The following is a 57,671-nucleotide window of genomic DNA, read 5'->3' as shown; positions in this document are numbered from 1 at the left end:
AACAAATGAATGGCGTCGCTGTTGGCTTCAAGATACAGCGGCTGATCGGCGCTGACGCGCGCCCGACCGGCGAACTGAACGTGCAGCGGGAAGCCGCTCCAGTCGATGTGCAGCAGGCTGCTTTCGCCGGTGACTTCCAGCAGTCTCAGCGTCGCGGCGGGCTGGGCGCTGTGTTGAACCGGACGGAGATCGTGCGGGCGCAGACCGAGCGTGACCGGCAGTCCTTCGGAATGCCGCGCCTGCAATGCCCATTTTTCCGGCAGCGCGAACCACAGCTGTTCGCAGGTGACGCCCGGTTTTCCGTCGATACTCTGAAACACGCCGCTGAGTAAGTTCATCGGCGGAGAGCCAATGAACCGCGCCACGAAGGTGTTAACCGGTTTATCGTAAATCGACAGCGGATCGCCCTGTTGCACGATAAATCCGTCTTTCATCACCACGATATTGTCCGCCAGCGTCATCGCCTCTACCTGGTCGTGCGTCACATACACCGTCGTGGTGCGGAACTGCTGATGCAGCGATTTGATTTCGGCGCGCAGCTCCATACGCAACTGTGCGTCGAGGTTTGAGAGCGGTTCATCGAACAAAAACACTTTCGGATTACGCACCAGCGCGCGACCCATCGCCACACGCTGACGCTGGCCGCCGGACAAATCTTTCGGTAAGCGTTTCAGCAGATGGTCAATGCCCAGCACTTTCGCCGCCTGCTGAACTTTCGCCTGCTGTTCGGCTTTCGGCACTTTTTTCACCTGCATATGGAACGCCATATTCTCGGCTACGGTCAGGTGCGGATACAGCGCATAGCTTTGAAATACCATCGCGATGTCACGATCGGCGGGGTCAAAATTATTAATCTGCTGTTTATCGAGCAGAATATCGCCGTCCGAAAGGGATTCGAGACCAGCCAGCAAGCGCAGCAGCGTCGATTTCCCACAGCCCGACGGCCCGACCAGCACGGTGAAACTGCCGTCAGGAATGGTCAGATCCAGCGGTTTCAATACCTGTACTTTGCCGTAACGTTTGGCGACTTTTACCAGTTCTACCAGAGCCATTTAGATGTTCTCCACAAGGCCAAAAAGCGATTGCCAGTCAGGGTAACGGCGCGGGGAACTGCCAATCGCACAACCGGCGACGCGCACCCCCCATTGCAGCGCCGTGGCAGGCGGCAGGCCATAAATCAGCGCGGATAAAAATCCGGCGTTAAAACTGTCGCCGGCACCGATGGTATCGACGACCTCCACCGGTTCGGCGTGCTGATGCAGTGTCAGAGCGGCTGACCACAAACGCGCGCCCTCAGGCCCGCATTTGGCAACGCAAAATGCACCGTCTGCCATCTGCGAAAGCAGGCGGTGAGCGGCGGCGTCGAGCGTTACGGCATCGGCCAGCCCGAGCGTTTCAACTTCATTAAGCAGCAGCGCATCGCAAAACGGCAGCCAGTTCGCCGCTTGTTCACGCAGTGCATCGCTCCAGTCCTGCGGTGGCCAGCCGCTGTCGACGGCAACGTGATAACCGCGCTGTTTTAGCGTGGAAAGCAGTTGCGGATAGTCCGCGTACAGCGCGGTACAAAGCCAGGTTCCGCAGAGCAGAACCCAGTCGCCGGGCTGCGCGGTTTCCGGTAATTGCGCGAGCACGTCCTGCATCGAAAGGCGTACGATGTGCCCCTGATTACTAAAGAATGTGCGCTCATGGTCCGGATGCGTCACGCCGAAAGTCAGCGAGGTTTCGCAGTCGGCGGTCGGCCAGTGGGGTGCGCTTTCTGGAAATAAACCCGCCAGCCAGCCGGTAAACTGATCGTTGCCCTGATTGGCGACTAAACGATGGGGCGTACCGAGCGCCGCCAGCGCCAGCGCGCAGTTACCCGCAGAACCCCCGGGGCGCAGTGAGCTGCTGTCGAGCATCGCTTCGGTGCCTTTTTTCGGCCAGGCGTGCAGCGTGCTCATGATCAAATCCACATTGATATTGCCCGCCACGAACAGCGTGGCAAAGGCGTCGGGTTTCTTCATTCTTGTTACGTTTCCCATGAGCTTATCCCTTGCTGCCGCCAGCGGTTAACCCGCTGACCAGTGTTTTTTGCAGCCAGAGGGCAATAAAGAGCGGCGGAATGGCCGCCAGAATGCCGACGGCGGCAATCAGCCCGTCATCGGTGGCGCGCCCGGCGGTGAAACCGGCGATGGTGACCGGCAACGTCTGGGCGTCGATATTGTTGGTGAACAGCAGCGCGTAAAAAAATTCATCCCATGCCAGCAGCCAGCCAAACATCGCTGAGGCACCCAGCGCCGGTTTTGCCAGCGGCAACGTAATGCGCAGAAGCACCTGCCAGTAGCGAAGACCGTCAAGGCGCGCGGCCTGTTCGATGTCGATCGGCAGGGCGTCGAACTGGTTTTTCAGCATCCACGTCAGGAACGGCAGGATCATCGAGCAATACACCAAAATCAGCCCGAGGTGCGTATTGAGCAGCGAAAGCTGTTGCAGGATAAAGTACAGCGGCAGAACGAACGCCACCGGCGGCACCATGTAAATCGCCAGACTGCCAAACAGCCAGCCGTCGCGGCCGGGATAGCGCGAGAAGCTGTACGCCGCAGGAATGGCCAGCAGCAGGGAGATGATTGTCGCACCGCAGGCCACCAGCAGGCTGTTGCCAAGGGCGTGTAAGAACAGCGCGCCGGGCTGCCCGGCCTGCAAGGTCAGCAGGCTGGCGTATCGGCTGAAATCCCAGTGGCGCGGCAGCCATTCCAGCGGAATGCGGGTCAGATCGGCCGCCGAGCTGACGCTCATCAGGAACATCCACACCAGGGGTGCAAGGATCGACGCGGCCAGAACCAGCGCGGCGAGATAGCGCAGAATAAGCCGGATTTTCTGTTTCATTCGACGCTCCCTGAACGGCGCTGACGCAGCAGCATCACCATGTAAATCAAAATGAGCAGGGCACAAATCAGCGTCATGAGTATCGCGTAAGCGGCACCGCTGCCTGCGCGCAGATAACTGAAGGATTCCTGATAGACAAAGAAACTGACGGTTTTGGTGCTGTCGAGCGGGCCGCCGCGGGTCATGACGTAAATGATGTCAAAGACTTTAAACGCGTCAATGGTGCGCAGAATAAGCGCCACCGCCAGCGGTGCGGCGATCGCCGGTAAAGTGATTTTACGAAAACGCCGGAATGCGGATGCGCCGTCCAGACGGGCCGCCTCGAATAAATCCTCTGGTATTGTCTGCAACGCGGCCAGCACCAGCAGGGTGATCAGCGGGTAGTTCTTCCAGATATCCGCGAACATCACAGCGTTAATGGCCGAAGACGGGTCACCGAGCCAGCTGCGGTAGGTGTCGATGAGGCCAAGCTGCGTGAGCAGGGCGTTGATGCTGCCGTAATCCGGATTGAAATTCAGTCGCCACATGGTGGCGTTGACGATAGTCGGCAGCGCCCACGGCAAAATCACCAGGACGCGCAGTGCGCTGCGTCCCCAAAAGGGCTGATTGAGCAGCAGGGCAACCAGCACGCCGATAAAGCCTTCAATAATTACTGAGACTACGGTGAAATACAGCGTGCGCCAGAGTGCTGCGCGAAAATCCGGGTCGGTCAGCGCGTAGAGAAAGTTTTCGCTGCCCACCCAGTTGGGCGCAGAGCCGTCGCCGATAAGTCCGGCGTCGGTAAAACTGAGCCACAGCGTGCGGGCCAGCGGCCAGGCGGTCAGCAGGAACATCATCAGCAGCATCGGCGCGAGGAGCACCCAGGCCTGACGACGTTCACGTTGCGGTAAAGTAAGCATGCTTGATTCCCGGCCCGTCATCATGGGGAGATGACGGGCTGTAGTGTTGGCTTAAGAGTGTGGTGAAAAGCAATTAACGTAAACGATCGGCGGCTTTGGTTGCGGCTTCCATACCGTCCTGCGCCGGGGTTTTACCCTGCAATACCGCCTGAATGTTTTGCTGCAAAATGTTGGACAAGCGGGAGTAATCCGCCGTCACCGGACGCGACAACATTACGTTCAGCGAGGTTTTGGCGGCGGCGATCAGCTGTTCCTGATCTTTCTGCACCGTCGGATCGTCATAAGAGGATTTCCATATCGGCAGGCTCAGCTTGGCGTATTTGTTCTGCACCGGCTGGGAGGTCATGTAGCTGATAAATTCCCACGCCTGATCAGGATGCGCACTGGCTTTGGCGATACCCAAACCCATCGAGCCGTTGACGCCGGATGCGCCGCCCGCTTCACCCCCCGGAGCCGGAACTACGCCGACGTCACCCGCGACTTTGCTCTGTTTCGGGTCATTGGCCATGTTGTACATGTATGTCCAGTTCAGCGCGAACGCCGCATCACCGTTGGAGAATGACTTGCGCACGTCTTCTTCCAGATACTCGCGGGAGTTCGGGTTGGTCAGCCCTTTATCCAGCGTCTCTTTCATGTAATTGATGGCTTTCATGGCGCCGGAGTTAGTGAAGTTAAGCTTTCCGTCTTGATAGAAATCGCCTTTGAAGGCGGAGACCAGTGTGGTGTAGTCACACAGCAGCGCTTCAGACTGCGACCAGCTCCACACCAGTGGATATTTCACAATGCCTTTTTCTTTCAGGATGGCCGACTGCTTCTCAACGTCAGCCCAGGTGGCCGGTGGCGTCGTGATCCCGGCCTTCGCCAGCATGGCTTTGTTGTAATAGAGATATTTGGTGTCGAGGATCCACGGCATCCCCCAGCGCTTGTCTTTGTAAGTCACGGTGGAAATTGCACCGTCGAAGATCTTATTGCTCTCTTCGGCCGGAATACGCGCGGTGACGTCCTGCAACAGGCCGTACTTGTTGAATTCGGCAGGCCAGATCGCATCGAACAGCACCACGTCATAGCCTTTGTCACCGGCACCGCGTGCGGCGACGATTTTGTCGTGCAACGCTTCGTACGGCACAAATTCCAGATTCACTTTGATGTCCGGGTGCAGTTTGGTGAAATCAGCGGTCATCGCGCGGATATCCGCTTCGCTGTACGCCGCCTGGGTCATGAACAGGGCGCTAAGGGTCGTGTCCGCCAGCACGCTGGCCGAATAACCGAAAGTCAGGGCAGAAAGGGCGCACAGGGTCGCCGCTGGGGTAAGTCGCAGGCTCATCGTCATTCTCCGAAACAGGGTTAGGTTTATTAAATCAATTTGATTGCTTTAATCGGCTAAAAAAAATGGGAAGGCCTATTTCTGCCAGTCCCTGCGTCCCTGCCGGATTGTGCTACTGGGTCTGAAGGTGAATCTCAAAAATGCTGCAAATGAATAGTGACTGGCGATTATTATTAACATGCCAATAACATTCAAAGCTGTGATGACACCGTCAAATTCATATACTGATAATTATAAAATCAATTTGATTGCTGTAATCACTCTCCGCATACTGCCCGCAAGGTCTTCACCGTGGAGAGAGATGTGATTACAACGTCGGGTACCAATCTTGAGCACGCCCGTGCTCACAATCGTCGGGTCGTGATTGAAGCTATTCGTCTCAACGGTGAACTGACCCGCGCCGAAATTGCCCGGCTGACGTCGCTTACGCCACAAACCGTGTCCAACATCGCCACCGAGCTCGAACAGGCGGGGATCCTCTCCTCCCATCTGCCGCGCCGCGAGGGCGGACGTGGTCAACCAGCAACGCCACTGACACTCAATCCTGACAGCGCCTATTCCATTGGCATCCATCTTGATCATCAGTCGCTGCTGATTGTGCTGGTCGATCTCACCGGTTCGGTCCGTTTTCGCAGCCTGATCCGGGTACAGAAACCGCAGCCAGAGCCCACGCTGGCTCTGATTGATCAGGTACTGCAAGAAATGCGCCAACAGGTGAAAATCGACTGGCGGAAAATGTTGGGCATAGGCGTGGTGATGCCGGGGCCATTCGGCGTGGAGGGGATTTCGTCGCAAGGCCCGACCACGCTGCACGGATGGGACGACGTCGATATCGAAGCGCATCTGAGCGCGGCAACAGGCTGGCCGGTAACTCTCGAAAATGATGCCACCGTGGCCGCCATCGGCGAGCGTTTTCACGGCGTAGCCAAGCAATTATCATCCTTTGTGTATCTGTATATCGGCACCGGTCTGGGGGCAGGCATCTTCACCGACGGGCGAATTTACACCGGTCATGCACACAATGCGGGCGAGGTCGGCCACATTGTGGTGCAACCGGGCGGACGCGAATGCTATTGCGGCAACAAAGGGTGCCTCGAACGTTACCTTTCTTTGCAGGCGGCTTACGAAGCTTGCGGATTAGATCCGGCATCAGCCATGCCCGAAGATCTGCTGGAAGTGGACGAAAAACGCTTCAGTCAATGGCTGGATACTGCCGTTGAACCCGCCTGTCAGGCCATCAATATCATGGAATGCGTGTTCGACGCGCAGTGCGTCATTATCGGCGGCACCATGCCGAAACCGCTGGTCGAGAAACTGATACAGCGCCTGACGCCGCTCTACAACTCTGTGCGCAGCCGCTATCCGCAGCACGCGCGTATTCGCCTGGGGATGTCCGGCAGTGACACCGCTGCGCTCGGTGCCGCCGCGTTGCCGATTTTCGATGAATTCAATCCGCAGTACGAAGTGCTGCTGAAATAAAGCTCCCCGCAGTAAAAAACATCCAGACGGTCTGACCGAATGGTCAGATTTGGCATAAGCTTTGCAAATGTTCTGTTATCAGTCATCAATCAGAATGTTGCAGAAAAGGGCTATGCCATGAGTCAAATCATCACCCGCGCGGTTCGCGGAAACTTCTTTGATATCCGTGAACCGGTATTACATCCGCAGGATCTTGAGGCGCAGGTGCGCTATATCGAAGACGGACTGATGCTGCTGAGCGGCGGGCATATCGTCTGGCTGGGCGAATGGCTTGAGGGTGAGGCAAAGCTTTCGCAGGCGCGGCACACCGACGGTCTGGAAATAGATGATTATCGCGACAAGCTGATCGTGCCGGGTTTTGTCGATACCCACATCCACTATCCGCAAACCGAAATGATCGGCGCCTACGGCGAGCAGTTGCTTGAATGGCTTCAGCGCTACACGTTCCCCACTGAACAGCAATATCACTGCGCGGATTACTCCCGGCGCATGTCGAAATTCTTCATCGAACAGTTATTACTTAACGGCACTACCACCGCGCTGGTGTTCGGCACCGTGCACCCGCAGTCGGTCGATGCGCTGTTTAAAGAAGCGTCCGACATCAATATGCGGCTGGTGGCGGGCAAAGTGATGATGGACAAAAATGCCCCTGACGCCTTGCTGGAAACGCCGGAACAAAGCGAAGCCGATACGCGTAAGCTCATCGCGCGTTGGCACAACCGTCAGCGGCTGAGTTATGCACTGACGCCAAGATTTGCGCCGACCTCCTCGCCTGAGCTGCTGCAAAAAGTCCGCCTGCTGAAAGAAGAGTTCCCGGACGTCTATCTGCATACCCACCTCAGCGAAAACGTCGCGGAGCTGTCGTGGGTGAAGGAGATGCACCCGGCGCATCAGCACTATCTGGATGTGTATCATCAGTTCGGTCTGACCGGCGAACGCTGTGTGTTTGCGCACTGTTTGCATCTCGATGACAGCGAGTGGGATTGCCTGCACGACACCGATTCCACCATCGCCTTTTGCCCGACCTCCAACCTGTTTCTTGGCAGTGGCCTGTTTAATTTGCAGAAATCCTGGGAGAAACACATCCGGGTCGGCATGGGTACAGATGTGGGGGCGGGCACCACCTTCAACATGTTGGAAACGCTGTCGGAAGCCTACAAAGTCGGGCAACTGCAACGTTACCGTTTATCCGCCTTTGAAGCCTTTTATCACGCTACGCTGGGGGGCGCACGGGCGCTGCATCTCGATGACAAAATCGGTAATTTCAACGCCGGTAAAGAAGCGGATTTCGTGGTGCTCGAGCCCGGCGTCAGCGCGCTGCAAAAACTGCGCGCCGCTAACAGCGAAACGCTGGCCGAAAAACTGTTTGTGCTGATGACCCTCGGCGATGACCGCAACGTGTTCTGCACCTATATCGACGGCGAACTGGCCTATGCGAGGGATCCTGCATGATGAACAACGAATCGGTCGGCAAAATCCGCATTGCACGTGAGCGTACGCTGGAAAATATTCATGCGGCGGCGATTGCAGAATTCAGCGAAAAGGGCTTTCAGGGGGCGACCACGCAGGCCATCGCTCAGCGTGCCGGGATCAAAAAAGCCCAGTTGCATTACTACATCGCCGGAAAAGAAGAACTCTACGAAGAGCTGCTGCAAAAGGTGCTGAAAGTCTGGGGTGACATCATCCAGTTCGACCCGACGCTCAGCGAACCGGACGCAGTACTCAGCCGGTATATCCGCAACAAGCTGAACTTCTCCTTTGACCAGCCTGAGCTTTCGCGCATTTTCACCAGCGAAGTGCTGGGCGGCGGCCACTATTTGCAAAAATACTGGCCGCAGGCAACGGCAAACATTACCGGCAAGGAAAACCTGATCCACGAGTGGATCGCCCTGCAGAAAATCCGTCCGCTGGATGCGCGACTGTTCATCATGCACATCTGGGCAGTGACGCAGTATTACGCGGATTTTGCGGTACAGGTGAAGCATATGTACGGCGATTTTGAAGGCGATAACGCGGCGCGCGAGCACATCATTGAAGAAGTCACGACGCTGATTTTGAACGGCTGTAAGAAGGGAGAAGGCGTATGATCCAATTTTTAATGAACGGCAGTATCCACACTGAAAATCTGCCAGCCGACACGACCGTCTTACAGTATCTGCGGCAGAACGCCGGGCGCTGCGGCACCAAAGAAGGTTGTGCGTCCGGCGACTGCGGCGCGTGTACCGTCGTGCTGGCTGAACCACAGGGTGATGCGCTGAACTACCGGACGGTTAACGCCTGCCTGACGTTTATGCCTGCGATACACGGCAAACAGCTGATCACCGTTGAGGATCTGAAACATCAGGGCGAACTGCATCACGTACAGCAGGCGATGGTGCACAATCACGCCTCGCAGTGTGGTTTCTGCACGCCGGGCTTTGTGATGTCATTGTTTGCTTTAGAAAAAAAACAGCAGGCATTTGATGTGGAACACACACAGCAGGCGCTGTCCGGCAATCTTTGCCGCTGCACCGGCTATCGCCCGATTATGGCGGCGGCGAAAGACATCTGCCAGCAGCCGCAGGCCGATCAGTTTGACGAGGATGCGCTGAATACGCTGCAAAAACTGCGGGCTATTTCTGCCACTGAGCAGCCGACCTGCATCGAACAGCTGGCGCAGTTATTCATTACAGAACCTGATGCCCGTCTGGTGGCTGGCGGCACCGACCTGGCGCTGGAGGTCACGCAACGCTTTCAGCGGCTGCCAAAACTGATGTCCCTCAGCCACATTGATGAGCTGAAACGTATTACGCTGACCGATCAGGCTATTCACATCGGCGCAGCGGCCACCCTCAGTCAGTGTCTGCCAGTTCTGCGTGATGAATTCCCGGAATTCGGCGACCTGCTCGAACGCTTTGCCTCGGAGCAGATCCGCAATCAGGGCACATTCGGCGGCAATATCGCCAATGCTTCGCCCATCGGCGACGGCGGACCGGTCTTGCTGGCGCTGGGTGCGACGCTGCTGCTGCGGCTTGGCTCGCAGCAACGCGAATTGCCGCTGGAGCATTTTTTCCTCGGTTACCGTAAAACGGCACTACAGCCTGGCGAGTTTATCGAGCAAATCCGCATTCCGCGTGCGACGTCAGCGGCGCGTCAGCTGCGGGTGTATAAAGTCTCGAAACGGCTTGAAGACGATATTTCAGCGGTGTGCGCCGCGCTGCACATCGAAGTGCAAAACGGCGTAGTGATCCATGCCCGTATCGCTTTTGGCGGAATGGCGGAAGTGGCAAAGCGCGCGACCGGCTGTGAGGCCCTGTTGCTCGGTCAGCCGTGGCAGACCGCGACAATTGAGCGCGCCTGTCAGGCGCTTGAACAGGATTTCACGCCGATCAGCGATTTTCGCGCCAGCCGTGAATACCGCATGCAGGTGGCAAAAAATTTGCTGCGCCGCTGCCATATCGAAATGACCTCTCCTGAAACGCTGATGCGGGTAACTCACTATGTCTGAATCCAAACCTTCACTCTCGCAACAGCAGATGGAAGCGCTGTTCCGCGCCGGTTTACAAAGCGGCGTCGGCAAAAGTCAGCGTCACGAAAGTGCCGATAAACACGTAACAGGTGAAGCAATATACGTCGATGACCGGCTGGAATTCCCCAATCAGCTGCATCTGGTGCCACTGCTCAGCCCGCACGCGCACGCCGATATTGTGCATATCGATACCGAGGCTTGTTACACCGTGCCCGGCGTGGTGCGGGTCATGACCGCAGAAGATGTGCCGGGCAATCTGGATATCGCACCACTGACTCATGGCGATCCGCTGATGGCGCAGGGCTGCGTGGAGTACGTCGGGCAGATAGTGCTGGTGGTCGCTGCCACCTCGATGGACGCCGCCCGCGCCGCCGTCGCGCTGGCGAAGGTGGAATATCAGATGCGTGATGCTGTGCTGACCATTAAACAGGCGCTGGCGCTTGAACATTACGTCGAAGAGCCGCATCAGCATAAACGCGGCGATGCACAGATGGCGCTGGCCTCGGCGAAACACCGTTTGCAGGGTGAACTGGAAATCGGCGGGCAGGAGCATTTTTATCTGGAAACACAGATTGCCTCTGTGATGCCCGGTGAAGATGGCGCGATGCTGGTGTACAGCTCGACGCAGCACCCGACCGAAGTGCAAAAACTGGTCGCCTCAGTGCTGGATTTGCCAATGCATAAAGTGGTGGTAGATATGCGCCGCATGGGCGGCGGGTTTGGTGGCAAAGAAACTCAGGCGGCGGGCACCGCCTGTCTGGCGGCGCTGGCGGCACATCTCACCGGACGCCCGGCGAAAATGCGTCTGGCAAGGCAGGATGACATGCTGATCACCGGCAAACGGCATCCGTTTCACGTCAGCTACGACGTCGGCTTTACAGACGAAGGTGTGATCCATGGTATCGACATCAAACTGGCGGCGAACTGCGGCTATTCGCTGGATCTGTCCGGTTCTATCGTCGATCGCGCCATGTTCCATTCCGACAACGCGTACTACCTTGGCGATGCGCTGATCACCGGCTATCGCTGCAAAACGAATATGGCGTCCAACACCGCTTACCGCGGATTTGGTGGCCCGCAGGGGATTGTGGCGATCGAGCATATAGTCGATCACATTGCCCGCGAGCTGGCGTTAGATCCGCTGACAGTTCGCAAGAACAATTATTACGGACAGGAAACCCGCAACGTTACACATTACCATCAGCCCGTCGGGCAAAACCTGTTGCAGGAAATGACGCAGCAGCTGGAAGAGAGTGCGGAATACGCCGTCAGACGTGACGCTGTCACTGAATTTAACCGTGTAAATCCTTATCTGAAGAAAGGTCTGGCGCTGACACCGGTGAAATTCGGCATTTCATTCACCGCCAGCTTTCTGAATCAGGCGGGTGCGCTGGTGCTGGTTTACACCGACGGCAGTATTCAGCTCAACCACGGCGGCACCGAAATGGGTCAGGGGCTGAATACCAAAGTGGCACAGGTTGTCGCCCAGGTATTTCAGGTAGATATCAGCCGTATCCAGATAACCGCCACCGACACCGGCAAAGTGCCGAATACCTCGCCGACCGCAGCGTCATCGGGGGCCGATCTCAACGGAAAAGCCGCGCAAAATGCCGCAGAAATCATCAAAGGGCGGATGGTTGAGATGCTGATGCGCGTTCACGGCGCGGATGAAAATGATGTGGAATTCAGCAACGGTCAGGTGCGGGTAAAAGATCTGTATTTCAGTTTTGAGCAGGTCGCCACTCAGTGCTGGCTCAATCAGGTGCCGCTTTCCAGCACCGGTTATTACAAAACGCCGAAGATTTTCTACGATCGCAGTAAAGCGGCCGGGCATCCGTTCTATTATTTCTCCTACGGCGCGGCCTGCGCCGAAGTGCTGGTCGATACGCTGACCGGCGAATACCGGCTGCTGCGCGCTGATATCTTGCACGACGTGGGCGATTCGCTGAATCCGGCCATTGATATCGGGCAGGTTGAGGGCGGATTCGTGCAAGGCATGGGCTGGCTGACCACCGAGGAACTGGTGTGGAATGACCAGGGGCGGCTGATGACCGGCGGTCCGGCGGCTTACAAGATTCCGGCGATCGGTGATATTCCGCAGGATCTGCGCGTGAAGCTGGTGGAGAACCGCAAGAATCCGGAAGACACGGTTTTCCATTCCAAAGCCGTCGGTGAACCGCCGTTTATGCTCGGCATTTCGGTCTGGTGCGCAATTAAAGACGCGGTGGCCAGTCTCGGCAATTACTGTGTTCACCCGCACATCGACGCGCCTGCCACGCCTGAAAGGGTGCTTAGCGGAGTGAATCAGCTGCGTTTTTCAGGTGACGTTGTCACTCATGTCGCTGATAAAATGGCCAGCTAACGGAGGTTCTCATGCGTACAGATGACTGGGTGAGCTGTTTACACAATTTGCAAACGCGCGCAGAACCCTGCGTGGTGGCCACCCTGGTCGATCAGCAGGGTTCCACACCGCGTGATGCGGGCTGCAAAATGCTGATCACCGCTGACCAGCTTTTCTACACGCTGGGCGGCGGTAATCTGGAGTTTCAGGTCACAGCGATTGCCCGCGAGATGCTGAAAAAGGGTGAACAGAACAGCCGGTTTGAGTGCTTTTCACTGGGTGCCCGGCTTGGGCAGTGCTGTGGCGGAATGGCCTCGGTGCTGCTTGAACCGCTCGGATATCCGCAACCGCAGGTGGTGGTCTACGGCGCAGGCCACGTCGGACGGGCGCTGGTGAACATTCTCAGCACGCTGCCGTGCCGCATCACTTGGGTGGATGCCCGCGCCAGTGAATTCCCTGCGCAGGTCGATGCACAGATTACCTGCATCGTTGACGAGGAACCGGAAGGCACGGTGGCGCAGATGCCTGCGGGCAGCTATTTCATGGTCCTGACTCACGATCATCAGCTGGATTTTGCGCTAAGTGAGCGGATCCTTAAACGCGGGGATTTTCGCTATTTCGGCCTGATCGGCTCAGAGACTAAGCGAAAACGCTTCGATTATCGCTTATCCGGCAAAGGAATTTCGCAGGAGCAACTGACCAGAATGCGCTGCCCGGTTGGATTGCCTGACGTACGTGGCAAACTCCCGGCAGAAATCGCCGTGGCGATCGCCGGGGAGTTTATTGCCGCTTACAGCGCGCACAATACGAAAGTCAGTGAAGTTTCTTAAATTCGAAAGTGCCGCCGAGCGCGACGGCGTAACGGCTGACGGTATTGAGCGTCGGGGATGTTGTACCGTTTTCAAACCGGCTGATGTTTTGCTTTTTCAGCCCGGTACGCTTTGCGATGTCTTCCTGAGTAAGGGATTCGGCAAGGCGTGTAGCTTTAAGCTGTGCGACCATTTTTTTATGGACCTGAAGGGCGGCGTAAGCGGCGGCGACCTCAGGGTTTTGAAGCATCTCTGCTTTCACCACGCTGAAAGGGATCAGTTCATCGTCGTCATCATCATCTTTCACATTTCATTCCTTTTGATTGTTTTCATGCGTTGTAGTGCCAGCTCCAAATCCTGACGAGGTGTTTTAGCAGTTTTCTTATGCAGAATATGGACGATATAAATCCGCCGACCCTTCATAAAAAAGTAAAACGCTCGGCCAAAACCTTCAGGACTGCATACCCGAAGCTCCCGTATTCCATGTCCGACATACCGGACCTCCGGATCCTGTAAGGCGGCACCATAAATCCCCAACTCGTCAACAGCCTCAATTAGCGCTGCGATCAGCGTGGCGGGCATTTTATCGAGTTCCCTTTGCGCATTGCGGGTGATGGTTACATCGTACACAGTGGCTTTCCTTGCGCAGAAGTATGATTACCTTTCATACAATTTAAAAGTAATCATTTATGATTATTTTTAAACAGGAAGCAACTTCACATTTTTGCCCGCTTCCTGCGTTTTTTACCGCTACGAAAGGCATTCTGGACAGGTTTTCAGGTTTGTGAATGAGGGTGATGTTTTCCTTCGTGATGTCTCGCAAAAACGTAATAAGGGTGGCCAAAGCACCGGCAAAAAAAATCACAGGGGCGGCTCCGCTCGCTTACAAAGCGTCAAATTCGATGTGCTACAGTTAAAGGGAAATAAACTGGAATGAAAAACGTCAGGAGGCGTAATGACTAAAGTTGCAATCGTGGGGTTTGGTGAGGGAAATGTGTGGGATTTGTAACAAAGTTGTGCATGATTTACGCCTGAAATCCTGAACAAAGAGTGCTAATTTAGTCGCAAATATTGCGTAGAAAGACAGACCTGCATAAGAGGCTATATCCCATTCCATGAGCACAAACACCACAACCGCTAAACAGCTGGAAGTTCAGCGTATTGCCGAAATCCTCTCGAAAGCCATCGGCCAGCAAAGGTTGCGTCCCGGAACACGCCTGGTGGAGTCTCAGCTGGTTGAAGCGCTGGGGGCAAATCGCAACCACGTTCAGGTGGCGCTCCAGCGTCTGGCCATGCAGCGCATTGTGACCATCGAACCCAACCGTGGCGCGATGGTGTCTCAGCCTACCGCAAAAGAAGCCCGTGAAGTTTTTATCGCCCGCCGCGCCATCGAGCGGGCAATTGTCGAGAGTATTACACCGGACGTAATGCGGACTCATCGTCAGCGCATCATCAGCCATATGCGTAACGAACGTGTGGCCACCGCATCAGAAGACCGCCGTGCTATCGTGCGCGAGCTTAGCGAGTTTCATCTGATCCTCGGTGAGATTTGTGGCAATAGTGTACTCAGTGAAATTCTGTCGAATCTGATGGTGCGCAGTTCACTTATCGTGGCGCTTTACCAGCGTAACGAAGTGCCTTCCTGCCAGTGCGATGAGCACGAAGCGATCATCAACGCGCTGGAAGCGGGAGACACCGCGCAGGCAGCGGAAATTATGCTGGAGCATCTCGACGATTTGGAAGGTGTGTTAGACCTTGATGACGCGGATACGGGAGAAATAAATCTGCGGCAGGTTCTGTCCGATTTGTAGCGATGAGATGATAAATGCGCCCGCAATGGCCGGGCGCAAAAGGGGATTACTAGGATTTCAGGCTGCGCAATTGCGCGCGGTCGTTGTAGAAACGCTGAAAGGCCAGATAACCCGCGATAATGGTCGATAAGCTTGCGGTGCCCAGCAACATAAACGTCACCATTATCTGATATTTGATGGCTTTCACCGGGTCTATTCCGGCAAAAATCAGCCCGGACATCATGCCCGGCAGGCTGACAATCCCGACGGTTTTTGCCGCATCCACGGTCGGGATCATCGCTGCACGAATGCTGTCGCGAATAATCCGACCGGATGCAATTTTTGTCGATGCGCCGAGGCTGAGCATCTCCAAAATTTTTTGCTGATTATCCAGAAAACGCTGGTTCAGATTGCTGTAACACAACCCCACCGCCACCATTGCATTCCCGGCCACCATGCCTGAAATCGGGATGACCTGCATCGGCAGAAACTCAATCGAACCGGTCAGAATAAGTATTGTCAGCGTCAGCGTGGTGCCCACCGTAATCGCGACAAACGAAATCACAAAACCGTTATCAATATTGCGGCTGCGTTTTTTGGCATTCAGCGCGGCATTCACGCAGATGAACAGCACCATCAACACGGTCAGCCAGCCATTATTGAGATCGAATATGTATTTCAGAACATAGCCGACAATCACCAGTTGTACGATCGCCCGCGCTACGCTCCAGATGATGTCTTTTTCCAGCCCGAGTTTTTCTTTGCTGCTGACCAGCAGGGCGACGACCACCAATATCAGCGCCAGCGCCAGGGATTCATTAGTAATATTATGCTGATTCATGAACGGCGTTCTCGTGCGTGGAATGGGATAACGTAATGACGTTTTTTGCGTGGCGTATTTCATTCTGATCGTGGCTCACCCACAGCACCGCGAGCTGTTTGTCCTCCACCAGACTGGCGATAATCTCGTTGATATTTTCTTTGTTGTCTTCATCGAGTGCGCTGGTGATTTCATCGAGCAACAACACGTCAGGCAGGAATTGCAGATTGCGCAGCAGGGCGATGCGTTGTTTCTCACCGCCGGACAGTTCCTGAATATTTTTGCTCAGGATTTCAGGTGAAAGATGCACCCGTTTCAGCCAGGCGCGCAGAAGTGCTTCGTCCACTTTTTTCTGTCTGATCTGATAAGGCAGCGCCAGATTGTCCCGCACGGTTTCGCCAAACAGTGACGGCGTCTGGAAGCAATAGGACACCCGCTGGCGATAAGTCTCCGGTTTAATGCGGCTGATATCTTCACCTTTAAACAGAATCGTCCCGCCGGTCGGGGTTTGCAGCGACGCCATGATTTTTAGCAAGGTACTTTTGCCACTGCCCGAGGGGCCGGTAAGCAGGGTGAATTCACCGGGATTAAGGGTGAGCGAGACGGGCTCAAGGAGCGGAGTAGTGTTGAGCGTGAATGACACATCGTTCAGACGGAGTAAATCCGGTGGAGCAGACATGGTGATATCCGGGGGAAGTAATTGAATGTGGGAATAATATCACTATTTGGGGTGATGGCCGCGGGGGCGTTTGAATTCAAATTCAAGGTTTTCAAGTTGAAGTTGAATCTCAACGCCCAGTGTGCGGTGGCCTCCGCACAATCAACTCGGGTACGGTACCCATCCTCCGCCATTCAACCGTATGTAGATCTTCCCCTGATATTCCATCACCACGGCGTTTTCATTCTCTGAAACCAGCGGTGTCTGTGGCAGGTTGGCACTGAAGGTTTTCCAGTCCATCGACGGACTGGTGAAGACTTTGCCGTCTGCGGCGCGGGACACCATTTCAGCGATGGCCAGATAGCTGCTTGGCGCGTCGATCTTCATCGGTGAGGCACTGTGCGGCGCCTGCATCCCGAAGAACTTCACGCCGACCGGGATGTGGGTTATGCCAGGGCTTGGGATATCGCGCAGGCCAGAAATTTGCATTTTATCGCCAACCAGCGCCGCGCCGTGCTCCGGAACCACCACCAGCATCACTTTACGACCTGATTTTTCCAGCTGATCCATAAAAGCATTCAAATTGTTGAGCAGGGTTGTGGCACGGCTGCGGTAGTCGGCGCTTTTGTTGCTACCGACGTAACGGTTGCCGTCGTGCAACGGGATCAGGTTGAAGAACGTCGCAGTACGCGCGGTACCGGCTTTTTCCTGATTCTCCAGCCAGCGGGTGAATAACTGCCCGTCGTTGAAGATAGGCGAACCGTCAAAAGAGGTCAGCTCATGGCCGAGACCCGCCTGCGACATCAGCGGAGATTTCATGTCGGCGTCGTCGCGCAGGTTGCCGATGTAATTACCGAACTCGCCGGTGTGATCCATCGCCAGCTGGGAAGTGAAGCCCAGACGCGCCAGATCGTCGAACAGATAACACTGCTGCCCGGCGGCCTGATACAAATTGTGATGCGATGACTGGCCACAGCTGGCGCGCAGCAGGCGGATTGACGCCGGGCCGCTGTAGGCGGTCGCCGAGTTGAAATTGCTGAACACATAATCAAAACGCGACCACAGCGGGGAAGTGGAAAGATTAACCGCGTCCAGATCCGCCCAGGCCAGTGAACAGATATTGATAACCAGGAGATCAAAAGGCTGTGCGTCAGCAGGCAGGGCGTCCGGGAAACGTACCGTCCGGCGGCTTTCGTTCTGGTAAAACTGCTCTAAATAGGCGCTAAGGTTGGCATCCGTCGGCGGGCCGTTAACCGTATTCACCGTGCCGGACGCAGCAACCGGCTGTGCAGTGACTGTCGGTTGCACCGCAGCCGTCACCGGCTTTGAGGCCAGAAACGGGGTGATGAGGAAGCTCAGGTTCACCCACAGCAGCGCGGCGACGGTGAAGGTCGTCAGGCGGATCCACTGTGAGACGAACAGATAACCCACCAGCAGGGCGAAACCGACGCCGATCCACTGCCAGTTGATGAAGCGGTCAGCCAGCTCCAGCAAATAGCCCATACTGAAACCGGTAACGTCCGCGCCCTGACTGACAATCGAACGCCAGCCCGGCAGCCAGGTGTCGTGATACAACAACGCCAGCCCGAATGGCAGGGCAGTCCACTGACGCCAGCGGTGCACCCGTAAAGAAGGCAACGGGAATAACAGCGCGGCGGCGAAAATCAGGTTGCCGAGCGCATCAAAATTCAGATAACCCTGCCAGAGCAGGACAAATTTGAGCAAAAAATAGTAGTTCCAGGCGCCGAGACCGCGCCAGGATTGCCAGACCCGCAAACGCGGTGCAGAAGATTGCGATGCTTTCATAATGACGTTTTGGATTTCCCTGTAGCAGGAGAAGCTTCTGCCTGCGCGGCGCGCTGGCGGTGCTTATTGACCATGCTGATAGTGATAGGTGTTAAATAGCGCGGTTTGAAAAAACGTGCGGCCAACTGATTTTTCCAGCGCGGCACACGGCTGCGCAGCGCATAACCAAGCGGGATAAAAAGAATCGCCGCAACAATAAAAATCTCAATGATGTCGCTGATATTCATGTCAGAGTTCCGGTGTCTTTATCACCGGCGCATCACTGATGGCCAGCGTAATGGGAACGGGCTGATGCACCGGGGCGCGTTTCAGCGGTTCGATTTTATGCGCTGTATAGGCTTCGGCAGCCATGACCGGCTGTGCCATCGGCGGTTTGGCGGCCAGACGGCGGACTTCGGTCCGGATATCCGTTTCCTGACTCCAGAAGGTCTGGCTGGTAAAAACGTCTTTGACCGGCAGATTGAAGAGAAACGCCAGCACGCTGTCGACATCACTGACCAGGCAGTTGGACAGGAACAGATATAGATGTTTTTCCGTGACGGTCAGGATGTCGCCGTCGCGGCGCAGCGAACACAGTGACATCGCCTGCTGCGGGTTGATGCCGATGGCCGGTCGCAGGGAGATAAGGATCCCGCGCGATTCGGTCGCCAGAGAGGCATGCGCCCAGATATCTTTCATTACGCTGCAAAACACCGGCAGCGGCAGATAGCCTTTATGGTGCGTGGGCAAACGGCTGTCGAGCAGCACCTCAATATCTTGCGGAACATGGCGGGTGAAGCTGAGGTTTTGCAAATCGTCGAGCAAGGTCAGGAAGTTGGAGAGGCGCGCCGCGTGCGGAACCACCAGATTTGCCCCGCAGGCTTGCAACAAACGCTGATCGACATAGCGCAGCGAGGAGTTCATTTCGCGAATAACGATTTTCAGTCCATTGCCGCGTTGTATGCGCAGGCGGTGGATCTGGCGCGCCATGACTTCCACTTCGTCATTGCCACTGAGCGCAAAAATCACCGTTGCCACGCGGGCATGTGCAGCTCTTTCTGCCAGCGCGGCATTATCATCGAACAGGAACCAGCGTTCAGAAAGCGGGGGGGCGCCTTCGAGCACCGAGCGTTCCGCCAGTAACATCCACTGGTCATCGCCGGTTTGTTCAGCCACTGACGCGGGAATATTTTTCTGGATTTCCCAGCCGGTTTTTCGCACGCTCAGCGGGTAAAGCGTATTGGCTTCGGATGCGATATTGTCATGCCACCACGACACGGCCCACTGATTCGGTTCAATATTTGTTTTAAGTTCGGCTACCCCGCTTATTTGACGGTGGTATAAATGCAGCTGGGTTTTTAACGCATTAATACCCGCGCCGTAGCAGAGAATAAGACAGGTACTGTTTTTATTATCGGCTGAGTCGCTGATTCCCCGCACCCAGCGGGTCAGTTGTTTATCGTTTAACGTCAGCCATGAACTGGCGGGCAGCAATAAAATCATCAGTGAGGATTGTGTGTGGCGTAAACGATTAATATCCACCGGTAATGTCAGCAAGGCTTTCTTTCCATTGGCCAGCTGATAATAAAAAATTTGCTTAGGCGTTTCTTTTAAAGCGGTGAAAAGAACGTCATCTTCGGCTAGCTTTTTTTCAGGGTCATTGCAAATTAAATTGTGCTCCGAAAACAGAACATTGACCGGTGCAACGCCTTGCTGTGCCTCAAGAACTTGACCGCATAAACGATACGCCGCCTCCTGGCTGTCCGCATTGACCCAGTAAAGACCCCGATTTTGCATTTCCGCTAATCCATTCCAGAATTGCTTCATGCCCAATGAAAAGGAGAGTGCCATAGAGTTAATCTGCTTATATTCGTTTTCGACGGAAACCCGCTTGGGACACTTTGATAAATGTGAGTATAATAAATTCTATCATTGCTACATTAAATAATCATAAATCTTCACAATAATGTTTGATACTAAAAAGCCTAAAGCCCCGCTGAAATTTGGCGGGAGCAGAGCGTCAGTTTTTGAGTGAATGCAGGGAGGGGAAAGAGTGAGCGCCAATATTATAGACTCAGACGAATCCGAACCGGGTAAAGACGATGATTTCTTTGCACTGAGTCACCTTTTTTCTGTCTCCGAATTAAATTATGTCGATATCGCCCGTAAAGAAAAAATTCCGCAGCTGATGTCACGCTGGCCATTACTGGCCGAACTGGCAAGACTTGATGAATTGTCGTCCCCTGACGCGGAGAAAAAATAAGTATGGCTGTTATCGCGTTACAGGGTTTTCGTGGAGGGACCGGCACCACGTCGGTCACTGCCGCGCTGGCCTGGGCTCTGGCACAGTTGAATGAAAAGGTTCTGGTGATCGACTTTTCACCGGAAAACATGTTGCGTCTGCATTTTGGTATGCCGTTTGAGCAGGCACGCGGATGGCGATCTGCCCACCGTGCCGGGGATGCATGGCACAAGGCAGCGATGCGTTATCACTCCCATCTGGATTTTTTGCCTCACGGTGACGTTTCGCTTTCAGGCGTTCAGGTTGACGACTTCGACTGGCCAGCGGCCATCACGCAGCTTAAAAATACCGGTGTGTATGACTGGATCCTCATCGACTCGCCGTCTGCGGATCCGCTCCCCGCACAGTCGGTGGCTGACAGCACGTTGATTTTACTCCATGCCGACACACAGTCTCACGTCCGTTTGCATCAGCATCCGTTGCCGCAAAATGGGCGCTATCTGGTCAATCAGTTCATCACTTCCAGCCAGTTGCAACAGGATATTTTGCTGTTGTGGCAGGAGACGCTGGCGCCGCTCGTCCCGACGATTTTGCATCGTGATGAAGCCATGGCGGAGTCGCTCGCGGCCAAGCAGCCGGTGGGCGAGTGGAATGCTAACAGCAAAATCAGCCGCGAATTAAATACGCTGGCGAGCTGGTGCTTACTGCATTTGCGCAGCAAAAACGATCCGCGGAGTGCCAGAGTATGAGCCGCCTGCTGAACCTGTTGCTGTTGCCACCGGTGATGTCAGCATTACAGGCGCGTTATCGTCAGTACCGGAGCCATCACGCATCACGCAGCGCTGCCGCCGTCATGGTGTTTTGCGTTGCCGCGGGCTGGCTATTCTTACGCTTTGAATCGCCTTCATGGCAGCGCGTCATTGCACAACGTACGCGCTGGTATCCGCAGATTTCTGCCGAACACCCGAAGTTCGCTGACCCGTTGCGCTATGTGCTGCAAAGCCTGTGGCTGCTGGTCATTCTTCCCTCTAACGGTGTGCGTGAACGTTTTACCTACGTGCGTTGGCCGCAACAGCTGCGTGACAAAATCTATGGCTGGCTGGAAACGCTGCCGGTTCAGGTGGAGCAGAATCCGCTGGAGGCGCGCGTCATCCGCCGTGTGAGTACGCTCAATCGTGCGGCGAAACGAGTACTGATGCTGCTGGCCGGTATTGTGGCGCTGGTTCTGGCGATGTTTTGTATTTCGCAGCCGTTCGGTTACACGGCGCAGTTTGTTTTTGTCGTGCCTGCAACTGACCGTCGGCTGGTTCTTCAAAGACAAAAAACTCAGCATGTTGCAGACGCCGCATCACTTCTTCTCGCCGGATCCCTTTGAACGTAACCTCGGGCGCATGCGTCGCACGCCAAACGAAGGTGAGCTGTTTTACGGGCTGGTGCAGGACGGCAACGATCTTTGGGATGCCAGCTTCTTTTGCGGCTCCTGTGCGGTGCTGCGTCGCGATGTGCTCAATGAAATCGGCGGCATTGCGGTCGAAACGGTGACCGAGGATGCGCACACCTCGCTGCGGATGCATCGCCACGGCTACAGTTCGGCGTATATCCGCATTCCGCAGGCGGCCGGGCTGGCAACGGAAAGCCTGGCGGCGCACGTCAGTCAGCGGATCCGCTGGGCGCGCGGTATGGTGCAGATCTTCCGTCTGGATAATCCGTTGTTCGGCAAGGGGCTGAAACTGGCGCAGCGGCTGTGTTATGCCAACGCCATGATGCACTTTTTGGCCGGTATTCCCCGCCTTATTTTCCTCACTGCGCCGCTGGCGTTTCTGCTGATGCATGCCTATGTGATATACGCGCCGGCCTTTGCTATCGCGCTTTACGTGCTGCCGCATATGATCCACGCCAGCCTGACTAACTCCCGCGTGCAGGGGAAATACCGCCACTCCTTCTGGAATGAGATCTATGAAACCGTGCTGGCCTGGTATATCGCCCGGCCGACCACCGTGGCGCTGTTTAATCCCCATGCCGGGACGTTCAACGTCACCGCCAAAGGAGGGCTGAATAAGCATGCCTACGTGGACTGGAAAATCAGCCGACCTTATCAGGTGCTGATGCTTCTCAATCTGGCCGGGCTGTTCTTCGGTATTTATCGCATGATTTACGGCCAGGCAGATGAAATGCTGACGGTGCTGGTGAGCATGGGCTGGGTGATTTACAACATGATTATTCTGGGCGGCGCCATTGCCGTGGCGTTTGAATCCAAGCAGGTGCGTCAGGCGCATCGCGTCGAAGCCAAAATGCCCGCCTCCTTACTGCGCCCGGATGGCCACCTGTATGTCTGTACCGTACAGGACTACTCCGACAACGGCGTCGGGCTGGAAACCGACAGCGCCAGCTATTTCAATACCGGTGACAATGTCACTTTAATTCTGCATCGCGGTTTACAAGAATATGCTTTCCCGGTGCAGGTCAGCCGGGTGTTCGGTAAAAGCATCGGTATGCAGTTGCAGCCGTTAACCACACAACAACACATCGATTTCATTCAATGTACGTTTGCCCGGGCAGACAGCTGGGTATTGCGTGAGGACAGTTTCCCGGAAGACAAGCCAATGGAAAGTCTGCGGGAAGTGCTGGGGCTGGGTATTCGCGGTTATTTGCGGATGCTGGATATCGCCCCGCAACGTTACCGCCCGCTGGCCGCGAAAACCCAGTCGGTTGGCAGCTGGCTATTGTCTTTTGCCCCACGTAATCCGCCGCTGTCCGTTCAGCCTGATGAATCAACCCTGATGATGACAAAATAATGAAAAGACTTCCTTTGACGACTTTTGTGGCCTCCGCGCTGATGACGCTGGCTTTGGGTTCTGTGGCACCCGCATTCAGCGAGCCTGCTCCGGTCATTTTACCTCAGGCGGACATCAGCACACCTCAGGTGGTGTTGCCAATGGTGGCGCCTGCGGTTAATCCGATGATTATCCCCGGCGCGCCGGTGCGCAGCCTGACGTTGCCGTTCGCCGATGTGGCGCCGACGCCGGGCGCGATTACCTTGCGCGGCATTCAGCCCAACGGGCAGATTGAATTCGGCGTGCGCAGCGATGAAGTGGTGACGCAGGCGACGCTGAATCTGGAATTCACGCCGTCGCCGTCGCTTATTCCGGTACAGTCACACCTCAAGGTGTATCTCAACGATCAGCTGATGGGCGTTGAAGTCATCGATAAAGAACAGCTTGGTAAGAAAAACCACCTGCAAATGGCGATTGATCCGCGCTACGTCACCGACTTCAACCGCATCCGTCTGGAGTTCATCGGCCATTATCAGAACATCTGTGAGAACCCGGCCAACAGCACGCTGTGGCTGGAGCTTGGCAAGGGCAGTTCGCTCAGCCTGCAATACCAGAAGTTACCGCTGAGTAACGACCTGGCACATTTCCCGGTGCCGTTCTTCGATGCGCGCGACAGCCGTCCGCTGGATCTGCCGATGGTCTTTGCGGCGTCGCCGGATGCCACACAACAACAGGCGGCGGCTATTCTGGCCTCGTGGTTCGGTACCAAGGCGCAGTGGCGTGGTCAGTCGTTCCCGACGCTGTATAACCAGTTGCCGGACAGCCACGGGGTTATTTTCGCTACCAACGATAAGCGTCCTGATTTCCTCAAAGATCTGCCGCCGGTGAAAGGACCGGTAGTGGAGATGATGAGTCATCCGGATAATCCGTACGTCAAAATGCTGCTGATCCTCGGTCGCAATGATCAGGATTTGCTGACCGCTGTGAAAGGGATTGCGCAGGGTAATATCTTGTTCCGCGGGCAGACCGTGGGCGTGGATAAAGTCGATCAGATTCACGCGCGTCAGCCTTACGATGCGCCAAACTGGGTGCGTACCGACCGCCCGATGAATTTCGGAGAACTGAAACAGTACGCCGAGCAGCTACAGTCGGACGGTATTCAGCCGAACCCGATCACTCTGAATATTAATCTGCCGCCGGATCTGTTCCTCATCAGCAGTTCAGGCATTGATATGCGGCTCAAGTACCGCTACACCTCGCCGCAGCTGAAAAATACTTCGCGGTTGAGCATCAGCCTGAATAACCAGTTTATGCAGGATCTGACGCTTAAAACCGGTCACGATGAAGATTCGCAATTGTTGCATCTGTCGCTGTTGCAGGGGCTGCTTGATGGCAGTAAAGACCTGAATATTCCGGCGCTGAAACTCGGTGCGGTCAACCAGATGCGCTTTGATTTTGATTACACCTCGCTGCTGGCGAGCGGCACAGAAGGGCGCTGCGAAACCTATACGACAGTGCCAAATCACGTAGTGATCGACGACAGCTCGACCATTGATTTCTCCGGTTACCGTCACTTTATGGCGATGCCGGATCTGCGCGCATTTGCCAACGCCGGTTTCCCGTTCAGCCGGATGGCAGATTTGTCCCAGACGCTGGTATTAGTTCAGCCGCAGCCGCAGCCGGTGCAACTGACCACGCTGCTAAATGCAATGGGGAATATTGGCGCGCTGACCGGTTATCCGGCACTGGGTGTCGGCCTCACGGAAGATGCAGCGAAAGCCAAAACGACGGATGCTGATTTGCTGGTGATCGGCGCACTGCCTGCCGATTTACGTGATGACAGCATGCGGGATGACAAGAAAGCCAACCTGCTGATTAACGCCGCACGGGATGCTATCAACACACCTATTCGCCAGACGCCGTTGCCGGATAACACCGCGCCGGCCAGCGACGCCCGCGTCGATGCCAGCGCGCAAATTACCGCGCAGGGGCCTATTGCCGCGGTAGTCGGTTTACAGTCGCCGTATTTCGATCAGCGCAGCGTGGTGGCCCTGATGGCCAACGGTCAGCAGGGCTTCGACATGCTGAACACGTCATTGCAGGATGCCAAACAGCGCGCGCTGATTTATGGCTCCGTGGCGGTAGTGCGTGATTCCGGCACCAACAGCCTGCGCGTCGGCGATACCTATTACGTCGGGCATCTGCCGTGGTGGGAGCGCGTCTGGAATGCGCTGGCCACCCATCCGGTTTTATTGGCCTTTATGGCCGTGATCGTGGTGATTCTGGCGGCTATTCTGCTGTGGACCGGCCTGCGCACGTTAAGCCGTCGTCGCCTGCACGAAGACGATCAGGAATAAGCGTGTGAAAACTTGTCGTAATACGCCGCTCACCTTTAACCGACTGGCCCTGACGCTGGGGCTGGCGCTTTTGTACAATCCGTTTTTGTACAATCCATTTTTATACACTCCGGCTAACGCTGCGCCGGTCGTGTCGCCGGAGCAATGGTTGCTGGAACAGGTGCGGGTCGGCGAGGCCAGCCATCAGGAAGATCTGGTGCGTCAGTCGCTTTTTCGACTCGAACTGATGGATCCGCAAAATCCGCAGGTACTTTCCGCGCGTTTGCGTCTTTTCCTGCGCGAGGGGAATCAGGCACAGGCGAAACAGCAGCTGGAGAAGATTCAGCAGGTCGCGCCCGGCTCTGCCGAATACCGTCAGGCGCAGCTGAGCCTGCATATTGCCTCACCGGAAATGCAGCAAAAACTGCAACAGACGCGTTTACTGGCAACGGCCGGACGTCTCGATGAAGCCAAAGCGCAGTACGACGCGCTGTTTCAGGGGCAGCCGCCGACGCTGGATTTAGCGGTGGAATACTGGCAGTTAGTCGCGCGTCTTCCGGGGCAGAAAGCCCGTGCTCAGGCGCAGCTTCAGGCACTGAATAATCAGTATCCCGGTGACGTTCAGCTGCGCCTGCAACTGGCGCAGATGGCGTTTGATGCCGGTGATAACGCCCAGGCGGTGGGTCTGGTTAAACAGATCGCTACCACCAATGAAGGGCGTTCACCGGCGGCCGATCTCTGGTTGTCGCGCATCAGGGCACAGCCGGTCGGCAATGCCAGCGTCGACGCATTGCAGCAGTTTATCGCCACCTTTGATACCGGCCCGCAGGTCATTGCCGCGCAGCAGGAACTCCAGCGTCAGCAGGCCATGCTGGCGGATCCGCATTATCAGGCGCGCGTCAAAGGGCTGGCGCAGGTAGAGAAAGGCGGTTCGACGGCGGCGATTGCGCCGCTCAAACAAGCCTTGCAGGAAAAACCGAATGACGCCGAAGTGCTGGGTGCCATGGGGCTGGCGTATTCCCGCGCGGGCAACCGTCAGCAGGCGTTAGCGATGTTCCAGCGTGCCAAAGCCGCTGAACAAAATGGCTATAACTCCAGTAAATGGAACAGTCTGATCCAGACCAACAGTTATTGGCTCAAAATCGATCAGGGCGATAAAGCACTGAAAGCCGGGCAGACTGAGCAGGCCGAGGCTGCCTATAAACAGGCGCAGCGTATCGATTCCCGCGATCCGTGGGCGCAGATTGGCCTCGGTGACGTCGCCGTAGCGCGCAAAAACGATCCGCTTGCTGAACAGGCTTACCGCCGCGCACTGTCGCTCGAACGCAACAACAGCAGCGCCGAGCGCGGGCTGGTGAATATCTATCAGCGTCAGTCGCCGCAAAAGGCGCTCGATTATCTGAATACACTTTCCGCGACGTCGCGGGCTAAACTCAGCGATCGTCAGAAGAGTTTGCAAAGCGATATGCTGACCGCGCAGGCAGAGAAATATGTGGCGGAACGTCAGTGGGATCAGGCGGCTAACCGTTATGCACGGCTGCTGAAACTCAATCCGGACGATGTCTGGAGCACTTACCATTACGCCAATGCGTTGCGCGCAGCGGGAGAACCGGCGAAAGCCGACGCGGCGTTTGCGCAGCTGGCTGCGAAGAAGCCTGCGGATCCGCAACAGGTATACGCTTATTCGCTGTATCTCTCCGGTTCAGATCGCGACGATGCCGCGTTACGTCATTTGCACACACTGCCGGAAACCAGGTGGGACGCCAATATGCGCGAAATGGCGCAGCGTATCGAGCTCGATAAAACGTTCACTGGCATTGATACCGCACTGACATCGGGCAATACGGCGCTGGCGAAACAGCGTTTGCAGCAGGTCACTTTTTCCACGGAGACTCTCAGTCTCAACCAGCAGCGCCGCGTCGCTACCGCCTGGCTGGACGTCGGTGAAACCACCAAAGCCTATACCCTGTTGCAGCCGCTCAAAACCGCTGCCCGATCGCAACCGGTCGGTCAGGACAAGGCGCTGATTTACCGCAATGCGGCGAATGTCGAACAGCAGCTCGGCCAGCCAGATCTCGCGCGTCAGGATTACGGGCAGGCGATGGTAGCCAGCGGGATAACCGACAGTGTGCCGCAAGACAACGACGGCTATACCCGTCTTACCCGTAATCACGCCGGAGATGACTGGTTAAAGCGCGGGATCCGCGCCGATGCCCATGATTTATACCGCCAGCAGGATGTGAATTTCACGGCAGATAACGACTCCTGGACATCGAGTGGCACGCCGGGAAAATCCGATCTGACGGCCAATACCATGATGTTTCAGGCAGATATGCCGGTTTATCAGGGGCGCGGATTCCTGCGGGCCGACTGGGTGCGGATGGATGCGGGCACGTTTGACAGTCAGAACGGCAACTATGATGAAAGCTTCGGCACCTGTGGCGACATCAAATCAGCGTGCCGCCGTTACCGTAGCCAGACCGCCAACGGACTGAGCCTGGCGGCGGGCTGGGAAAACGAAAAATGGAAAGGGGATTTGGGCACCACGCCGCTCGGGTTCGAGGTAGTGGATTGGGTCGGCGGGCTGGCGTACAGCGGTGACTGGCATCAAATTGGCTGGACGACTACCGTGTCGCGCCGCCCGATTTCCAGCTCATTACTCTCTTTCGCCGGAGCGAAAGACCCCGGCACCAACACCACCTGGGGCGGCGTTCGCGCAACGGGGGCCAGCCTCGGCCTGAGTTACGATCAGGGTGAAGCCAACGGCGTCTGGGCCGATCTCAGCGCACATCAGCTGACCGGCGAGAACGTGGCGGATAACACCCGCGAACGGCTGATGGGCGGCTATTACTACAAAGTCATCAATGAAGATAACCGGCGCGCGACCGTTGGCCTGAGTTCGATGATCTGGCATTACCAGAAAGATCTCAGCGGTTACACGCTGGGACAGGGCGGTTATTACAGCCCGCAGCAATACTTCTCACTTGCGGTGCCGGTGAATTATCGCCAGCGTACGGAAAACTGGTCATGGCAGCTGGGCGGCTCGGTCTCATGGTCACGTTCATCTACCCGCGATCAGAAACGTTATCCGATCCAAAGCCTGGTGGCGGATACGAATATGGATGATGCAGATAAAAGCGCGGTGGATTCTGGCAGCAGCGGTTCCGGTTTCGGCTATACCGTGCAGGCGCTGCTGGAAAGAAGGGTGAGCTCGCACTGGACGGTCGGTGCGGGTGTGGATATTCAGCAGGCGAAGGATTACACGCCGAGTCACTTTCTGCTTTATGCCCGATACTCACTCGGCGGATGGCAGGGCGATCTCGATTTGCCTCCGCAGCCTCTGACGCCTTACGCCGACTTTAAATAAGCATCGGAAACTAAATAACAAAGAGGGGGATCATCCGATCCCCCTCTTTGTTTTCATTGCAGCGCTGAGCGCCTTTTAACGTCTTTGCGGCAGATTACTGGGCCGGAACCGGCGCCACCGGTGGTGCCAGAGGCGCTGGCGCTTCTGACTGTGGCTGAGCAACAGAACCGCCGAAGATGCCAAACAGACCGGCAAATTCCTGCAACGTCATTGTCTGACCGTTCAGGTTAACCTGATTGCCGGCATAGCTGAAGGTGCTGGAAAGGGTGTCATCTTTCACTGTAGTCAGTTTAAACATCTGACCCATTGCCGCCAGACCCTGCACCTGCTGCTGTGCCAGCTTGGTCGCGTCATCGCCGCTGTAACCTTCCAGTTTCGCGACCTGAGTGGTCACTTCTGTCGCCATTGGCAGCGGGATAGACAGTTTAGCGTCAACTTTGCTGATCAGCTGAGACAACATCTGATCCTGAGTTTGTGCCGGCGTTGCGGACGGATCTTTCAGATCCAGATGCAGATTAAAGGTACTTTCACCCTTACTGTTTTTCCAGCTCAGCGGAGCAATGCTGATGCTTGGATTGCCTTTAAGCAGCAGTGGCAGATTGGCCAGCAGCAGGTCGGCGGCTTGTTGCTGATACACCGCCGGATCCAGTTCGCCTTGCTGCAATAGCAGGGCACGGGATTGCTGGTTGTAGTTATCAGCAAATTGCTTCAGCGCTGCGCCGTCCAGCTTATCCAGCTTGAGGGACAGTTTTGCAGAACCAAAATCAGCGCCCTGAATTTTCAGTGCGTCGATGGTGTAATCCTGTTGGCCGCCAATGTTATTGCCGTTTTCAGAGAACTTGCTGACCAGTTTGAAGTTATCCAGTGAGCCTGCGTCTTTACCGTCAACGTTCACCAGGATCTGCTTCACGCTCAGGTTTTGATCGCCCACGCCGACCTGGAATTTACCCTGTTGGGTATCGCTGTCCATGTCGAAACCGGTCAGCGTCACTTTCTCAAGCTGGCCCCACTGGTTTTTGGAGGTGATCGCCACGCTGTCGATGTTGCTTTTCAGCTTCATCGCCGTCAGTTCTTTATCTACATCTACATTCACCGTACCGCCGGAGAATTGCAGCTGGCTGTCTTCTTTCTGGTAAGTCACCGGAATGATGTCGATAGCCGAAGAACTCGCGCCGCTGTAGGACACGCGGCTGTCTGCGGTAATCAGCGAACGGCCTTTAGTCACGTCAAACAGCGGTTTCAGTGTTGGGGTGTTTTGCAGTTCAGAATGCACCGACGCCATGCTTGGGATCAGGTTGAATTTCTTCAGCTGAGCGGCAGGGAACGGGCCGTGATCGATGGTTTCGATAAACGCGATTTCATCACCGGTTTTCAGCGCGCTGGTGCCTGCGGCGGCAGCGGCGGCGTCAGGTTGCAGAACGATGCGCAGTTTGCTGCTGAACAGCCCGCGATGATAATCCTGATAGCTGACTTTCAGACCGGCTTTCGGGAAGGCAGTCTGCAACTGGGTATTGGCCGCGGCGACTTCCTCATCCATATGCTGCTCAATGAGTTTACCCGTGTACCACGAGACGCCTGTCCAGGCTGCGCCAAGGACCACAATGACGCTTACAGCGACTAACGACTTCTTCATATCTCTGTTTATCCTTATGAAATGTCTCGAAAACAAAAAACGCCTTGCGGCGTTAATAGTCCCCTGAGTGTAGCTCAATCAGTAAATAATTCATCCAATTGAGGCCATTAGTCTCAATTTGTTTAAGCAATTGATCATTTACTGAGGATATTGAACACCCGGGCAATGCGTCCGTTGCCGCTGGCCGTGACCGGTGATTCGCTGGCAGACAGATAAGCGGATTCCCCCGGACTCAGCACCAGCGATTCATCGCCTTTTACCAGCACGCTCTGGCCTTCAATACAGAAGACGATAGCTGCACTGTCCTGAGCCAGCGTTTGTGGCTCAGCAGAGAGGCGATGAACAGAGAACGCAAAATCTTCGACCGGGATCGGGAAGTTGAGTTCCGCGCCTTTCTCCACCGGCGTGGTCAGCAGCTCGCTGGCCGGTTTGGCGTTGAACTTCAGGTTGGCCAGCAGTTCAGGAATATCGATATATTTCGGCGTCAGACCGGCGCGCAGAACGTTATCGGAGTTCGCCATCACTTCAAGCGACACGCCTTTCAAATACGCATGCGGAGTTTCCGCATACAGGAACATGCCTTCGCCCGGTTGCAGGGTGATGACGTTCAGCAGCAGCGGAGAGAAGAGGCCGGTATCGTCAGGATAAAATTCATAAATGCTGCGGATGGTGTCCCAGGGCTCACCGTGCTGATTGATCAATACGGATTTCAGCACGTCCAGCGCGCGAGATTTGTCTTCGCCTTCCAGACTCAGTAAACCGGCAAACAGCGTACGCAGGTGATCGACATCAGGATAAGAGAGGAAACTGGCAATCAATGAGTGCGCACCGGCGACGGGTTGTAACAGAGAAACAATTTCACGCAGTTCGCGAAAACCGTTCATCGCCTGGAACGGCGTCAGGGCATAAACCAGTTCCGGCTTGTGATTGGGATCTTTGTAGTTACGTTCAGCGGCATCAAGAGGAATACCGTTGGCGTTCTCTTTGGCGTAACCCAGTTCGGCGGCGCCTTTACTCGGGTGAACCTGGATTGACAGCGGTTGATCGGCACACAATACTTTGAACAGGAAAGGCAGTTCACCAAAACGTTTGGCGACTTTTTTACCTAACTGTTCGTCAAGACTGGTGCTGATCTGGTCGCGCAGTGAGATCGTCTCACCGGCGGCATTCTCAACCTGCGAACTGCTTTTCGGGTGGGCACCCATCCACAATTCTGCCATCGGACGACCTTGCGGATCCGTAATACCATAAAGTTCGGTCAGCGCGTCTTTACTGCCCCAGGCGTAATTTTGTACACCGTTATGCATCTTTTGCATTGCTTCATCCTGAATGGAAAATTCTACCCGCTAGTAAACAATGACGGCGCATCCTTTACAACTGCGATGGGTCAAAAAGTGCGGTGAATGACAATTCATCTCATTTACAGGCCGGGGAGCGATACGTTAGGCTTATATGTCACTATACTCGACTGGCCGCTGATGAATGCCTGGAAGCGCCAACGGCTTTTGAAAATCCTGCATAAAACCTGACACTCATTCGAAAATAAGTATCTAAGGAGACAACAATGACAGCGACTCGCATTGAAAAAGACTCAATGGGGCCTATCGATGTTCCGGCAGATAAGCTTTGGGGCGCACAGACGCAACGTTCGCTTGAACACTTTCGTATTTCCTCTGAAAAAATGCCTGCGGCGCTGATCCACGCACTGGCCCTGACCAAGCGCGCGGCCGCCAGCGTCAATATGGATCTGGGATTGCTGCCCGCTGAACGGGGCGATGCAATTGTTGCCGCCGCCGATGAAGTGCTGGCCGGTAAACATCCGACCGAATTCCCGCTTTCCATCTGGCAGACCGGTTCCGGTACCCAGACCAACATGAATATGAACGAAGTGCTGGCTAACCGCGCGAGTGAAATCCTTGGCGGCGAGCGTGGCGAGGCGCGTAAAGTGCATCCGAACGACGACGTGAATAAAAGTCAGAGTTCGAACGACGTCTTCCCGACGGCGATGCACGTCGCCGCCGTGCTGGAACTGCGCGAAACGCTGCTGCCAGAGCTGAAAGTGCTGCATAAAACGCTGGAAACCAAAGCCGAAGCCTATCGCGATATCGTTAAAATTGGCCGTACACACTTGCAGGACGCGACGCCGCTGACGCTAGGTCAGGAAATCTCCGGCTGGGTCGCGATGCTGGCGCACAGCGTGACGCACATTGAAAACAGTATTCCGCACATTGCAGAGCTGGCGCTGGGCGGTACGGCGGTTGGGACCGGGCTGAACACTCATCCGGAATACGCGGTGCGTGTGGCGAAAACGCTGGCAGATCTGACGATGCAACCTTTCGTCACATCACCCAATAAATTTGAAGCGCTGGCCACCTGCGATGCGCTGGTTCACGGGCACGGTGCGCTGAAAGGTTTGGCCGCGTCGCTGATGAAAATCGCCAACGACGTCCGCTGGTTATCTTCTGGCCCACGCTGCGGCATCGGTGAGATTTCCATTCCTGAGAACGAACCGGGCAGTTCGATCATGCCAGGTAAAGTCAATCCGACGCAGTGTGAAGCTATGACCATGCTCTGCGCGCAGGTGCTGGGAAATGACGTTGCGGTCAATATCGGCGGCGCTTCCGGTAACTTCGAGCTGAACGTGTTCCGCCCGCTGGTGATCCACAACTTCCTGCAATCCGTCCGCCTGCTGGCTGATGGATTGCGCGGTTTCAATGAACACTGTGCGGTCGGCATCGAGCCTGTCCGTGACCGCATCACGCAGTTGCTGAACGAATCGTTGATGCTGGTGACGGCGCTCAATACTCACATCGGTTACGACAAAGCGGCGGAAATCGCCAAGAAGGCCCATAAAGAAGGGCTGACTCTGAAAGCGTCGGCGCTAAAACTCGGTTACCTGACCGAAGAACAGTTTGACGAATGGGTTCGCCCGGAAGCGATGGTCGGCAGCATGAAGGGATAATTCCTTCTGATGTAAATACCCTGAGAGGTCCGGCTTGCCGGGCCTTTTTTCATTTATAGCAGCAGATCACAGTGGATAATCGGTATATAAATGCAGCCGTTTAATCAGCAAACTCAGCGGCTGTGATTGAGGCTTGTACTTATGTTTGATGGTGGTGACGTCGTAATCCGGCAGTTCACCTAACTTTGGCACCTGCATCATCGGCGTTTTCTGGCACAGCGCAATCAGCGGCAGCGGGCAGGGGTGTTGCACCTGTTTCTGGCTGTTGCGGTACCACACGCGGGCGATTGGCTGCACCTTGACTGGCCGTTTAAACTTCAGCGCGGCATGTTCCGGCAATCGTTTAACATCAATCATTTCCCGGTTAATGTTTTCCATCCACTGCTCACGGGTATAAGGCGATACAGCCCGGCCAGCGTTCAGGCTTTTTTCGAGCATCGCCAGCACTTCCCCACGGCTGACGTTCTTAATAATGTGCTTGTTCGCCCATCCAAATCGCACCGAATCGGGGTCGTTCAGGAAAGTCACCGAACGATAAGCGTTAAGCGTTATCAGACCGCGCAAATGGGTATGTACGAACTCGAAGCGCTGCTCGCGGGCAAGACCTGATTCCACAGTGACAATGTGTTCGAGTTCAGCTTTCAGTTTATTCACTTCTTCGATGAGCAGCAGGGCAGACTGATGTTCAGCGGCATCAACGGCGTAGCACAGCACGCCTGGCAGGCGGACAGCGGATTTGCTGCTGATATTCTCGTTATTATGATGAATGAACAGCCGCTGAAAATGTTGCAACGCCATCTCCTGTGCGGCTTCGCCGATATAAGGCGTTACTGTGATTTTATCGGCAGGATTATGTTCCTCACCTTTGGCAATTTCCGGCAATGCAAAGACCCGCGCCTGCAATAATTCCAACTTACTCAGGAAGTTCCCGAGATCGTGCAACGCCATTTCCAGCTCGTTGAAACAACCGTTCATACGCGCAATTAAATCATAATCTGCCATACCGCCTCCAATTAGTTACAACATACAGTTTAGGGGAAGATGTATCAAAGTGCACACTTTTACTGTTGTGTTCGGGGCATTGTTTGGTAGGGCGGAAAAACGCCGTATGGGCGGCTTAAAAAAGACCAAGAATATTTCGGTTTCTCACGCTAGGCGGTGCCTTTACTCGGTCCTGAAGCAATAAGTCTTCAGGCCGCTCCGTTCAGCAGGCTTTTTTGATCGCGCCATCTCACCATTTTTAAAAACAAAATCAAAAAATTGGCATAGTATATTTGGTTTTCTGAAATGATCCGAACCGCGGAAGTTGTGACCTAAAAAGCCTGTGGCCGCGTTCAAAAATCACGCCGGAGGGAGAGGTGGAAAACCGCGCAGCTGTTTTGCGCGGGTTGTAACCCGACCGGAGGGCACCGCACAGCGGCGGGATTTTGCGGCAATAGCGGAATTTCTGAAACATAGCCCGTTTGCATGGCACGTGTTTTAAAAACGCGGGAGTCCAGAGGGCGCGCGTTTACGCGTCCTTTGGGCCAGTTTGGGCGGCAGCCCAAGGTTTTGACTTTAATGTCGATGCAGGTGTCAGCACAAGGTCTCAACCTTAAGTCCTGTCCCACGGACTTAATTTGTTTTTAACAAACCCCGTCGGGTAGACTATCCCAAACCCACGGAAGTGAGCCCCATGATGAGCAATGCCTTGATCCGTTGTCCCTGGAATCTCAACGACGCCCTAATGATCAATTACCACGATACAGAATGGGGAAAACCGGTCCGCGACAGCCGCGCACTGTGGGAAAAACTCATGCTCGATGGCTTTCAGGCAGGGTTATCCTGGCGGATTGTATTGAAAAAGCGTGATGCGTTACGTTTGGCATTTTGCAATTTCGAACCACATAAAGTCGCCGAATTTACTGAAGAGGACATCGAAAAATTAGTGAACAACGCCGATATTATCCGATCCCGCAGCAAGATAACGGCGGTAATTAATAACGCGAAAATGTATCTGGCGATGCAGCAGGCGGGGGAAGATTTCGGCGAGTGGATTTGGACGCAGATCGGCGGTAAAGCCATCCAACATCATGGGCCGGTGCCGACCAAAGATGCACTGTCTGAACGTATATCGAAAGAGCTGAAAAAGCGCGGTTTTAAGTTTGTCGGGCCGACCATTGTGTATGCCTGGATGGAAGCCACCGGGCTTATTAATACCCATCATCCAGATTGCTTCCGCCGGGCAGAGGTAGCGGAAGAGGCTTGACTTATCAAGCGATTATGTGTCAGGAATACTGCTTTTTATATCGTGACGGTGTCACGTTTAGCCGCCGTAAAAAGGCTCTTCGCAAAATATCTACGCTGGAAAATCCACATTGTGCGGCAATTTGCTTCATCGCCAGCCCGCCGGATTGCAGTAGCTGACGGGCATGAAAGACCCGCTGTTGTTCCAGCCATTGTGCCGGTGTCTGGCTCATTTCCTGATTGAACAAACGTGTGACGTGACGGCCGCTCAGCCCCATGTGTGTGGCAAGACTTTGAACGTTATGTGGTTGTTCGAGTGAGTTCAACACCCAGCGCTGCACATCCTGTAACGCCGAACGACCACTCAGCGAGGCCTGTCCATGTCGACTAAACTGAAGCTGGCCTCCGGGGCGTTTAAAAAACATCACCAGCTGCGCCGCCACATCCAATGCCGTTTTCCGGCCAAGATCTTCCTCCACCATATTTAGCGCTAAATCCAGCCCGGACGTCACGCCTGCGGCCGTTCGCAGTTCACCGTCGGCAATAAAGATGGCATCAGCTTCTACGTTAACCTGCGGATAATCCAGACTCAGTTTCTCAGCCACCGACCAGTGGGTGGTGACACGCCGTTGATTCAGCAGTCCTGCGGCGGCAAGCAGCAACGCGCCGCTGCAAACGGAACCGAAGCGTTCTGCATGATGACTCCAACGGCAGATTTCTTCCTTTAATAATTCGTCATGGATAAAGGGAATTAGCGCTGGTGCACCGGCCACCAGAAACGTGTCCAGATTGGCGGGAAGCGGGGCGGCCAGTGTTAAATCAGCCAGAAGGCGGGTGCCGGACGAAGATGTAATAATAGGATCGGTCATCGCCATCACGCTGAGTTTGTAAACTTCGCGGCCACGCTGCTGATTAGCTTCGGCAAAAACATCCATCGGACCGGAAACGTCGAGCAGTTGCACGCCGGGAACGGCCAGAATCACAATGTGTTTAGGCATGAACAGGTTTCCTGTCGCAGAACATCGTAATGTCCTTAATCGTAATATTACGTCGATTGATGACATTCATCCTGCGGCTTAAGCTGGTTTTAATCAACCCTTCAGGAGAACTATCATGAGTCTGAACATTCATGGCATCCGCATTCCCGACAGCAAAATGGCCCGCGAAGCGACCGAATTAGTTCGCGATACCGAATCAGATTTATTGTTTCACCATTCCAGTCGTGTGTATTACTGGGCTGCACTGGCTGGCCAGCAACGTGAATTGAAGGTCGATCACGAACTGCTTTATATTGGCTGTATGTTTCACGACATGGGCCTAACGCATGAAAATTGCAGCTGCGATAAACGTTTTGAAGTTGACGGAGCCAATGCCGCACGGGAATTCATGCAGCAATACGGCGTCAGTGCCAGGGATATGGATAAAGTCTGGACAGCCATTGCGTTACACACCACACCCGGCATTCCCGAGTTTATGGATCCAGTGATTGCACTGGTGACAGCAGGCGTAGAAATGGATGTTCTGGGGATTAATTATCTGGAATATCAGGATGATGTGCGAACAGCCGTGGTCGATGCGCATCCGCGTACGGCTACGTTTAAAGAAGATATTATTCAGGCCTTTTATGACGGCATAAAAAACAAACCACAAACGACGTTCGGTAATGTTAAAGCCGACGTGATTGCTGATAAAGAACCAGCATTTATCAAAGGGAATTTCTGTTCGATTATCCGCAATTCACGCTGGCAGGGCTGAGAAAGAAAAGGGAGCGCCGGTGTTAAAACGGCGCACTTTATGGCAATTAAATCAGGCGGAACTCAATCATAAACAGCTGTTTAAGCCCCGGATAAATCTCGCTGATCACCTGTTTCAATTCCGGTAATGTCATGTTTTCTTGTACCGCGTGGGCGTTGTTGAGATCGTCAAACAGTACCGGCGTCACGCCAGTCACTTCAATAGTGCAGAAATACACATCATCTTCATAACGGCTGACGCGCACCTGATCTCCTGCAACAAAATCTGCATCGCTGGCTTCACGCAGTGTGATGGTTTTACGACCGGCAAGGATATCGGTTTCAAAACGGCCATAAAAAGTGATTTTTTTCATAAATTTTCCTGCATTTCCAAAATGGTAAATCGTTTGTGAAGACCTAAGAACACATTTCAACACAATAACCATAATTATCCGCATTGTTTAGTGCGTATAAGGGGTTCTTATCCCGTAAATACATGGCTTCCTGAGCATACTTTTCGGTTAAGAAGCAGGGGGATTTTCGGTTAGTTCCCAGCACTAAATGTGAAAGTTCATGTGCCAGAGCGATAATTTGTACACCGCGTGTATTGCGGTTTTTCATCAAATATTTCACTCTTTCATTAGGTTCAATTACGCTGAACTTTTTCGTCAGATAAATGGCAGGAACACGTAATGGATCATCTATACGTCGTGCAAACGTATAAGCAACTGCCGTCGGAATATCCCGGCTTCGGTCATAGGCAATGGTCAAAGGTTTAGTCGAATTAACGAAATTCTGCAGTAAAATAAGATTATTCAACAGCTCTGAAGATGACACCATTTCTTTTCCAAACCAGCTACGACGCGCTCCACGAGCCCGCGCTGAATTCCCGGTTGCATATCCAATTCCATTAACCATGTCATTCCACGCCTGCATAATAACCATTCTTGGCGCGATATGTTCGATCACATCATTTGTAATAATAGGGATCATAAACTCTCTATTTTATCAGTTGAAAATACCGGGGGATGTAGCGCCAGACTTGAGAGAATATTGAATTGCAAGATTCATATTCTCACAAATCCATTTTCCGAAATGTGAGTAAATTTAAATATTAAGAGGGGATAAATTATCCAAACTAAGCCACTTAAACAATAAGGTTTTTGAGTGGGCGCTTGAAATATTATGTAAGTTTGACTAAGCGCAAAACTATCATCTGATAGCGGTTGAGAAGACGTTGCACCTGACGAACGCTGAGGTTCTGGAGAGTACGATATTTTAAGTTTGCTAGAACCGGACATCTCAATTTAGCTACTACACCTTAAGTACGCATAATGTATATTATGTTAAATAGGATATCAGGTTACGCACCCGCAATCCTAAGTTACCTTAATCCAACTTCCCTGCCTCATCTTCAGTCCTTACTTCACCATAATGCACAGCTACCCAGACCGTTGTTTCTTTATCATCTGTCCATTCGACGCGGTGCTTACAGAGCGCGGGAATATTCACGAAGTCACCGGCTTTCATAACCCGCGTTTCGCTTTCATCTCTCAGCCGTAAACCGGCTGAGCCTTGCAGCACCATCACCCACTCGCTTTGTGGCTGGCAGTACCAGAAATCTGGTGGGCTCGATTGTCCGGTGGAAATAATTCTCTCGATACGCACGCCTGGCTGAGTTAACAACCTTTCAAAGGTTTCGGCTTGTCTGCTTAGCGCCTCGTCTGGAAAATCCGTAAACATATTATCCGGCATTGAAAACGACCTTTTCTCTAATAAAACGGTTTTGAAATTGATCGCGCTACGTGAATTCTGAGATTTCATCAGTACCATAATACTGCAGAATTTACGTAGCAAACTACCTGCTGTCAGGTTTACGCACTATAAACCGGCATAGACTTTTTCGACTTTTGCCATATATCTTGGAGCCTGAGCTGCCGGATGATATTGGCGGACGTGCCAGTGAAATGCTTCGGGCGACAGCTGGTTAATCATGCTGATGGCCGTCTGGCGGTTGCTGGAAAATGTCCGAAGCAATGCACCGGCACCGTTGGCATAAGCAACTTCGGTTGCGTAACGCCGCGTAACCGGATTATTGATCCAGTTTAGTTGCTGATGCTGCAACGCGCTGATGTAAGCCGTTCCCAAATCAATGTTGGTTTCGGGATCATATAAATCGTCGTTATCCGGGCAACCGCGTTTACCTTTGTATCGGTATGCGTCACAGCCGCTCGTTGAGGCTTTCAGCTGCATCAAACCAATCGCGTTTGAAGGACTGACGGCTTTCGGATTGTAACTGGATTCCACCTGAATGATGGCTTTCACCAGTTTCCGGTCGACTTTGTATTTATCAGCAGCATATTCGATTTCATCGTCAAAGGCGTGAGAATCATATTTTTTATAATGCGGTTTGCTGGAACAGCCTGCCAAAATCAACAGCATTAGAATCATGCATAAACGAGACGGATTTTTGAGTAATGAAGTCATGAATTACCAGGAATAAATTAGGGATTATTGGCGAAAACAAGATACCGTTATCGTCTCTGAAGGTCATGTATTAATTGGTTTTTTTTTGACTACTTAACCTCTTTTCAAGATGCGAATTCTCAGAGATTGACGATTGTTGCGCCCTGCTCTGGCATTATTCTTACGCACAGACTATTGACTTATTTTGTACAAAAAGTACCTTTAACGCCATGCATACATTTCTGATTATCATCCCCGACGGGGGCATGTTGTTCGAAGCAGCTGGTATCGCCGATATCCTCATGCAGGCAAATCGTCTGATGTCTAAGGACGCCCGAACGCCAGCTTATCAGGTTACCCTGGCCACGACGCAACCGCACCGTGTGGTTCACGGCGCTTCTGGTCTGAACCTGTTGGCTGATCACCGTTTATGCGATCTCGATCCACTCATTCCACGCGATACCATCCTTATCACTGGCAAAGGCCTGACTAAAGAAGAAGGCTCCGACGTAGTTCAGTGGATAAAAAAGGCTGCGCCCCATGCCGGCCGCGTTGTTTCCATTTGCGGCGGCGCAATGCTGCTGGCGGAAACGGGTCTGCTCAATGGACGCCATGCCACCACACACTGGCGTTTACTCGATACACTGCAATCAGAATTCCCACAAGTCCTGGTTGAACGCGGTCCGATCTACGTTCAGGACGGTACAGTCTGGACCTCCGGCGGTGTCAGTTCAGGTTTTGACCTCACTCTCGCATTGGTCGAGGACGATCACGGTTTCAATCTGGCCCGCGACGTGGCACAGGATTTAGTGATGTTTCTGCGCAGGCCCGGTAGTCAGGCGCAATTCAGCCGCTATTTGTTAAATCAGGCCGCAGAAGGCCCGATCCGAGACCTCCAGAGCTGGCTGCCAGATAACATCACGGCAGATCTTTCTGTCGAACAACTGGCAGAGCGCGTCGCGATGAGTCCGCGCAATTTCACCCGCGTATTTACTCGTGAAACCGGAATAACACCGGCGAAGTATGTCGAGGAAGTCCGTCTGAATGCTGCCAGACAGCGGCTTGAACAAACCACTCTTGGTGTTGAACAAATCGCGGTCATGACAGGCTTTGGCACTGGCCTGAATCTGCGCCGCGTTTTTGAGCGTAATCTACAACTCACCCCCACTGAATATCGCGAACGATTTTGCGCACGTATGTTGGCGTAAAATGATTCTTTATTGTCATTTACGCCAATCCAGCTTGAGGCTACATTGAATGCAGTTCCGCTAACTAAGGAGTGCATCATGGTCAAAGTTGGTATTAACGGATTCGGCAGAATCGGACGAAACGTCCTGCGCGCGGCTCTCGGTCGCGATGACTTTCAGGTGGTGGCGATCAATGATCTCACTGACAGTAAAACTCTCGCCCATCTTCTTAAATATGATTCCCTTTCCGGCACGCTGAACGCTACCGTTGAAGCAGGTGAAGGCCAGCTTTTGGTCGATGGCAAAAGCATCCGCGTATTCTCTGAAAGAGATCCGGCCGCTATTCCCTGGAGCAGTACCGGCGTCGATATCGTTATCGAAGCCACCGGTTTCTTCACGGATAAAGCTAAGGCTGAAGTGCATATCACTCACGGCGGCGCGAAACGCGTCATAATTTCCGCCCCGGGTAAAGATGACGATATTACCATCGTGCTGGGCGTGAATGACGATCAGTATGACCCGGCTAAACATAAAGTGGTGAGTAACGGCAGCTGCACAACAAACGGTTTAGCACCGGCCGCACAGGTTCTTCATCAAACCTTCGGGATTGAACATGGCCTGATGAACACCACCCACGCCTATACCAACAGTCAGGCTCTGCATGACCAGCCGGAAAAAGATTTGCGCGGCGCCCGTGCGGCAGCAGTGTCGATTGTTCCGTATTCCAGCGGAGCGGCAAAAGCCATCGGGAAAGTCATCCCGGAACTTGCCGGACGCATGACGGGTTATTCACTGCGCGTGCCGGTACCGGTGGTTTCAATCGTCGATCTCACAGTTAATTTAAAACGCGAAGCAACGGTAGAAGAAATCAACTCGGCATTCCGTCAAGCTGCTGAATCCGGCCCGCTCAAAGGCATTCTGGGCTACAGCGATGAACCACTGGTTTCGAGTGATTATCGTGGCGATCCGCGCTCGTCTATTATCGACGGCCTTTCTACGTTGGTTATTGGCGGAAAACTGGTGAAGATCCTCGCCTGGTATGACAACGAATGGGGCTTCTCCAATCGTCTGGTTGATCTGGCGGTTTTGATGGAAAAACGCGGATTATAAGCCCCCTTTTCCTGCCAGACATTATAAGTAGACACCGCCGTCTGGCGGTGTTTATCAGAGTTACAGACGACGCTGTTTTTTAAAAAGAAACAGAAAGTATGTTGTAACTAATTACTCATCTTTTGGCCCGATTTTCATAAACGGGTTATAGGCGATTTCCCAAAGATGTCCGTCCGGATCGGCGAAGTAGCCAGAATATCCGCCCCAGAATACTTTCTGTCCTGGTTTAATTAGCGTCCCGCCTGCTTTCACTGCCTGTTTAAGAATCGCGTCCACTTTTGCTTCACTGGCCACGGTTTGTGCCAGAGCCATACCGCGAAAACCTTCCCCCTGAGCACTGACCTGCGCGTCCCTGGCCAGTTCATCCCACGGGAATAAGGACAACCACGCGCCCGCCAGTTCAAAGAAGCTGACGCTGTCTGAATCAATCACCACTTTTGGAAATCCTAATCCATTTTGATAAAACTCGGTGGCGGCGGCTAAATCCTTAACGCCCAGCGTGATCATATTAATGACAGGTTGCATGCGATTTTCTCCTGAATATTGATGAATGGTTTGCCGATGAACATCTGATGCCGTTCTACTCGTGTATTTTCGATGCAATATCTCCCACGTGGATATCATCTCCCCAAAATAGCGCCCCGCTGTCTGGTTCTTCACTGCCAGACAGCGCCTTACGGTTGTCTCAAAATGTTAACAGCGGCCTCACTTTTGTGGAAAATATCACATACCGTGCTAACCTGACGCCATCAAAAGCACCATCTGTGAGGATCCTTTGACTACATTACGCCGCCGACCGGAGGCCGCTTCGCCTACCCTGCGCTTCCTCCCGGAAACCATCCATATTGGCCGCCAGTTACGGACTTATTGTGATGCCCGTTTCAAAACCATCGGGCTGACACTTGCCCGTGGACAGGTCCTGTTGCATCTGGAAGCGGCCAATGGCCGTCTTCCGCAGGGAGAGCTTACCGCACTGCTGGAAGTCGAACACCCGACCGCGATACGCCTGTTTGACAGCCTTGCACAGCTAGGGCTATTAGAGCGATGCCCCGGTGAAAACGACCGTCGGTCCAAAGACATCGTGCTGACCGAAGCAGGTAACGATCTGGCCAATCAGGTACGCAGCATGACTGACGACATATTAATCCGTGTGATGGAAGGCATCCCTGAAGAAAATATCACCGTTGCCCGTGGCGTTCTTGCCGCCATAACTGCCAATATCGCCGCGCTTTAAGTGGCGATTCTTTCTCCTTACCCTCTCTTTTTACCCGCAATAATCACTTCTGTAATTGATTGATTATTCCCTATTTGAATTTGTAAATATCACTGATATGAATAATTGAACTAGACACTTTTGAAATGCCTCACTACATTATGTAGCAAGCTACAAGCTAGTTGGGTAATGACTTATAAGGCATAACGATGACGACGCGTTCTGATTCAGATGTCCGGCAGGATGCCGGTGAATTAACAACACGGGATGCATCACCACTAAAAGAGCCCCCCGCGCCAGCAACCGAAGCCGGATCGGTCCCGCCCTCAACGCATCACCCGTTTGCCGTTCAGGTGCATGACTGGCTCTCCCGTTACCCACGATTACGTATCGGTGTATACGTCATGGCGTCGTTGATTATTGGTATGACGCAAGGGCTGGGGATCAATCTGGTGGGATCAAATCTGCCTGGGATCCAGGGATCGCTTGGAATTTCTAACGTCGAAAGCTACTGGCTGATTGCCGCGTATACCGCCACCAGTGTGACCGGCACCATCCTGCTGTATAAAATCCGTACCCAGTTTGGCTTTCGTCGCTTTGGTGAATACGGCCTGCTGTTTTTTGCCGTCGCCTCCATGGCGCAAATGTTTACCCATGATTTTCAGACCGCCGTGGCCGTGCGCGCAGTCATGGGTTTGGCGATGGCATCGCTTGGGCCGCTGGCGTTGTTCTATATGTTTGAGATTTTCCCACCGGCGAAAAAGCTGACAGCGGGACTGTGCTTTGGGCTGGCGGGCAGCCAGATTTCGTTGCCGATTTCCCGCATCATTTCGCCGCACCTGCTAGATCTCGGGCACTGGCACCAGCTGACGATGCTGGAATCCGGTCTGTCGCTGATCTGTCTGGCCATCATCTGGATTTTGCCGCTGACTCACCCGCCGCGCGTGAAAGTCTTCGAGCGTACGGACTGGATAAGCTACCCGCTGATCGCAACCGCCGTGGCCTGTATGTCGGTCGTGCTGACCATGGGCCGCTACTACTGGTGGCAGGAAAAGGACTGGATTGGTGAAGTTCTGGTCGTCGGGATTATCGCGCTGACGCTCTCATTTATGGTGGAGTTGCGACGCAAGAATCCAATTATCGATTTACGCTGGCTGATGACTCCCGAAATGCTGCTGTTTACCGGTTCAATGCTGTTCGTTCGAATGCTGCTTTCAGAGCAAACCACCGGCATGGTGGGCTTTCTGAATCTGGTTGGATTGCTCAACGATCAGCTTATTACGCTGTTTTGCATCATTCTGGCCGCGACGTTCGCCGGGCTGGTGTTCGTCAGCATTATTCATAAAGCCAACCGGATTGTTTACATCCATTTGTTCTCAATCGCACTGATTGGCGTGGCGGCGTGGATGGATGCGCATTCGACTCTGGATACGCGCCCCGAGCAGTTTTATCTGACGCAGGGAATGGTTGCCTTTGGTGGGGCAATATTTCTGCCCACCTCCCTGTGGCTCGGGTTTATCCGGGCGCTGCAATACGGCCAGAGCCAGATCATCAGTTTTGTGCTGGTGTTTCTCTCAACCCAAAATGTTGGCGCACAGGTTGGCGGTGCGTTCCTCGGGACAATTCAAATTTTGCGTGAGAAGTTTCACTCGAGCGTGCTGGTCGAAGGGATTTCACTGCAAAATCCGCTGGTGCTTGAGCGGCTTGCTCAGTACAGCCATTTGCTGAAACCGGCATTAAACGATGGCGCACAGCTCAATGCCGAGACGGTTACGCAACTGAGTCTGAAAGTGACTCAACAGGCGGGATTGCTGGCGTATAACGATGTTTTCATGGTGGTGTTTTACATGTCGCTGGGCTGCTTTGCCGTCCTTTGCGCGCACATTATTGTCGGACGGATCCAGACCAAAAAGCGCGAAGCCGCTGAGGCTGTTGCGTAAGTCATTCGTTTCTATCATCGAACTAAAAGAGTAATGCAGGAAAAGTGATGAAAAATCTATTTCGTTATCCGTCAATCATAGTGGTGCTGTGCCTGGGTGTGGTCGGCGTGATGTTGGTTTTATACAGCTGGCAATTATTTCCCTTTAATTCGCAGGTAGAATCAACCGATAACGCCTACGTACGTGGCAATGTCACCCTGCTCAGCCCACAGGTGTCAGGGTACATCACTGACGTTAAAGTACAGGATTTTATGCCGGTAAAAAAAGGTGACGTGCTGTTTCTGATCGACGACAGCACTTACCGGCAGGAATTGTTGCAGGCACAGGCCGCTGCCGCACAGCAGCAGGTGACACTGCAAAACTTCGAGCAAAATCGTGCGTCGAGCGCCGCCAGTTTGCAACTGGCCGAAGCAGAACTGCAAAGTGCGCAAGCCGCCGAAAGTAAAGCCTCGCTCGATACCGGCCGTAACAGTACCTTGCTGGCGAAAGGTCTGGTGTCGAAAACCATCGGGGATGAACTACATGCCGCCTTGCTGACGGCCAAAGCCAACGTGGCTAAAGCGCGGGCTTCGGTGAATATCGCCCGTCAGGATCTGGCTCTGGTGGATGCCAATAAAGCCTCGCTGGCAGCAGCCTTAAAGGCCGCACAGGCCAAAGTGGAAGTCGCAGAAATTAATCTGCAACATACACGAATTGTTGCTCCCTCAGACGGACAGCTCGGCGAGGTCAGCGCCCGCATGGGGCAATATGTGACGGCAGGCACGCAGATGACGTCCATCACACCGAAGGTAGTCTGGGTGACAGCCAACTTCAAAGAGCGCCAGCTGGCGGAGATGAGCGTCGGCACACCGGCGACGTTTACGGTCGATGCCCTTAACGATCGCGCTTTCAAAGGCCACGTGGTGCGAATTTCCCCGGCCGCAGGTTCTGAATTCAGCGTGCTAAAAGCCGATAATGCTACAGGTAACTTCACAAAAATCTCACAGCGAATTGCAGTACGAATTGAGCTGGAACCGGATCAGCCACAAAGCGATCGTCTGCGACCTGGGATGTCAACAGTGGTCAGTATCGATACCGCCAACTCGCCACAAAACTGATCAACGCGTGACGTCCGAATAATAACGCTGCGCGACATCAGGATGTGAGCGCAGCCGCCCTTTCAGATAATTGAAACCAACATCGCGGAACAGCGGATTCAGCGGATCGCTGGCCTCGCCCCGCGCTTCTTTCGCCAGCTCTGGCGGTAACGGGAACAGCGGCACCACGGCGTCGAGCTGCGCGCCGAGGAAGAACGCCAGCGAGAGGCGCTCACCGGCTGCAGGCGGCGACACCACGCGGTGAACGGTGGCACGCAGATAGCCGTTGGTCGCCAGCTCCAGCAACTCACCGATATTCACCACGAGCGTATCCGGCACAGGCAACGCCTCCACCCATTGGTCCTTTTCCACTTCAACCTGTAATCCGCGCTGTTCGTCCTGCAACAAGAAACTGAGGAAACCGGAATCTTTGTGCGCCCCGACGCCCTGATTCCCCTCGCCTTCAGGCCGCCCCGGATAGCGTATCAACTTGATATGTTCATTGGGCTTTTCGCCATACAGGGGATCAAACGCCTCTTCCGGCAGTTTCAGCGCTAACGCAAACGCACGCAGCAAACGCAATGACATCGCGGTCATCTCACGCTGCCAGCGCAGCAACAATGGCCGTAGTTCCGGTAACGCCTCCGGCCACTGATTCGGACCCTGTAATCTGGCCCACGCCGGGGTGTTGTCATCTATCAGCAGTTCCGGTCGCTCAGCGCCAAGATCAAACTGTTCACGCCAGTCAGGCTGACCGCGCGTAATTTCCGACGCTGCGCGGTTATAGCCGCGAAAATGTGAGGAATTGATCATCGCCACGGCCAGCTTTTCTTCTTCCGGCAAGGCAAAGAACTGGCGCGATGCGTTCTGCACATCGCTCAGTAAGGTTTTATCGACGCCGTGATTTTTAAGATAGAAGAAACCGATCTCGCGGGCGGCGTAGCGCAACTCTGACAGAAACGTTTCGCGCTTTTGCGGCGAAGCTGAAAAGTGGCTGAAGTCGATCAATGGGATATTCGTGGAAGGCTGGCTCATCACTCACTCCGCTTTGAATGAAAAAAGTGTTCCTATCCAGACGCTATCACAGCCTCCGAACGGATAACCAATAGCCAGATGCTCTGATTTATACTGCGAAGTTATGAATGAGGGGTGATGAATGATGAGTGATGAATGACAGGTGATGAGTAATGAATGTGATGATCTGTCATTCGTCAGTCATCACATTCACCAGAGGCTCTGGGTTTATTAAGATTGTTTATCGCCAAGGTAACGATACACCACAGCCAGATCCTTCTCGCCATAGCCGGCACTCACAACGCCCTGCCAGGTTTCGCTGATGCGTTTCATCACCGGCAGATCCAGTTTACTACCCGCTTCCAGCGCCAGATTGATGTCCTTCAGCGCCCACGTCAGCTGCATTTGCGGTGTATAATCGTCGCTTTTGAACATCTCCATTTTACCTTTAATATAAGGTGCCGCCAGCGGTCCGCCTTCCAGCACGTTCCACAGGTCATCTGTGGTAAAACCGAGTTCTTCAGCCAGTTGCGTGGTTTCGGCAATCCCTTCCATCATGGCAATCAGCCAGGCATTTACCACCAGTTTCATTTTTGAAGCGCGCCCCGCCTCACCCAGCCATTTAGTCGCTTTGGATATCGCCGCAAATACCGGTTCCACGGCAGCACCCGCTTCCCGATCGCCGCTGGCCAGCACCACAATCTGCGCCTGCTCAGCCGGCGCTTTCGTGCCGGACACTGGCGCATCGATGAACACCACGTCCGGACGCTGCGTTTTGATCAGGGCGATCAGGCTGTCGGTTGCTTCCACACCCAGCGTCCCCATCTGCGCGATGATGCCGCCGTGTTTCAGCCCCGCCAGCAAACCATTATCCCCCTGATAGACCTCCAGCGACGTTTTGCCATCGGATAGCATAGTGATCACTACATCTGCACCTTCAACGGTTTCCCGCGGCGTCGTGCCACGCGTCGCCCCGGCGGTGACCAGATCATCTCCGCGGGAGGTCGTACGGTTCCAGACGCGGGTGGTAAACCCTTTTTTAATCAGGTTTGCGGCAAAGGCATGCCCCATCGCGCCGAGGCCCAGTACGGCGACGACCGGTTGTTGAAGTGTGGATTGCTGACTCATGTGTGACTCCTTGTGCAAATAATGATTGTGATAAAAGGCTAACACCGCATAGTTTCCCACGGGACTGGCTTCTGTAACCGAATGCAACAGAACGGCTGATAGTACTTAACCTCTGCTGACCAACTGGCGTAACATACGCGCTTTCTAATCGTTAAATAACATTGAATATTCTGCGCAGGCTATGATTTGGCGAAGATTTTCAGGAGCAGCAAGTACTATGAGTAAAGTCGTTTTGATCGGAATTATTTCATTCATTTTCCTGATGATGGTCGTGATGCTGGGCTCGGTCTACATATACCCCTGGTGGATGCAGCGTTCAACCGAAGGCGCTTGCGCACAGATAAGCAAGAGCAATGCGATCGACACCGTCACCCGTGACTATATGGAAAACCGTATCCCGAACTGGGGCAACGACAAAGACAATATGGGCACGTCGGTCCCGGTGTTGAGCTTCATCAGTGATGATGCGAAAGAAGATAAAGGCACTTACCACATTCCGTTCACTGCCAAAGGCCCGAATGGAACACTGGGGTATGTGGCGCATTTTAACTGCTCGAATCATTATGTTAAGTATTCGACGGTAGAGTGAGATATGCGGATGCCGCGCAATCTGCGGCTTTTCACCGCTGACCGAGAAAGTTTCGGTTTCTCGTTTGCTTTGCTCCTCCCCCTGCGAAGGGGGAGGACGATGCCAGTTAAACCCCCCCGCCACCCATAATTGTAATTATTGTCATCAGCCTTTTTTGTTTCCTTTCGTAAATCCCCCAATTAGAATGCAAACCGTTATCATTTGTATTTACTTGGTTGTATTTTATTTCAGGGAATCACTCACATGTCTTTCACTCATGTCCCGCGCGGGACTCTCCTCAGTGGATTTAAGAAATCCGTCGTTGCTGTAGCTATTCTCCACTGCTCGCCTCTCCTCGCGGCGACGCAGCCTTCTGAAGATTCTATTACCGTGAATGCGCAAGCCAATGCGCTGGATACCACCGATTACAGCGCAACGCAGAGCTCGACGGCCAGCAAAAACGATACGCCGCTGAATGAAACGCCGCAGTCAGTCAGCGTGGTCACGCAGTCGATGATTCAGGATTACGATGTGACGTCTCTGGATGACGCGATGAAGTTTGTCAGCGGCGTCACACAGGGAAATACGCTGGGCGGAACGGAAGATGGTTTCGTGAAGCGCGGGTTTGGGGCGAACAGTGACGGGTCAATTCTGATTGATGGCGTGCGCAGCAATCAGGGGCTGGGGTTTGATTCGACGATTGATCATATCGAAGTGCTGAAAGGATCGGCGTCACTGCTGTATGGGATCCAAAACCCCGGCGGCGTGATCAACATGATCACCAAAAAACCGCAGTATGAGTGGAATACCCGCGTCAGTGGCCGTACCGGCGGATTTGGTGGCGGAGCGGGAACTCTCGACGTTACCGGTCCTCTGGGCAATGGTTTCGCATTTCGTATGATAGCCGAGCGACAGTATGAAGATTACTGGCGCAACTTTGGCAGCGATTCCCATACCCTGCTCGCGCCGTCGCTGAGCTGGTTCGGTGAAAAAGCCAGTTTCAACATCAGTTATCAGGAATACAAATACGACATTCCCTACGATCGCGGGACGGTGTTCTCCAACGGCAAACCACTGGATATCCCCTATAACCGTCGTCTTGACGAACTGGCTAACCACGCCTGGGGAAAAACCAAGCGCCTTAACACCACGTGGGAATATCAGCTGAATGAAGACTGGAAAACCCGTCTGACCTACGCCTGGCAGCAGCGCCGTTATGACAGCAATGAAGTCCGCGCCACCGCAGTAAATACCGAAACCGGCGCCGTGACCCGCCGTGCGGATGCTAATCGCGGATTCAACCATCAGACCAGCTATACGTCATGGGACTGGATCGGTAATCAGGAAATCTTCGGAATGATGAATGACCTGCTGATTGGCGTCGATTACGAGAAAAACGAAACCTATAAGCAGTACTCGTATCGTGGCAAAACCTTCAGTACGTTTAACATGTACGATCCGGTCTACGGCGTTGAACCCATTACCAACAGCAGCACTTATTCCGACAGCAACAGCAATTTGCGTAATACGCTGTATAACAAATCCATCTACCTGAAAGACAGTATTCATCTGACCGATAAATGGATCGGCGTAGTCGGGGGGCGTTACCAGCATTACAACCAGAAGCAGACATCCGGTTTCTTGAATCCCAGCCAAAGTCTGGATGATACCGATGACAAATTCCTGCCGCAGGTGGGCGTGGTTTACAAACTCACGGACGACCTCTCGTTCTACGCCAACTACAGTAAATCCTTTACGCCTTCCACCGATGTGGATGACAACGGCAACGTGGCCTCCCCGGAAAGCGGCACCACCTATGAAGTGGGTACCAAATGGCAGATTTCACCGCGTCTGGATGCCACGCTGGCGGTGTATCGCATTGATGAAGAAGACATGTCCGTCTTCATTAACGGCGTAACCCGCAATATTCCGAAAGCACGCTCGACCGGCGCGGAGCTGGAACTTAATGGAGAAATAGCCAAAGACTGGGATCTGACCGCCAACTACAGTTACGACAAAACGGAAATCACCGAAGATGACGTGAATTCTGCCAACGTCGGTAATCGTCTGGTGAATGCGCCAACCAACATGGGCAGCCTTTATCTCAGCCACACGATGCGCTGGTCAGTCGTGCCGGGAGATTTCCGCGTAGGCGGCGGTGCGCGTTATGTCGGTACCCGTGCGGGTGACCCGGAAAACAGCTTTACGCTGCCGGATTACACCGTAGTCGATGCATTTATCGCCTGGGATAACCAACTGCTGGGCAAACATACCCAGATTAAGCTCAACGTAAATAACTTGTTCGATAAAGAGTATTACTCCTCAAGCGCCGGAAATTTACGCGTGATTGAAGGCGAACCGCGCAATGTGGTGCTCTCGGCAGCGGTGGATTTCTAACAAGCAAGAAACGGACGTTTAAGATTGATCAGTTGATCAGAGCCGGCACAGAGATGTGCCGGTTTTACGGTTTACGTTATTCGTAATACGTTTTACATTTTTCCTCACCCGTTACTTAGCAGGTAACGTACTCCAGTAAGTCCCGCTGAACGGCACCGGCAGAAACTGTTGATAAAGATCTTTCATGGTTTGTTGCGGATCGACATCCTTGAACAGTTGAGGATACATCGCTTTAGCAAACACTTCTACATCCACCAGATGGTACGGGCTGAGGTAGAAGTTATGCCAGACGCTGAACGCACGCCCTTCCCGCACGGCTTTCAGCGTGGAAAGCACCTGTTGTTGATCCATCACCTGACGGAAACTCTGCGCGGCTTCTTCCTGTGTGACCTGCGGGCCCAGCATCAGATTCGACACTCGCTTGCCTTCAGGCCCCGCCATACCGGTAGTGATATACACATCCGGATTTGCGACGATCACCGCTTCCGGGTTTAAATCGCCATACACGCTTTTAAACGCGCCTTTAGCAATGTTATCGCCACCCGCAAACGCCAGCAGATCCGCCAGATTACCGTGAGAAACCGTGGTACAACAGGCTTCACGCCGCCCCAGATGCAACTGCAACATCACTGTAGGCTTCTTTCCCTGATAGGCAGCAATACGTTGTTGTACGCGACTCATATGCTGCTGATAAAAGGCGATAAAACGCGCCGCTTTTTCGGGATGGTTGAGGACATCGCCTAACAGCTTCACGCTGGGGATCGTGTTATGCAGTTGATCGACACGCAGATCAACGTAGATCACCGGGATCCCCGCTTTGGTCAGGGCTTCCTGCATCACATCGTGATCGTCCTGCTTTTTGGCGTAAACGGGCAAAATCACCAGATCTGGCTTCAGCGCAATAACCTTCTCGACGTTCATCTGGGTGTAGTTATTCTGCCCAAGCAGCGGGATCTTACCGATGTCAGGAAAGGCTTTCAGATACATCGCCCAGCTCTGCGCATCCAGCGACGCCATATCCCCCGGCCATCCCACCACATGCTGCGCAGGATTTCCGTCCTGAACCAGCGCCAGCGTATATAACATCCGGCTTTCGCCGACGACGATGCGCTGTGGATTATCGGGGACTTCAACCGTGCGTTGAGAAATATCGGTGACCGTTTTGGCCTGCACCGCACCAGCGAGCAGCAGGCAGGAGATCAACAACGAAGGAATGAACTTAGGCATAGTATCTCGGTGAAGGATTTTTAATGTGGGGATGATAATGATAATCGTTGAGAACCGCAAACGTCAGGACAGGTCTCTTTAATGCGCATTTTTAATATTAGCTTATCAATATAATGAATTTCTAACATAGTAATAAGCCGTTTATGGTGATAACTCCTGCCAGCGCAGCCCCCCCTCCGCTGGCCTCTGACCCGAGGAGAGACAGCTCATGAGCGTGCAATTTATTGGGATGATCGGCCACCGGCTGGCGTCTGAAATCATCCCGCCGACCGGTCCGGTTTTTGATAAGCAATATATCGCCGATTTCGCCAAAGCCCACGAAGACGCGGGTTTTGACCGCATTCTGGTGGCCTACGCCTCTGACCAGCCGGACGCCTTTCTGGTGACTGCCCATGCAGGGGCACACACTTCCCGTATTCACTTCCTGCTGGCGCACCGCCCCGGGTTTGTTGCTCCCACGCTGGCGGCACGCAAGCTTGCAACGCTCGATCACCTGCTGGATGGCCGCGTCGCGGTGCATATCATCAGCGGTGGCAGCGATGCAGAACAGCGCCGTGACGGTGATTTCGAACCTAAGTCTGGCCGCTATCAGCGTACTGATGAATATATCGATGTCCTGAAAAAAAGCTGGTACTCAGAAAAAGGTTTCAATCATCAGGGCAAATTCTATCAGGCAGAGAATGCCTTCTCAGCCATCAAACCCCATCAGCAACGTTTGCCGGTATTCTTTGGTGGCTCCTCTGAAGAGGCCATCCGCGTGGCCGGTAAACATGCTGATGTCTTTGCGCTGTGGGGCGAACCGCTGGCAAGCGCCGCGGAAACGGTCGCCGCAGTGAAAGCCTCGGCGGCAGCGCATCAGCGGGAGATAAACTTCAGCATTTCGTTCCGCCCTGTTCTTGGCAACACTGAGGAAGAAGCGTGGGCGAAGGCCGAGGAGATCCTGGCAAAAGCCAAAGCACAGCAGGAGAAAAATGGTCAGGTGCTGGCGGCCAAACCCCAAAGCGTCGGGGCGCAGCGTTTGCTGGATGCGGTGGCAAAAGGTGACCGGCTCGACAGTTGCCTGTGGACCGGCATCGCGGGGCTGATCGGCGGCGGGTCTAACTCGACGGCGCTGGTGGGGACACCTGAACAGGTCTCCGACGCGCTACTCAAATATTACGATCTGGGCATTACTACGTTCCTGATCCGTGGCTTTGATCCGCTTAATGATGCTGTCGACTACGGCAAGCACCTGATCCCGCTGACGAAGCAGAAAATCGCTGCCCGTCAGGCCAGTCATCAACCTGCCCGCGCCAGTCTGGTCTGAGGAATTACAATGCGATTGAATGTGAAAAATCTTCTGCTGGCTGTGTCACTGATCGGCAGTATATCTACGGCATTTGCCGGACCTGTGACACTGCGCGTGGCGGATCAAAAAGGGAATATGCGCGCACAGCTGGAAGCAGCGGGCAAACTGGATGATTTGCCTTACAAAATTGAATGGTCGGAATTCCCCGCCGCTGCCCCGCTGGCAGAAGCGCTGAACGCGCAGGCGGTGGATATCGGGATTATCGGAGATGCCCCGCTGTTGTTTGCCGAGGCTGCCGGCGCGCAGGTGAAAGCTATCGCGGTGGATAAATCGGACGCCTATGGCACCGCGTTGCTGGTCAGGCCCGACAGTCCGATTAAAACGGCGGGCGATCTGAAAGGCAAAAGTATCGCCACCAACCGTGGATCTATCGGGCATTTCGTGGCACTGAAAGCGCTGGCATCTGCCGGGCTGAGTGCCAAAGATGTCACCTTCCGCTTTCTGCCGCCGAGCGATGCCAAACTGGCGCTAACGCAAGGTTCCGTGGACGTCTGGGCGACGTGGGAACCTTACACCGCGTTTGCAGAAACGCAGGATCATCTGCGGGTTCTGGTTAACGGACGCGGCCTGTGGTCGGGCAACAGCTTCCTCGCGGCAACGGATACGGCGCTGAAAGATCAGAGCAAACGTGAGGCGATTGCCGACTATCTCCAGCGTCTGAGCGACGCGCAGGTTTGGGCGTATAAAAATCTGGATGCCTACAGCGGCAAGCTGGCGAAGATTATCGGCTTCCCGCTCGATGCGGCAAAGCTGTCATTTGAACGGCGCAAATCTTACTGGCAGGCAATCGATCCAGCGACCGAAACACAGCAACAGCAAACGGCGGATTTCTATCACGCTCAGGGATTATTGCCCGTTGCACTCAACGTGACCGGCACGTTTGATCACTCTTTCCTGCTGAAATAATCCTGCTTTTCGGCACCGGTTCTCCGCCGGTGCTTTTCCCTTTCGACACTATCGCTCTGATACCACCAGCAACTCCCTGCTAATCCAGTCGTCGAAGACCTGCATCGCGGATGACATGCGTTTAGATTTGAGCCGCGTCAGCCAGTAACTGCCGAGCGTGATTTCAGTCGCAAAAGGCCGTACCAGATTTCCGCTCTCCAGCTCGCGGGAAAACATTGATACCGGTACCAGCGCCACGCCTTCAGCCTGCATGGCGGCCTCCACCATCAGACGCGAGGAATCAAACACCGCGCCCGTCGCCCGCCACGGTGTCAGCCCGGCAGCCTTCATCCATTTATCCCATTCATCAGGACGGTATGAACGCAATAGTATTTCTTTGGTCAGAGATTCTGGGTCCGTCAAACGGCGGGCAATTTCTGCAGAGCATAAAACGGTGTGTGGTGCGTCGAAAAGCAGCCGGTTATCGGTCGCCGCCCAGGTGCCCGTGCCAAAACGGATGGCGAAATCCAGGCCTTCAGAAGCCAGATTGACCACGTTATTATTGGTGAGAATTTTCAGTTCGATAAAGGGATGTTGTTCGCGAAACGCCTTCAGCCTTGGCAACAACCAGCCGACTGCAAAGGTGCCGACCACCGCAATGGTCAGTACTTCGTGGAAATAACCGCCTTCAAAACGCTTGAGTACGGTCTGGATCTGGCTGAACGCCTCGGTCAGGACCGGCAACAGCACCAGCGCTTCGTCGGTCAGCTCCAGTCCGCGCGGCAATCGCTTAAACAGCGCAGTGCCCAGCTGTTCTTCCAGTAAACGCACTTGCTGGCTGACCGCCGCCTGCGTGACGCTCAGCTCAAGCGCAGCACGGGTAAAATTGAGATGTCTGGCTGAGGCTTCAAAAGCGCGCAGCGCGTTCAGAGGCAGAGATGTCCGCATAATGCCTTATCCATAAGTTTTTCTTTATCCTGCGCGAAATTATTCTCGCTTGTCAATAATCCGTCAAACAGGGATATTGCCGACCTCCGTACTACAACAGATAAGGATTTCTATGTTCAATAATACATTTCGTCATAAAGCGCTGCTGACCGTGGCCCTGATGCCTTTGTTATTTTCCAGCGCGCCGCTATGGGCTCAGACGCCTGCGCAGGCCAAAGCCGTGCAGCAAAAACTGTCTGATTTGGAAAAAAGCACCGGTGGCCGTCTGGGCGTGGCGATGATCAATACCGCCGATAACTCACAGACCGTTTACCGTGGCGAAGAGCGTTTCGCCATGTGCAGTACGAGTAAAGTGATGGCGGCATCGGGCGTACTGAAAGCCAGTGAGAAAGATAAAAACCTGCTGAATAAGCATGTAGATATCAAAAAGTCAGATCTGGTGAACTACAACCCGATTACTGAAAAGCATCTCGATACCGGTATGACGCTTGGCGAACTCGGCGCAGCGGCGATTGAATACAGTGACAACGTGGCGATGAATAAACTTATCGCGCATCTCGGCGGCCCGGCGAAAGTGACACAGTTTGCGCGCTCGATCGGCGATGAGACATTCCGTCTCGACCGTACTGAACCGACACTCAACACCGCAATTCCGGGCGACAAGCGTGACACCACGTCGCCGCTGGCGATGGCGCAAAGCCTGCGCAAACTGGCGCTGGGTGATGCGCTGGCCGAACCGCAGCGCGCGCAGCTGGTGGCATGGCTGAAGGGTAACACCACCGGTGCTGCCAGTATCCGCGCCGGTCTGCCGGCATCGTGGACAGTCGGGGATAAAACCGGCAGCGGTGATTACGGTACGACCAACGATATCGCCGTTATCTGGCCTGACAATCACGCGCCGCTGATTCTGGTGACCTATTTCACCCAGCCGCAGCAGGATGCCAAAGCCCGTAAGGACGTTTTAGCCGCCGCCGCAAAAATCGTGACTGAAAACCTGTAACGTCCGACGCCCATGAGGGGTAACCTCATGGGCGTATTGTTCTGTTAGTTTTCCGTGCGTTGCGCAAACTGTGAACTTCCGCCCTGTGCGAAATCGATGAACGTGGTTAATAGAGGATGTCGCCCGATATCAGGCTTAGCTCACAGGATGCAGCATGGAAAATTACGCCAACAAAAGCGGTGATTCACAGGTTGTCAGCTTCCAGATAGATGCCAACTCGATCAAAGTCCGCTTTAAGAATAACCACGTGTATTTATACGACATCCGCCATCCCGGTCCGGAACATCTCGAAAAGATGAAAGAACTGGCGCGATCCGGCTGGGGCCTCAATACCTATATTGAAAGCGAAGTAAAAACGGATTTCTCTTCCAAGGTTTTCTGAACATATATTCCACCCGGCGGGGCAAAAATCCTAAGCTCCCGCCGTTTTCATCCAATAACACCTTGTTAACAATCATTTGTGACGACTCCGCCCGCACCAGCTAGTGTTGGTAAAAAAAACGGCCTATTTTTTTTAACTGACCCGTCCTAAATAACGTTGACACATTTAACTCGCATACTGAGGAAAATGTGATGAACCAATATGTTAAACGCACACAACGCGATTACCCTC

General features: G+C 53.9%; 50 protein-coding genes and 1 pseudogene (1 of these 51 running past the window's edge). 26 read left to right on the top strand and 25 right to left on the bottom strand.

The annotated features are described in order from the left end of the window. The 5 genes from AC0Z7K_RS21730 to AC0Z7K_RS21710 all read right to left on the bottom strand — a co-directional run. Positions 1-1,052: the 5' portion of an ABC transporter ATP-binding protein gene (locus tag AC0Z7K_RS21730; protein WP_485615921.1), read on the bottom strand. Its footprint begins 37 nt before the window's first position; only the first 1,052 of its 1,089 coding nucleotides appear in the window; it begins with the start codon at positions 1,050-1,052; the stop codon falls past the left edge of the window. Beyond that, entirely contained in the window at positions 1,053-2,021 is a 969-nt protein-coding gene (locus AC0Z7K_RS21725) for a carbohydrate kinase family protein (protein WP_485615920.1), read from the bottom strand. It lies immediately after the preceding gene. A 4-nt stretch (positions 2,022-2,025) separates the two neighbouring features. Next, complete coding sequence (locus tag AC0Z7K_RS21720) at positions 2,026-2,865, bottom strand: carbohydrate ABC transporter permease (protein WP_485615919.1); 840 nt, start codon at positions 2,863-2,865, stop codon at positions 2,026-2,028. Further along, entirely contained in the window at positions 2,862-3,764 is a 903-nt protein-coding gene (locus AC0Z7K_RS21715) for a carbohydrate ABC transporter permease (protein ID WP_413528895.1), read from the bottom strand. The genes AC0Z7K_RS21720 and AC0Z7K_RS21715 overlap by 4 nt, the downstream gene beginning before the upstream one ends. A gap of 73 nt (positions 3,765-3,837) precedes the next feature. Then, positions 3,838-5,088, bottom strand: coding sequence for an extracellular solute-binding protein (locus tag AC0Z7K_RS21710; protein WP_485615918.1), 1,251 nt, complete (start codon positions 5,086-5,088; stop codon positions 3,838-3,840). 306 nt (positions 5,089-5,394) lie between these two features. Between AC0Z7K_RS21710 and AC0Z7K_RS21705 the strand changes: the two genes are divergently transcribed. The 6 genes from AC0Z7K_RS21705 (at position 5,395) to xdhC (ending at position 13,246) form a co-directional block, all read left to right on the top strand. After that, the gene (locus tag AC0Z7K_RS21705; protein WP_413529022.1) at positions 5,395-6,567 is read left to right on the top strand and encodes an ROK family transcriptional regulator; all 1,173 of its coding nucleotides are present in this window, start codon (positions 5,395-5,397) and stop codon (positions 6,565-6,567) included. A gap of 117 nt (positions 6,568-6,684) precedes the next feature. Then, complete coding sequence (gene guaD / locus AC0Z7K_RS21700) at positions 6,685-8,019, top strand: guanine deaminase (protein ID WP_413528893.1); 1,335 nt, start codon at positions 6,685-6,687, stop codon at positions 8,017-8,019. After that, entirely contained in the window at positions 8,016-8,654 is a 639-nt protein-coding gene (locus AC0Z7K_RS21695; protein ID WP_485615917.1) for a TetR family transcriptional regulator C-terminal domain-containing protein, read from the top strand. Before guaD ends, AC0Z7K_RS21695 begins: the two co-directional genes overlap by 4 nt. Further along, complete coding sequence (xdhA, locus tag AC0Z7K_RS21690) at positions 8,651-10,054, top strand: xanthine dehydrogenase small subunit (protein WP_485615916.1); 1,404 nt, start codon at positions 8,651-8,653, stop codon at positions 10,052-10,054. The genes AC0Z7K_RS21695 and xdhA overlap by 4 nt, the downstream gene beginning before the upstream one ends. Further along, positions 10,047-12,437, top strand: a complete 2,391-nt coding sequence (xdhB, locus tag AC0Z7K_RS21685) for a xanthine dehydrogenase molybdopterin binding subunit (RefSeq protein WP_485615915.1) — start codon at positions 10,047-10,049, stop codon at positions 12,435-12,437. Before xdhA ends, xdhB begins: the two co-directional genes overlap by 8 nt. 11 nt (positions 12,438-12,448) lie before the next feature. Then, positions 12,449-13,246, top strand: a complete 798-nt coding sequence (gene xdhC / locus AC0Z7K_RS21680) for a xanthine dehydrogenase accessory protein XdhC (protein WP_485615914.1) — start codon at positions 12,449-12,451, stop codon at positions 13,244-13,246. Here the strand turns inward: xdhC and AC0Z7K_RS21675 are convergent. Together AC0Z7K_RS21675 and AC0Z7K_RS21670 are read right to left on the bottom strand one after the other, a co-directional pair. Then, the gene (locus AC0Z7K_RS21675; RefSeq protein ID WP_485615925.1) at positions 13,230-13,475 is read right to left on the bottom strand and encodes a helix-turn-helix domain-containing protein; all 246 of its coding nucleotides are present in this window, start codon (positions 13,473-13,475) and stop codon (positions 13,230-13,232) included. The two genes, xdhC and AC0Z7K_RS21675, sit on opposite strands and share 17 nt — an antisense overlap. Positions 13,476-13,528: 53 nt before the next feature. Further along, positions 13,529-13,855: a type II toxin-antitoxin system RelE/ParE family toxin gene (locus AC0Z7K_RS21670; protein ID WP_413528888.1), complete on the bottom strand. Its 327-nt coding sequence runs from the start codon at positions 13,853-13,855 to the stop codon at positions 13,529-13,531. A gap of 485 nt (positions 13,856-14,340) precedes the next feature. Between AC0Z7K_RS21670 and AC0Z7K_RS21665 the strand changes: the two genes are divergently transcribed. Next, positions 14,341-15,036 carry a GntR family transcriptional regulator gene (locus AC0Z7K_RS21665; protein ID WP_413528886.1) on the top strand — a complete coding sequence of 232 codons (696 nt, stop codon included), beginning with the start codon at positions 14,341-14,343 and terminating at the stop codon, positions 15,034-15,036. 49 nt (positions 15,037-15,085) lie between these two features. Here the strand turns inward: AC0Z7K_RS21665 and fetB are convergent, their stop codons facing one another. The 5 genes from fetB to bcsE form a co-directional block, all read right to left on the bottom strand. After that, the gene (gene fetB / locus AC0Z7K_RS21660; protein WP_485615912.1) at positions 15,086-15,856 is read right to left on the bottom strand and encodes an iron efflux ABC transporter permease subunit FetB; all 771 of its coding nucleotides are present in this window, start codon (positions 15,854-15,856) and stop codon (positions 15,086-15,088) included. After that, complete coding sequence (gene fetA, locus AC0Z7K_RS21655) at positions 15,843-16,514, bottom strand: iron efflux ABC transporter ATP-binding subunit FetA (RefSeq protein WP_413528884.1); 672 nt, start codon at positions 16,512-16,514, stop codon at positions 15,843-15,845. The genes fetB and fetA overlap by 14 nt, the downstream gene beginning before the upstream one ends. Before the next feature lie 141 nt (positions 16,515-16,655). Beyond that, positions 16,656-18,299: a cellulose biosynthesis protein BcsG gene (bcsG, locus tag AC0Z7K_RS21650; RefSeq protein WP_485615911.1), complete on the bottom strand. Its 1,644-nt coding sequence runs from the start codon at positions 18,297-18,299 to the stop codon at positions 16,656-16,658. Continuing rightward, on the bottom strand, positions 18,296-18,526 hold the full coding sequence (gene bcsF, locus AC0Z7K_RS21645; RefSeq protein WP_485615910.1) for a cellulose biosynthesis protein BcsF: 231 nt from the start codon (positions 18,524-18,526) through the stop codon (positions 18,296-18,298). The genes bcsG and bcsF overlap by 4 nt, the downstream gene beginning before the upstream one ends. A gap of 1 nt (position 18,527) precedes the next feature. After that, positions 18,528-20,129 carry a cellulose biosynthesis protein BcsE gene (bcsE, locus tag AC0Z7K_RS21640; protein WP_485615908.1) on the bottom strand — a complete coding sequence of 534 codons (1,602 nt, stop codon included), beginning with the start codon at positions 20,127-20,129 and terminating at the stop codon, positions 18,528-18,530. Between the two features lie 202 nt (positions 20,130-20,331). On the opposite strand from bcsE, the gene bcsR reads away from it, so the two are divergent. The 5 genes and pseudogenes from bcsR to AC0Z7K_RS21615 all read left to right on the top strand — a co-directional run bounded on the left by bcsR (position 20,332) and on the right by AC0Z7K_RS21615 (position 28,997). Beyond that, positions 20,332-20,541, top strand: coding sequence for a cellulose biosynthesis protein BcsR (gene bcsR / locus AC0Z7K_RS21635; RefSeq protein ID WP_485615906.1), 210 nt, complete (start codon positions 20,332-20,334; stop codon positions 20,539-20,541). A gap of 2 nt (positions 20,542-20,543) precedes the next feature. Continuing rightward, on the top strand, positions 20,544-21,269 hold the full coding sequence (gene bcsQ, locus AC0Z7K_RS21630; RefSeq protein WP_485615905.1) for a cellulose biosynthesis protein BcsQ: 726 nt from the start codon (positions 20,544-20,546) through the stop codon (positions 21,267-21,269). Next, positions 21,266-23,315: pseudogene (locus AC0Z7K_RS21625) on the top strand (glycosyltransferase family 2 protein). Before bcsQ ends, AC0Z7K_RS21625 begins: the two are co-directional and overlap by 4 nt. Next, complete coding sequence (gene bcsB, locus AC0Z7K_RS21620; protein WP_485615904.1) at positions 23,315-25,651, top strand: cellulose biosynthesis cyclic di-GMP-binding regulatory protein BcsB; 2,337 nt, start codon at positions 23,315-23,317, stop codon at positions 25,649-25,651. Before AC0Z7K_RS21625 ends, bcsB begins: the two are co-directional and overlap by 1 nt. 55 nt (positions 25,652-25,706) lie before the next feature. Next, the gene (locus tag AC0Z7K_RS21615; protein WP_485615924.1) at positions 25,707-28,997 is read left to right on the top strand and encodes a cellulose synthase subunit BcsC-related outer membrane protein; all 3,291 of its coding nucleotides are present in this window, start codon (positions 25,707-25,709) and stop codon (positions 28,995-28,997) included. Between the two features lie 94 nt (positions 28,998-29,091). On the opposite strand, the gene AC0Z7K_RS21610 is transcribed toward AC0Z7K_RS21615, so the two are convergent. Both AC0Z7K_RS21610 and manA read right to left on the bottom strand, forming a co-directional pair. Then, positions 29,092-30,630, bottom strand: coding sequence for a YdgA family protein (locus AC0Z7K_RS21610; RefSeq protein ID WP_413528878.1), 1,539 nt, complete (start codon positions 30,628-30,630; stop codon positions 29,092-29,094). 134 nt (positions 30,631-30,764) lie between these two features. Continuing rightward, positions 30,765-31,946, bottom strand: coding sequence for a mannose-6-phosphate isomerase (gene manA, locus AC0Z7K_RS21605; RefSeq protein WP_485615903.1), 1,182 nt, complete (start codon positions 31,944-31,946; stop codon positions 30,765-30,767). Positions 31,947-32,194: 248 nt separating this feature from the next. On the opposite strand from manA, the gene fumC reads away from it, so the two are divergent. Continuing rightward, on the top strand, positions 32,195-33,592 hold the full coding sequence (fumC, locus tag AC0Z7K_RS21600) for a class II fumarate hydratase (protein WP_485615902.1): 1,398 nt from the start codon (positions 32,195-32,197) through the stop codon (positions 33,590-33,592). Positions 33,593-33,658: 66 nt separating this feature from the next. Here fumC and tus read toward each other — a convergent pair whose 3' ends face one another. Further along, positions 33,659-34,594: a DNA replication terminus site-binding protein gene (gene tus / locus AC0Z7K_RS21595; protein ID WP_485615900.1), complete on the bottom strand. Its 936-nt coding sequence runs from the start codon at positions 34,592-34,594 to the stop codon at positions 33,659-33,661. 676 nt (positions 34,595-35,270) lie between these two features. Here tus and AC0Z7K_RS21590 point away from each other — a divergent pair. Continuing rightward, positions 35,271-35,840 (top strand): DNA-3-methyladenine glycosylase I, encoded by a 570-nt coding sequence (locus AC0Z7K_RS21590; RefSeq protein WP_413529019.1) that lies wholly within the window; start codon positions 35,271-35,273, stop codon positions 35,838-35,840. Between the two features lie 19 nt (positions 35,841-35,859). On the opposite strand, the gene AC0Z7K_RS21585 is transcribed toward AC0Z7K_RS21590, so the two are convergent. Beyond that, complete coding sequence (locus AC0Z7K_RS21585) at positions 35,860-36,816, bottom strand: GlxA family transcriptional regulator (RefSeq protein WP_485615899.1); 957 nt, start codon at positions 36,814-36,816, stop codon at positions 35,860-35,862. A gap of 115 nt (positions 36,817-36,931) precedes the next feature. On the opposite strand from AC0Z7K_RS21585, the gene AC0Z7K_RS21580 reads away from it, so the two are divergent. Next, entirely contained in the window at positions 36,932-37,573 is a 642-nt protein-coding gene (locus AC0Z7K_RS21580; RefSeq protein WP_485615898.1) for an HD domain-containing protein, read from the top strand. Positions 37,574-37,619: 46 nt separating this feature from the next. On the opposite strand, the gene yqfB is transcribed toward AC0Z7K_RS21580, so the two are convergent. From yqfB to AC0Z7K_RS21560, 4 genes are all read right to left on the bottom strand, one after another. Next, positions 37,620-37,925 (bottom strand): N(4)-acetylcytidine aminohydrolase, encoded by a 306-nt coding sequence (gene yqfB, locus AC0Z7K_RS21575; RefSeq protein WP_485615897.1) that lies wholly within the window; start codon positions 37,923-37,925, stop codon positions 37,620-37,622. A gap of 43 nt (positions 37,926-37,968) precedes the next feature. Next, on the bottom strand, positions 37,969-38,544 hold the full coding sequence (locus AC0Z7K_RS21570; RefSeq protein WP_485615896.1) for a hypothetical protein: 576 nt from the start codon (positions 38,542-38,544) through the stop codon (positions 37,969-37,971). A 396-nt stretch (positions 38,545-38,940) separates the two neighbouring features. Next, positions 38,941-39,375 (bottom strand): cupin domain-containing protein, encoded by a 435-nt coding sequence (locus AC0Z7K_RS21565; RefSeq protein ID WP_485615895.1) that lies wholly within the window; start codon positions 39,373-39,375, stop codon positions 38,941-38,943. 57 nt (positions 39,376-39,432) lie between these two features. Then, the gene (locus tag AC0Z7K_RS21560) at positions 39,433-40,038 is read right to left on the bottom strand and encodes a transglycosylase SLT domain-containing protein (protein WP_485615893.1); all 606 of its coding nucleotides are present in this window, start codon (positions 40,036-40,038) and stop codon (positions 39,433-39,435) included. A gap of 209 nt (positions 40,039-40,247) precedes the next feature. On the opposite strand from AC0Z7K_RS21560, the gene AC0Z7K_RS21555 reads away from it, so the two are divergent. Together AC0Z7K_RS21555 and gap are read left to right on the top strand one after the other, a co-directional pair. Next, positions 40,248-41,225 (top strand): GlxA family transcriptional regulator, encoded by a 978-nt coding sequence (locus AC0Z7K_RS21555; protein WP_485615892.1) that lies wholly within the window; start codon positions 40,248-40,250, stop codon positions 41,223-41,225. Positions 41,226-41,303: 78 nt separating this feature from the next. Next, on the top strand, positions 41,304-42,314 hold the full coding sequence (gene gap, locus AC0Z7K_RS21550; protein ID WP_485615891.1) for a type I glyceraldehyde-3-phosphate dehydrogenase: 1,011 nt from the start codon (positions 41,304-41,306) through the stop codon (positions 42,312-42,314). Between the two features lie 111 nt (positions 42,315-42,425). Here the strand turns inward: gap and AC0Z7K_RS21545 are convergent, their stop codons facing one another. Further along, entirely contained in the window at positions 42,426-42,839 is a 414-nt protein-coding gene (locus AC0Z7K_RS21545; protein ID WP_413528867.1) for a VOC family protein, read from the bottom strand. A 250-nt stretch (positions 42,840-43,089) separates the two neighbouring features. Between AC0Z7K_RS21545 and AC0Z7K_RS21540 the strand changes: the two genes are divergently transcribed. The 3 genes from AC0Z7K_RS21540 to AC0Z7K_RS21530 all read left to right on the top strand — a co-directional run bounded on the left by AC0Z7K_RS21540 (position 43,090) and on the right by AC0Z7K_RS21530 (position 46,564). Further along, positions 43,090-43,548 carry a MarR family winged helix-turn-helix transcriptional regulator gene (locus AC0Z7K_RS21540; RefSeq protein WP_413528866.1) on the top strand — a complete coding sequence of 153 codons (459 nt, stop codon included), beginning with the start codon at positions 43,090-43,092 and terminating at the stop codon, positions 43,546-43,548. Between the two features lie 188 nt (positions 43,549-43,736). Then, positions 43,737-45,467: an MFS transporter gene (locus AC0Z7K_RS21535; RefSeq protein WP_485615889.1), complete on the top strand. Its 1,731-nt coding sequence runs from the start codon at positions 43,737-43,739 to the stop codon at positions 45,465-45,467. 47 nt (positions 45,468-45,514) lie between these two features. Further along, on the top strand, positions 45,515-46,564 hold the full coding sequence (locus AC0Z7K_RS21530) for an HlyD family secretion protein (RefSeq protein WP_485615888.1): 1,050 nt from the start codon (positions 45,515-45,517) through the stop codon (positions 46,562-46,564). Here the strand turns inward: AC0Z7K_RS21530 and AC0Z7K_RS21525 are convergent, their stop codons facing one another. Further along, positions 46,565-47,578 carry an isopenicillin N synthase family dioxygenase gene (locus AC0Z7K_RS21525; protein WP_485615887.1) on the bottom strand — a complete coding sequence of 338 codons (1,014 nt, stop codon included), beginning with the start codon at positions 47,576-47,578 and terminating at the stop codon, positions 46,565-46,567. Between the two features lie 210 nt (positions 47,579-47,788). After that, positions 47,789-48,685, bottom strand: a complete 897-nt coding sequence (locus tag AC0Z7K_RS21520) for an NAD(P)-dependent oxidoreductase (protein ID WP_485615886.1) — start codon at positions 48,683-48,685, stop codon at positions 47,789-47,791. 217 nt (positions 48,686-48,902) lie between these two features. On the opposite strand from AC0Z7K_RS21520, the gene AC0Z7K_RS21515 reads away from it, so the two are divergent. Beyond that, on the top strand, positions 48,903-49,274 hold the full coding sequence (locus AC0Z7K_RS21515) for a YebF family protein (RefSeq protein ID WP_413528862.1): 372 nt from the start codon (positions 48,903-48,905) through the stop codon (positions 49,272-49,274). A 243-nt stretch (positions 49,275-49,517) separates the two neighbouring features. Beyond that, positions 49,518-51,650: a TonB-dependent siderophore receptor gene (locus tag AC0Z7K_RS21510; protein ID WP_485615885.1), complete on the top strand. Its 2,133-nt coding sequence runs from the start codon at positions 49,518-49,520 to the stop codon at positions 51,648-51,650. Between the two features lie 111 nt (positions 51,651-51,761). Here the strand turns inward: AC0Z7K_RS21510 and AC0Z7K_RS21505 are convergent, their stop codons facing one another. Further along, positions 51,762-52,877 (bottom strand): ABC transporter substrate-binding protein, encoded by a 1,116-nt coding sequence (locus AC0Z7K_RS21505; protein WP_485615884.1) that lies wholly within the window; start codon positions 52,875-52,877, stop codon positions 51,762-51,764. 208 nt (positions 52,878-53,085) lie between these two features. Here AC0Z7K_RS21505 and AC0Z7K_RS21500 point away from each other — a divergent pair, with 208 nt between their 5' ends. Further along, entirely contained in the window at positions 53,086-54,183 is a 1,098-nt protein-coding gene (locus AC0Z7K_RS21500) for an LLM class flavin-dependent oxidoreductase (protein WP_413528859.1), read from the top strand. A 9-nt stretch (positions 54,184-54,192) separates the two neighbouring features. Next, a complete protein-coding gene (locus tag AC0Z7K_RS21495) occupies positions 54,193-55,131 on the top strand; it encodes an ABC transporter substrate-binding protein (protein ID WP_485615883.1) in 939 nt (312 codons plus the stop codon). A 48-nt stretch (positions 55,132-55,179) separates the two neighbouring features. On the opposite strand, the gene AC0Z7K_RS21490 is transcribed toward AC0Z7K_RS21495, so the two are convergent. Continuing rightward, complete coding sequence (locus AC0Z7K_RS21490; RefSeq protein WP_485615881.1) at positions 55,180-56,058, bottom strand: LysR family transcriptional regulator; 879 nt, start codon at positions 56,056-56,058, stop codon at positions 55,180-55,182. A 112-nt stretch (positions 56,059-56,170) separates the two neighbouring features. Between AC0Z7K_RS21490 and bla the strand changes: the two genes are divergently transcribed. Both bla and AC0Z7K_RS21480 read left to right on the top strand, forming a co-directional pair. Continuing rightward, on the top strand, positions 56,171-57,058 hold the full coding sequence (bla, locus tag AC0Z7K_RS21485) for a class A beta-lactamase (protein WP_485615879.1): 888 nt from the start codon (positions 56,171-56,173) through the stop codon (positions 57,056-57,058). 154 nt (positions 57,059-57,212) lie between these two features. Continuing rightward, the gene (locus tag AC0Z7K_RS21480; protein WP_112167741.1) at positions 57,213-57,440 is read left to right on the top strand and encodes a hypothetical protein; all 228 of its coding nucleotides are present in this window, start codon (positions 57,213-57,215) and stop codon (positions 57,438-57,440) included. Positions 57,441-57,671: the final 231 nt, after the last annotated feature.

Source organism: Rahnella sp. 1L-D-7-B-C2, from assembly GCF_057290995.1.
This window is presented reverse-complemented; position numbering and strand designations above follow the sequence as displayed.

What these genes read in the sequence shown, in the direction of transcription:
- guaD (WP_413528893.1), top strand. Translation starts at nt 6,685, where the DNA reads ATGAGTCAAATCATCACCCGCGCGGTTCGCGGAAACTTCTTTGATATC.
- AC0Z7K_RS21610 (WP_413528878.1), bottom strand. Translation starts at nt 30,630, where the DNA reads ATGAAGAAGTCGTTAGTCGCTGTAAGCGTCATTGTGGTCCTTGGCGCA.
- AC0Z7K_RS21585 (WP_485615899.1), bottom strand. Translation starts at nt 36,816, where the DNA reads ATGCCTAAACACATTGTGATTCTGGCCGTTCCCGGCGTGCAACTGCTC.
- AC0Z7K_RS21545 (WP_413528867.1), bottom strand. Translation starts at nt 42,839, where the DNA reads ATGCAACCTGTCATTAATATGATCACGCTGGGCGTTAAGGATTTAGCC.
- AC0Z7K_RS21490 (WP_485615881.1), bottom strand. Translation starts at nt 56,058, where the DNA reads ATGCGGACATCTCTGCCTCTGAACGCGCTGCGCGCTTTTGAAGCCTCA.
- AC0Z7K_RS21715 (WP_413528895.1), bottom strand. Translation starts at nt 3,764, where the DNA reads ATGCTTACTTTACCGCAACGTGAACGTCGTCAGGCCTGGGTGCTCCTC.
- xdhA (WP_485615916.1), top strand. Translation starts at nt 8,651, where the DNA reads ATGATCCAATTTTTAATGAACGGCAGTATCCACACTGAAAATCTGCCA.
- AC0Z7K_RS21520 (WP_485615886.1), bottom strand. Translation starts at nt 48,685, where the DNA reads ATGAGTCAGCAATCCACACTTCAACAACCGGTCGTCGCCGTACTGGGC.
- AC0Z7K_RS21710 (WP_485615918.1), bottom strand. Translation starts at nt 5,088, where the DNA reads ATGAGCCTGCGACTTACCCCAGCGGCGACCCTGTGCGCCCTTTCTGCC.
- xdhC (WP_485615914.1), top strand. Translation starts at nt 12,449, where the DNA reads ATGCGTACAGATGACTGGGTGAGCTGTTTACACAATTTGCAAACGCGC.
- AC0Z7K_RS21505 (WP_485615884.1), bottom strand. Translation starts at nt 52,877, where the DNA reads ATGCCTAAGTTCATTCCTTCGTTGTTGATCTCCTGCCTGCTGCTCGCT.
- AC0Z7K_RS21695 (WP_485615917.1), top strand. Translation starts at nt 8,016, where the DNA reads ATGATGAACAACGAATCGGTCGGCAAAATCCGCATTGCACGTGAGCGT.
- tus (WP_485615900.1), bottom strand. Translation starts at nt 34,594, where the DNA reads ATGGCAGATTATGATTTAATTGCGCGTATGAACGGTTGTTTCAACGAG.
- AC0Z7K_RS21565 (WP_485615895.1), bottom strand. Translation starts at nt 39,375, where the DNA reads ATGAAATCTCAGAATTCACGTAGCGCGATCAATTTCAAAACCGTTTTA.
- fetB (WP_485615912.1), bottom strand. Translation starts at nt 15,856, where the DNA reads ATGAATCAGCATAATATTACTAATGAATCCCTGGCGCTGGCGCTGATA.
- AC0Z7K_RS21515 (WP_413528862.1), top strand. Translation starts at nt 48,903, where the DNA reads ATGAGTAAAGTCGTTTTGATCGGAATTATTTCATTCATTTTCCTGATG.
- fetA (WP_413528884.1), bottom strand. Translation starts at nt 16,514, where the DNA reads ATGTCTGCTCCACCGGATTTACTCCGTCTGAACGATGTGTCATTCACG.
- gap (WP_485615891.1), top strand. Translation starts at nt 41,304, where the DNA reads ATGGTCAAAGTTGGTATTAACGGATTCGGCAGAATCGGACGAAACGTC.
- bcsE (WP_485615908.1), bottom strand. Translation starts at nt 20,129, where the DNA reads ATGGCACTCTCCTTTTCATTGGGCATGAAGCAATTCTGGAATGGATTA.
- manA (WP_485615903.1), bottom strand. Translation starts at nt 31,946, where the DNA reads ATGCAAAAGATGCATAACGGTGTACAAAATTACGCCTGGGGCAGTAAA.
- AC0Z7K_RS21530 (WP_485615888.1), top strand. Translation starts at nt 45,515, where the DNA reads ATGAAAAATCTATTTCGTTATCCGTCAATCATAGTGGTGCTGTGCCTG.
- AC0Z7K_RS21495 (WP_485615883.1), top strand. Translation starts at nt 54,193, where the DNA reads ATGCGATTGAATGTGAAAAATCTTCTGCTGGCTGTGTCACTGATCGGC.
- AC0Z7K_RS21560 (WP_485615893.1), bottom strand. Translation starts at nt 40,038, where the DNA reads ATGACTTCATTACTCAAAAATCCGTCTCGTTTATGCATGATTCTAATG.
- xdhB (WP_485615915.1), top strand. Translation starts at nt 10,047, where the DNA reads ATGTCTGAATCCAAACCTTCACTCTCGCAACAGCAGATGGAAGCGCTG.
- AC0Z7K_RS21500 (WP_413528859.1), top strand. Translation starts at nt 53,086, where the DNA reads ATGAGCGTGCAATTTATTGGGATGATCGGCCACCGGCTGGCGTCTGAA.
- AC0Z7K_RS21580 (WP_485615898.1), top strand. Translation starts at nt 36,932, where the DNA reads ATGAGTCTGAACATTCATGGCATCCGCATTCCCGACAGCAAAATGGCC.
- AC0Z7K_RS21675 (WP_485615925.1), bottom strand. Translation starts at nt 13,475, where the DNA reads ATGCTTCAAAACCCTGAGGTCGCCGCCGCTTACGCCGCCCTTCAGGTC.
- AC0Z7K_RS21570 (WP_485615896.1), bottom strand. Translation starts at nt 38,544, where the DNA reads ATGATCCCTATTATTACAAATGATGTGATCGAACATATCGCGCCAAGA.
- AC0Z7K_RS21555 (WP_485615892.1), top strand. Translation starts at nt 40,248, where the DNA reads ATGCATACATTTCTGATTATCATCCCCGACGGGGGCATGTTGTTCGAA.
- AC0Z7K_RS21590 (WP_413529019.1), top strand. Translation starts at nt 35,271, where the DNA reads ATGAGCAATGCCTTGATCCGTTGTCCCTGGAATCTCAACGACGCCCTA.
- AC0Z7K_RS21720 (WP_485615919.1), bottom strand. Translation starts at nt 2,865, where the DNA reads ATGAAACAGAAAATCCGGCTTATTCTGCGCTATCTCGCCGCGCTGGTT.
- AC0Z7K_RS21480 (WP_112167741.1), top strand. Translation starts at nt 57,213, where the DNA reads ATGGAAAATTACGCCAACAAAAGCGGTGATTCACAGGTTGTCAGCTTC.
- AC0Z7K_RS21535 (WP_485615889.1), top strand. Translation starts at nt 43,737, where the DNA reads ATGACGACGCGTTCTGATTCAGATGTCCGGCAGGATGCCGGTGAATTA.
- bcsF (WP_485615910.1), bottom strand. Translation starts at nt 18,526, where the DNA reads ATGAATATCAGCGACATCATTGAGATTTTTATTGTTGCGGCGATTCTT.
- AC0Z7K_RS21525 (WP_485615887.1), bottom strand. Translation starts at nt 47,578, where the DNA reads ATGAGCCAGCCTTCCACGAATATCCCATTGATCGACTTCAGCCACTTT.
- yqfB (WP_485615897.1), bottom strand. Translation starts at nt 37,925, where the DNA reads ATGAAAAAAATCACTTTTTATGGCCGTTTTGAAACCGATATCCTTGCC.
- bcsB (WP_485615904.1), top strand. Translation starts at nt 23,315, where the DNA reads ATGAAAAGACTTCCTTTGACGACTTTTGTGGCCTCCGCGCTGATGACG.
- bla (WP_485615879.1), top strand. Translation starts at nt 56,171, where the DNA reads ATGTTCAATAATACATTTCGTCATAAAGCGCTGCTGACCGTGGCCCTG.
- AC0Z7K_RS21510 (WP_485615885.1), top strand. Translation starts at nt 49,518, where the DNA reads ATGTCTTTCACTCATGTCCCGCGCGGGACTCTCCTCAGTGGATTTAAG.
- bcsG (WP_485615911.1), bottom strand. Translation starts at nt 18,299, where the DNA reads ATGAAAGCATCGCAATCTTCTGCACCGCGTTTGCGGGTCTGGCAATCC.
- AC0Z7K_RS21665 (WP_413528886.1), top strand. Translation starts at nt 14,341, where the DNA reads ATGAGCACAAACACCACAACCGCTAAACAGCTGGAAGTTCAGCGTATT.
- bcsQ (WP_485615905.1), top strand. Translation starts at nt 20,544, where the DNA reads ATGGCTGTTATCGCGTTACAGGGTTTTCGTGGAGGGACCGGCACCACG.
- AC0Z7K_RS21725 (WP_485615920.1), bottom strand. Translation starts at nt 2,021, where the DNA reads ATGGGAAACGTAACAAGAATGAAGAAACCCGACGCCTTTGCCACGCTG.
- fumC (WP_485615902.1), top strand. Translation starts at nt 32,195, where the DNA reads ATGACAGCGACTCGCATTGAAAAAGACTCAATGGGGCCTATCGATGTT.